This window comes from Haliea alexandrii (assembly GCF_003719295.1).
Lineage (GTDB): Bacteria > Pseudomonadota > Gammaproteobacteria > Pseudomonadales > Halieaceae > Haliea > Haliea alexandrii.
This window is the reverse complement of sequence record NZ_RFLW01000002.1, coordinates 517,170-574,840: the sequence shown is the minus strand read 5'-3', so window position 1 is coordinate 574,840 and position 57,671 is coordinate 517,170. Positions and strand designations below refer to the sequence as shown.

Sequence of the window (57,671 nt, the reverse complement as noted above, 5' to 3'; positions counted from 1 at the left end):
GCTTCGTGAAATACGATTTTATAAGTGTAGGTCCGATGTCTTGTGTTTTCCAGTGCGGCCAAGGATTTGAATGGCGCTCAAAATACTGAGCAAATAGTTGCGTTACCGTAGCCATCTGAGATTCTAGCTCCCACGCGTGTGATTGACATCACTTCTCGTGTTAGCGGATTGATTGGCGTCTGGTATATTTCATCGATACCGGCAGCGCGAACGGCAGCTCGCGACCCGTTGCTGCCATTCGTGATTTGCCCGCAGGCACCTGCTATGCAGCGATAGCGGAGGTTGGTCGGTCCACGCACGCCCCACGAGCATGCCTCGGTTTCTTCAGCGAGATTCCGGGGGCATTCAAACGCGCGCAGCATGCACCGTGGCAGCAACAGGGGATAGCGCGCGCATTTCTCAACGACACCACATCGTTTGATCGCGCAGGAATTTTTTCGCCTGAGCTAATCTCACTTTCTGTTACAACTATTATACGACGAACAACGGACCCGAGAACCCATGTACCTCGAAGACGACAGCCCCGGCCATCACTTGGAACGATCAGACTTCATTCGACGGCTTGTTCAAGCACCGTCACCATCAACGGCCCCGGACAATCAGGGACCATCAATTCCTAGGCGAATCGTGCAGTACTGGCATGACTTGCAGGCGCTGCCTGCTGACGTGCTGGAGTGCATGGATTCTTGGTCGAGGTGGGGATCAAGCGGATTCGAATACCGTGTCTTCGATGCTCGCAGCGCGGCTCGCTTCATTGAACAATCGCTGGGAAGGGAGCATCTGCGGGCGTTCATGCGCTGCTACCATCCCGCGATGCAGGCAGACTACTTCCGATTATGCTATCTCGTCATCAATGGAGGAATGTACGTTGATGCCGATGACGAGTGCATCGCCAAGGACATCTCGGAGCTGTTCGCCGGGAACGGCGTTAAGGTTCAGCCACTTTGCTACGACATAGCTGCGGACTCGATGGTTCAATGCGAGATATTCCTGCAAGCGGGAACCAACCGGGACGGGTTGATTTTCTACGTCAATAACAACCCGTTGATCGCTTGCGAGGGAGACCCCATCATTAGTCGAGCACTTGAGCGTGCAACCCTGCGCTTGAACTTTGCAGCCGAGGGTGAGCTGCTGGAGATTCAATCAACTACCGGTCCGGGCAACCTGTCGCGTATCATCTTCGAGATGTGCGCGCAATGCCTTGATGAGCACCGGCTGACCGTACTTCGGACCTGGGACTCGATCGGCATATCCAAGTGGCCGCTGAGCTATCGTGCCGACGGGAGAAACTGGCGAATATCAAATGGGAAGCGGTTTGACTTTGATGGGGAGGGGGCACCATGAACCTCTTCGAGCCGCTGAGGGGCATCCGCCACCTATTGCACACCATGTTCTTGCGCTTGCGCGTGCTGTTGCCTAAACAAAAGGCCTACGCGTTCGGCCCCGTGGGCGGAGCCTACCCGGGCAGGATAAGCGACATCTATGTGATCAATCTAGATCGGCAGCCGCAGCGCTTGGTGGCTGTTTCCCGAGAACTGGACCGCATCGTGGATTGCAAGGGGCAGCCTCTGTCAAAGCGACTTATCCGGCACGCAGCCTGCGACGCGCGGGCCCTACCGGCCGCAACGCTTGCTGGTGTCGATATCGAGCCCTACTACACGCTTGCGGATCAATTGTCCGTCGACCCGTACCCACAGGTTCTACCAGACACGTTCGATCTGACTCGCGGGATCCGAATGAGCAATGCAGAAATTGCGGTGGCCCAATCGCACATTGACATCTGGAAGAAGATAGCCAGTTCTGAGGCGCCATACACGCTGGTTCTGGAAGATGACGTTTGGTTCGAACAGAGCTTTGGCCGCCTTGTCGACACGGCGTGGCAGGAGATGCGGGAGAGCGATGGGGCTGATCCTGACTTTGACGTGTTCTACCTGTCGTTCAAAGAGGTGAAGCACGGTGCTCCCAAGGTTGCGCTCTCGCGCAGCGTCTTTCGACCGGAGCGCGGGCTTTGGTATCTCTCGGGCTATGTGCTGTCCAAACGCGGGGCTCAGCGGCTTCTTGCACGCCTGCCGTGTCGCGGACCAGTCGACCTTTGGATCAACCAGCAGTTCTCAGTGACAGACGTTCGCGCGCTGCGCCGCTCTGTCATCCCTCAGCGCGTCGATCTGCTGTCCACGAACTCCTACTCAATTCTCCCCGTCTTGAGCCAGATCGGGATTCTTTCCGATACAACGCCCGGGACGTTCCATCAGCGTCCCACGGAAACAACGGTGTTTGCCTTTGGCTCTAGGAACACTGGCCTATCCTCCCTAGCTATAGCGTTGTCTATGCTGGGCTATCGCTGCTGCAGCGATTTGGACGACCTTCCGCCTGTGGAGAGAGGTCGCTTGCTTCGAGGTCAGCGTGGACGCGTTTTTGATGCCTACGTCAATGTCGCGGCGCTTGAACCCCACATCGCGCAGCTCAAGGAAAGGTATCCCGGGGCGAAGTTCATCTTCGTCGGCGAGATCCCGAAGAACTTACCGCTGCCCCCTGAGAGCGTCTTGCACCAGCGTGCCTTTTCCGAGGGCTGGGTAGAACTGTGCGAGTACTTGCGCATGCCGCCACCCAGTGCTAGCTATCCTTGCGCTGTGGAGCGAGGCGTTCGTCGTCTTCGCCCCCCTCCGCCCGCAGGTGAAAGACTGGCTAGAGGCAAGCGTCTGGAGCACGATGTTTCGCCGTGGGTTGCCCCGTCAACGCGCCAGTGGCACGGTATCGACGTGGAGCTATGCGAGCCGGGGCCGTGGCTGGAGGCATCTCGCGCACGGTTTGACGACCATTTGAGCGAACTAGACGCGTCTCGTTGGCTGTCACGTGACGATACGTTCCCCGGGAACCTTGCACTCTTTAGGCCTGGCAGCGTGCGAGTTCTGCCTTCTGGTGGTTTAGATCTGGTGGTCGCAAATGCATCGCTTGGTGTTCGTGAGCTGAGCGCAGGTGCTGTTTCCAGCCGAGGCCGGTTCCTGTATGGACGGTTTGAGGCAACTCTGCGAGCGACCAACGTCCCTGGCCTGGTCTCGGGCTTCTTCCTCCACAGAGATCTTCCGCGCCAGGAGATCGATGTGGAGATCACCGGTAACCGTCCAGACCAGATGCTGGCCAATGTCTTCTTCAACCCAGGCTGCGATGGCGCAAAGTTTGACTATGGTTACCGGGGGACACCTTTTGCCATCGAGCTTGGATTCAACGCCTCTAAGGCGTTCCACACTTACGCAATTGAGTGGGCCCCTGACGAGATACGATGGTTCGTCGACGATCGCCTTGTGCATCGGAGAGTGCTTTGGGACCCTACGCCGATTCCCGATCTGCCCATGACGCTGCATGTCAACACCTGGCCGACACGGTCCGAAGAACTTGCAGGAAGACTTGTGCGCGAGTCTTTGCCAGCTGTTGCTGCGGTTCGGCGAATCGCCGTGGATGCGAATAGCACCGATGCACAGGGCGATGCCGTCTCGGACGGCGAAGAGTTGCGGGGGCTGGTCGATACGGCGCAAGAAGAATAGCCGACATCCTAGCGAGATGGGCCTGCTTATCGGGACACCCACGCGAGAGAAGGAACCCTATTGCTCAAGCTGGGGTGGGGACGCTAACGGGTTGATCCGCCGCGCGCATTGATCATTTGCCCCATATGGAGGCGCATCACGGTCTGAGGGATGCGCCCCGGCGCTCCCTGGCTTCCAAGGGGCCGCTTTCAGCTCGAGCAGCCGTTCGCGGTCACGCACCAGACGACAGCTCTTGGCCGGTTGTGATGCTAGGTATTGGATTGAGCGGGATCAAAGCTGTATGGTACCCGCCTGAAAATACTGGCGCATTCCGAGCAACACACGCGGCGAGAGGCTTGATCTGATGAAGCAGTTATCCCCGAAAGTCTGGGCGGCGACTGGTTGGATTAGTCTTGCTCTGTCAGCGTGGTCCTTGGTGTTGGCGACAATCGATGGCGTGATGGCATATTTTACTATTGTGATTGCAATTATAATTGGTGGATTGTCCAGTATCGGAATAACCGGTACCGCAAAATTTGCGGTCTTTTCGGTGGTGTTGGCTGCTGTATTGGTGTTTTGGATGACTCATCACGTCGCCTCCACAGGCTTTCAGCTGCCGGATGGAAGTTCAATAGCCACTATGTTCTCGTTAATTTCTATTCCAACCCTAGTGTCAGTTGTCATGATGATTTTGGGTATCCGTCGGCGCAGAACGTACCGGAGATCTTACTCGGAGTAGGGTGAATGGCTACGTCCGTTCCCGGCCGCCAGAGATTATTCGGCCTTTAATCACCACAGTGAAAAATGTGAAGAGCTGATGAGGTCGGTGGGCGAAGGTGGTGGTGCTTAATTGTTCAAGGCTTAATGGCGATAGCGTCGTCAGAGAATTAGAGTAGGCTGGCGGAAAGCGGGGTAAACAGATTGACGGATCTAGCCTTTGCGGCGAGTGGTACGGGGATGGTTCCGTTTCCCCCTGCTCTATAGGTATAGAGGTAAGGACATTTTATGACGAGTCGTATTGACCGTGCTTTCGCGCTTTCTGCTCTGGGCCTTTCACTGACCGCATTGCCGGCCATGGCTGGCGAGTGGTATCTAGTGGCCAGCATGGGCGAATCTACGTTCAACGACCTGAAATCCAGTAGCGCCGTAGATCCATTCCTCTTTGGCTCAGGGTCGGGAGCTATCGGTTCCGGCGGGGGTATATTCGTGCCAGCTGCTGACATACAGATTTACAAAGATGATACTGACACTTTCTGGCGGGTCGGCGGGGGATATCAGGTAAATAGCCATTTTGCGATAGAGGCGGCCTATTTGGACGCTGGGGAAGCAGATGTCGAAGTGTCTCTGGGGGGTGCGGGTGCCGCGTTTGCTCCTGTTCCACCTCCCACTCTGCGAACTACTGTTACCTATAAAATGTCCGGCATTGAGGTGTCTGGTCTCGGGCGTTACCCTGTTACAGAGAAGTTTAATGTCTTTGGGCGGCTTGGGGTTGTTCACCTGGAACGTGAGCGATCTAGCCGAGTGGCAGTTGATGCGATCGAGCAACCAGCAACACCTGGGTTCGGCCCAGTACTCCTCCCAGGTTTTGCTCCGGAGAGCAAAGACAGCAGGGTTAAGCCATTGTTCGGCGTTGGCATCCAGTACCAAATACTTGAGTCAGTGGCGGCACGTTTGGAATGGACCCGATTTCAGGATGCCATTGATCGTGGCAATAGTGAGGAGGATGTCGATAGCCTTACAGTGGGTTTGAGCTATCGCTTCTGATGGTCAAGTCCCCAGGGTGGGGCTCTGTGAAGTTACTTGAATTCTGTGATTGCTGAGTGTAGAAAAGAGCTTAAGACATCGTTACCTTCGATTTGCGATCTGATCGGAACGGTTTATTGTGACCCCGTTCGGTTAGTTCGCTGTTGCGTGACGCAGACGCCATGAAGCATCTCATTCTTATGTTGGCGCTTACCGTCAGCTCTCTCACATATGCGACCGAATGTTATATTGACAAGAAAGTCGCATCCGAAACATTGATTACTTCAATGATCCATCAGTCCAACTACTGTGAATCGGATGCAGATTGTCGCGTTGTTCAACTGGGGTGCCCATTCGGATGTAACACACCAATAAATAGATCGAAGGTAGCCACCATTAGATTTGAGATCAAAAAACACCATGAGGCGTTTTCCAGTAGTGGATTGTGTGACTATGATTGCGTGCTTGTAGAAGGTGTCAAATGTGAGCAAAACGAGTGTTCTACCTACTAGCGTCGCATAACAAACACCGGCAGTTCACTCCAATGGGGCCGGACAGCCAAACCGCTGCGCGGTTCGCTCGCAGCTGCGGTAGGCGTTGGGAGGTCTGCGGGGTTCCAATGGATGAGGCAGAGAAGATCAAAGAACTTCGGCATCTGTCTGGTGCGGGACTGCTCAAGTGTAAGAAAGTCCTTGAGCGATGTGGAGGCGATCTAGACCGAGCACTAGCCGAGCTTCAAGAGCGCGGCGATGGACCTCCTGAGCCAGAACCGGAAATCATTGATTGAAGCGATTTCGTCCAACAAACCGCGTCATTCGCGGCGGCCGCTAAGACGCTCACAAGTCTGCGCTCATGCGCGAGGCGTTAATGTCCGCTCCTGGCCGACAGCTGTAAAACAGATATCGAGACCGACCGCGAATTTATTCTGACAGAAGGGGCAAAAACTGAGTCACAACAGGAAATTCCGGATTGCAACTTGATGTTCTACAACAGTCAGCGGTTGTATTCAACGCTCGACTATACCAGCCTGAATGAATCCGAATTAGCAGTCGTTCAAGTGAAGAAATCGGGTTCACTGGGTTGTCACATATTGGTTGACCACGCCACTATAAAGCTGGACGGGGGTCGGACCACGGAGGCAAGAGCAAACACTTAGTTCATGCTCACAGCTCCAAAATTGGCAAGTGCCGCTCTGAGGTTCTCCATGATTTCTTCGGCCAGCACCTCGGGCTCCGGCAAGTTCTCCAGATCGGTCATCGACGCATCTCGAAGCCAGAAGAGGTCGAGGCTCGCCTTGTCGCGGGCGAGCAGTTCCTCCCGGTCAAACGCGCGCCAGCGCCCATCTGGTGTCTCCTCGCTCCATGACGGACTGCGTTCATGTCGGCTGCCGGGGTTGTAGCAGGACACAAACTCTTCGAGATGCGCGTAGGTCAGGGGCTTCTGCTTCAAGGTGTGGTGCACATTGGTCCGGTAATCGTAGTACCAGACTTTTGAAGTCTGCGGATCGGGGCTGGCGGCCCGGTTGTCGAAGAAGATCACGTTAGCCTTTACCCCCTGCGCATAGAAGATGCCCGTGGGCAGGCGCAGGATGGTGTGCAGGTCGGTCGTCTGCAGCAGCTTGCGCCGGATGGTTTCACCAGCCCCCCCCTCGAACAGTACGTTGTCAGGCACGACCACGGCGGCGCGACCCGTTGTCTTCAGCATGGTGCGGATATGTTGAACGAAATTCAGCTGCTTGTTCGACGTGGTCGCCCAGAAATCCTGGCGGTTGTAGGTCAGGTTGTCGGTTTCCTGCTCGCCCTCCGCATTGGTAAAGCTCATTGAGCTTTTTTTGCCGAACGGTGGATTGGCGAGCACGTAGTCGAAGGTCTCGGGGGGCGGCGATATCAGGGCGTCCGCGGGTGACACCAGTGTGTCGCCGGTCATTTCGCCGATGCCGTGCAGGAACATGTTCATCAGGCAGAGCCGCCGCGTCCCGGCAACGATCTCGTTGCCGAAGAATGTCGAGTGCTTCAGAAAGGCCTTCTGGTCCTTGTCGAGCGAATGGTGGTTCGGGTCCGTCAGGAAATCGTGCGCGGCAAGGAAGAATCCCCCGGTGCCACAGGCCGGATCGGCGATGGTCTTGCCGGGCTCGGGACGGATGCACTCCACCATGGCGCGAATCAGCGCGCGCGGGGTGAAATACTGGCCCGCGCCCGACTTTGTGTCTTCGGCGTTCCGTTCCAGCAACCCTTCATAGATGTCGCCTTTCACATCGGCGCCCAGCATCACCCATTTCGTGCTGTCCACCATGTCGATCAGGCGGAACAGTTTGGCCGGGTCGGTGATCTTGTTCTGCGCCTTGGTAAAGATCTGGCCAAGCATGCCTTGCTGCTCGCCCAGCTTGCGCAGCAGCATGACGTAATGCGCTTCCAGTTCCGCTCCCCGCCGCGAGGTCAGGCTGGTCCAGTCGAACCCCGCGGGAAAGCCCACGTCGCGGTTGTAGGGGGCCCTGGCGTATTCGTCCGACATCTTGAGGAAGATGAGGTAGGTCAGCTGCTCTAAATAATCGCCGTAGCCGACGCCGTCGTCGCGCAGCGTGGTGCAGAAACTCCAGACTTTGGAGACGATGGGGGCGGTGTTCATGGGCGTTCCCAGGGGTTGATGAGCGTCAGGTAGAGGGTTTCCAATGGATGGGCATTAATCCAGGCAACGACGCGCGGTTCGGGCTCCGGGCGCAGTGGGGCAGAGATCAGATTGGTGTCCAGGATGATCATTCGAAATCGATGGCGCGTATGGGGCTTTTGTTGCGCAGGTTCTCGAACGCGGCGGCTTCCTCCTCGGTCAGCCCGACCCGCCGGCCCATCTCGGCCAAAAGTGAGCCGAGCCCGGGTTGGCTTTCCGCTGCGACGGTGGCCGCGAGGATTTCCCGCACTTCAGCTTCCATGCTGCGCTCGTGCCGGGCGGCACGCACGCGCAGCGCGCGGTGAACCTCGTCCGGCAGGTTTCTCACGGTGATGGTCGGCATAGGGGGATGCTCCGATAGCGCTGGCAAAGCAACAAGTAGACAGCAATGACATTAAAAGGTCGATATGACAGCAGCCTCATGCCGGGGCCCTGCGCTTCCGCGCGCTCTTCGGGGCGCTGTCGCGCTCCGCCTTGATGCGGGCCAGCAGCACGGCGGCGGGCTCGTCGCCGGGATCCTGGGGAACGAGCTGGCCGGCGAAGGCTTTTTTCAGGATGGATTGGCGCAGGGCGCTGGCGCGGGTGAGGGCGGCGCCGATTTCGTTTTCGAGGGCGTCTGCGGCTTCGAGGCGGGCGTCGAGGATGCGGACGATTTCGGTTTGTTCGGCGGGGGAGCAGTAGGGAAGTGGATATTCCTGCAACTTGCTCGCATTGATGTTGGACTGGTTTACACCGTCAGTCTTCACGGTTCTTCCGTGTTCGCCGGCGATCGGCGAATTCAGGAAGTAGGTCAAATAGGGGCCGGACGCGATCTCCTCGATCTGGTTGACCCGTACCAGATAGCCAGCAAACAACGCTGGGCGTTCGCCCTTGTAGATCGAAGTTTTGCCTACGAGTTCTGGGCTGTTTGTGCGGTTGAACAGGACATCTCCGGACTTCAACGAATACTGTTCGATTTCTTCCGGATCGGAGGTAAATGCCAAGTTGTCCCAGTCGATGCGGCCACGCTGAAGGTTGCCCATGCGGATCACGGGCATTGTGCCCGTGTCCGCAGACTTCGCCGCCGTTCCATACTCAGGACCGGACGAGCACAGACCCAAGTGTGCCCATGTCCAACCGTGTGGTAGATCGGGCAACTCAATCCGAAGGTTTTGCAGCTGGTCCGGGAACGTTGCTGGCCGCTTTGGCTTCTGGGGTCTCTTGCCGTTCTCAACATCCGCGCGCCACTCAGCGAGGGCGGTTTGCCAGGCATCGAGGGCAGCTTTGTAGCGGGTGTCGCGCTCGTGTTGGATGCGGGCGAGGAGGGTTTCGGGGGCTTCCAGCTTGTCTGCGTGCTTTGCGCGCCAATCGGCGGTGAGGTGGCCTTCGAAGGCGGATTTCAGCAGGGACTGGCGGTACAGGCCGAGGGTGGTGCGTGCGGTTTGCAGGCTCTCGACCCCCTTGTCGATCTCGTCGAACATCGCCTCGATCTTCTCCAAGATGCGGTGTTGTTCGTTGGTTGGTGGAAGCCCCAGTTCATGCTCCTCCAAGACTGAGGCCGAGACACGCTTTTGCCCGACAGCTCCTGTCATGTTGTGTTCGGCGTGGTAGCGAAACCCTTGGTTGGAAACAGCGTGATAGATTAGTTTGGCTTCTATACCCTTTCCTGGGCGCAGAACGTGGAACTCGGTCGATCCGAAGCCATGCTCACTGACCATCTCAGGCACGATGGCCATTTTCCCGTTCTCCATGCACGGCGTGATCTTGGCAAAAAGGACATCGCCTTTCTTGAATGGCGTATAGCCTTGTTTGACCTGAAAAAAAGTGCGGGTTTCGGAAACGTCGATCCTGCCGGATTCTGCCTCGACCGCAGGCATCGCGACGAAAGATACGACGGTGTCGGGCTCCATTGTTGTTTTGTCGATACGCGGGTTGATCTCGCAGATTTCCGAGAGCCGCGTTATGGCCCATCCGCTCGGCAAATCCATCATGCCGAAAGCGCCTCATTCATCTCGGCCATCACCGCGTCCATTCGGTCCCCAAACAGCGCATACATCTGCCCCATGCCGCCCTTGCCGTCGAAGGGGGCCATTTCCAGATCGTCGCGCTCTATGGTGAAGGAGGTGGCGAGGTGATCGCGGATCATGCGCAGCCAGGCCATCTGTTCCTCGGTGAACTTCTCGCCTGCGCCGGAATGGCGGTTCAGCACCCAGTTCTGGAAGTTGCGCCGCACCCGTTCGGAATGGCGGGTGAGGATTGCATCCAGCCCGGTGACCCGGCGGATCAGCGCCACCACCGCGGTCAGGTCGCTGGCGGGATTGCTGCCCTTGTAGTTGTCGAGATGCGCATAGGCGCGCCAGACGGTGAGCGGGGCGAGGCGCGGGCGGTCGTCCATCAGTTTTTTCAGCACGTCCTTGATCATGGCGTAGGTGACCTCGGAGCGGCGGGCGGGGGTGTTGAAGTAGATCGACAGGGCCTCGATCTCATCCCGGTGCTCGGTGAGGTACTCTTCGAATTCCTGCGCGATCTGCTTGGCGTTCTCGGCCACGTCGCCTGCCCACTCGGCGCGCAGGAGCGCGTCGAGGTTGTCATGGTCGATCGTCTGCTCGTTGTCGCGGCGGATCGTGTCCATCAGGTTGATGAGCGGGCCGGTGAAGACATTGGCGGCCTGTTTGATCCGTTCCTCGCGCGCGGCGTTCATGGCGGCATCGTCCGGCTCGGGGTGGCCTGCGGCCTTGGCATCCGCCTCCACCTTGTCCGGGTCGATGGCGTCGAACAGGTCGCGGACAATTGCCGTCAGCGATGTCCCGGCCGCGGCCCTGATCTTCGCCTGATCCTCGGCGCCGAGCTTGTTGTCGAGGCGCGAGAGGCGGGCGGCGAGTGAACTGACTGTTTCCTCGGAGCGGTCTCCCATCATCAGCCCCATGGCGAGATCCTTGAAGGGGATCGAGGGCCTGGTATCGAGCGGCTGGCTGGCGGTCTTGAGCGATTTGGTCACGCCCACGGCATCGACTATCACGTAATGAGTCTTGCCCTGCGCAGATGGAGAGACTTTCTTCAGGTCGTCGGGTTTCAGAACACGGGTGCCGCGGCCTTTCATCTGCTCGAAGTAGTTCTTCGACTTCACGTCGCGCATGAACAGCAGGCATTCGAGGGGTTTCACGTCGGTGCCGGTGGCGATCATGTCCACGGTCACGGCGATGCGCGGGTAGTAGTCGTTACGAAACGCGGAGAGCGAGGATTTCGGGTTCTTCGCGCCGTTGGTGATCTTGCGGCAGAAGTCGTTGCCCTCGCCGAACTCCTGGCGGACGGTCTGGATGATGTCGTCGGCGTGGCTGTCGGTCTTGGCGAAGATCAGGGTCTTCGGCAGTTCCCTGCGGCCGGGGAAGATTTCTCGCCACTTGTCGCGGAAGCTGCGGATGACGGTGCGGATCTGGTCCGGATTGACCACCGAGCGATCGAGCTGGGTGGCGGCGTAGGCTTGTTCCTCGTCCTGGGTTTCCCAGCGGCGCGCGCGGGTCTCGCGTTCGCGTCTCTCGACCAGTTGCTTGGCCTTTAGCGTCTCGCCGCCCTGGGTGATCTCGGTCTCGATCAGATAGATTTCGTTGCCGACGTTGACCTTGTCGGCGACGGCCTTTTCATGGGTGTATTCGCTGACGACGTTCTTCTGGAAGAAGCCGTAGGTGCGGTTGTCGGGGGTGGCGGTCAGGCCGATCAGGTAGGCATCGAAATACTCGATGACCTGGCGCCAGAGGTTGTAGATGGAGCGGTGGCATTCATCGATCACGACCACGTCGAAGTACTCCGGCGGCAGCCTGGCGTTGTACACGACCGGCAGGGGTTCCTTGCGGCGCCATTGCTGCTCGGCCGGGTTTTCGTCCTCGGCACCCTCGTTCAGTTCCTCTCCCTTGAGCGTGGCATACATGCGCTGGATCGTGGAGATGACGACCTGGCTGTCATTGGCGATGGCGGGCGAGGTCAGGCGCTGGACGTTGTAGAGCTCGGTGAACTTGCGGTTGTCGTCGTTGGGGATGAACGCCATGAACTCCTGTTCGGCCTGCTCGCCCAAGTTCCTGGTGTCGACGAGGAACAGGATGCGGCGCGCGCCTGCGTGTTTGAGCAAGCGATACACCTGAGTGATCGCCGTGAAGGTCTTGCCCGAACCGGTCGCCATTTGCACGAGGGCTCGGGGCTTGTCAACTTTGAACGAGGCTTCAAGATTGGTGATTGCCTTGATCTGGCAGTCGCGCAGGCCGTCCGGGTTGAGCTCCGGCAGCGCTGCGATACCGGAGCGCAGGCTCCTCTGTGCCTGCGCCCAGGCTTTCAGGGTTTCCGGACGGTGGAAGGTGAAAACCTCACGGGATCTTGGGTTGGGATCGCGGGCGTTGGTGAAGCGTGTGACCTGGGCGGTACTTTCGTAGAGAAAAGGCAGTGGCTCGGCGTTGGTCACCCACTTCAGCTTCGCTTTGGAATAGCCCTCGGACTGCTCCTCGACAGAAGTCAGCCGGACACCCCAGCTGTCCGGCTTGGCTTCAACAACGCCGACGGCCCGCCTGTCAGTGAACAGAACGTAGTCGGCGGGGCCAATGTCGGTCTGGTACTCGCGCACGGCGATGCCCACACCGGCGTTAAAATCAAGTGCGCTCTTGTCCTGAACATGCCAACCGGATGCTCGAAGGCGCTCATCGATTCGGTCCCGAGCGACCTGCTCGGGCGTTTGGTTAACATTAGGTGGCACCAATAAGGCCTAAAATTGCTATCCTTTTTTAATCATGGCGTTTCATCAGCCAAATTACAATTGGCGGATATATATGCGCCGGACCTCGATTTACCGCGGATGCATCGGCATGCTGTCGCTTGGAGCAACTCAGTTGGCGTTGCCTGTTTGATTTTTGAGATTTGCTGGGGCAAAAGTCCGCATACTGATGGGCGAGGGCAGCTGGGTAAAGTCTGGATTCAGCCCAGCGATTTTCCGTCCTGCAGCAAGGCCCTGGACGCCAATTATGCGCAGATTTTTGCCGGAATGGCCTGGTTGTATCAGTATTATGCCAATGCGCAGTCCGATGAGGATCGTGGGCGCTACGAGTCGGCTGAGGACGACGCCCGAGCTACCAGGCGTAGGTTTTGAGCTGATCCCAACCCGATTAACCCCTATGATTGACGGAAGGGCGCTCGATAGGGCGCCCTTTAACGCATGATTGTCCGCCGATTATATGATTCGGTCAGAGCTGCAACGTCATGAGTAAGCAAATGCCCCCATCAAAGAGCTTCTAGCAAGTGCGTGCCGAGCAGCTTGAGTAAAATGCCAGGCGGGAGTCCGGGTATCGTGAGCGCGCCCTGAAGATATCCCCGTGGGTCTGTGGTCGCTGTGCGCGAGAGTTTGATCGGAGGAACCTGTCAGAGCTAACCGTCCGCCATGTCGATCACAACCACGACAATAATCCCGGCGATGGCAGCAACTGGGAGTTGCTGTGTATCTACTGCCACGAAGAACAACACAGTAAGTTTGAGAGCTTTGTGCGCTATGGCAGCACCGAGGCCACTCGAGCAAAACCAGCAACTCATTATCCCTTCGCCAATCTGAAGGCGAACAATGGAGGGCAAGAATTGACGGCGGGATAACTCGATCCCGCCATTGTGGAGGGAAACGACTCCACGTGCTTGGGTAATAGTCTGGTGCTGACTAGACGCCCGTGCCGTCCATTGCGATAGCGCCCCCTCACGGCTACCAGACCCTTGATCAGCCAATAGCACTCGGGAATGCCCCCCCAAAAACTTCGATTGGCTGAGCGCAGGGGAAGGGCAGGGACTCAGATACTGTTAGTGCTGTAGTACCGTTTTCGCTTAGTGGGGACTAATATAGGGATATGGACTAGAGCAAACCTAACTCGTTGATTCTATTGAGCTAGTGGTGCCGGAGATATCCGCGGGCAGGGATACACTCTGCTCATTGCTGTGTGGATCGATGAGTCGCCTCAAAGTGTGCCATCGGGATAGTTCCTGGGCAGGTGTTGGTCACTTTTAAAGCGTTTATTTTATGGCGGGAATTTTGGCGGTAACTGAGCATTACCGCCTGTAACTCATTGATTTATAAAGTATAGTGGCGGTGGGCCAGGGATTCGAACCCCGGGAGGGGATAAACCCTCAACGGTTTTCAAGACCGCCGCTTTCGACCACTCAGCCAGCCCACCGTGTTTGAAATTCCGCCTTCGACGGAAGAGCGCGATTATACAGTGCCTGCCCATACGCACAAGCCCCGGAGGCCCTGTGCGCATGAATTTGCAGTGCTTTTAGCCCTCTGATCCACCACCAGCATTGGCACCTGCACGTGGCCCGCGCGGGTCATTACTGGCGCGGGGTGCAACGGTGCCGCTCGGTGCGACCGGAGGCAGCTGTTCTTCGCGGAACAGTTGCAGGTGGTCCGTGGTGATTGCCACTTCGCCCACTGCCTTCGGCGCTACGCGCGGATCATTGGCTGCACGCCCGTCAGGGGTGAGGCCCTTGGCTGCAACCGGAGTCGCTGGTGGTTCTGCGGCGGCTGCCGCAGGCGCTTCCGACTTCGCAACGGGCTCTTCTGCGGGTGCCTCTGATGCAGGTTCTACTGCTGCAGGTTCTACCGCAGGTACGCTGGGTGCCGGCTCTGCCGCAGGCGGGGCTGGGATTTCCTCGGCAGTGGCATTTTCTGCGCTGTCGCTGGCAACCTCGGCAGCCGCAGGGCTGCTTGCAGCCTGTGCTTCCGCTGACGTGGCTTCGACAACCTCAGCGGCGGTTACCGGTTCGCTGGCAGCCGCGTCTGCAGGTGTGCGTTGCGCTTCGTCCACTGCGACCTCGCCCGCTGAGACCTCAGCGGTCTCGACGGTGGTTGCACCAGTATTGCTGGCAGGCTGCGTGGTTTCCGCATTGTCAGCGTCAACCTGCGGGCGGCTGCGGCGACGACGGCGGGGTTCGCCGCGCTTCATGTCACTTGGGCGCTTGCGCGGCTTGTCGCCATCGTCGGCTTGTTGCTCGCGCTGCTCCTCCTGCTGGCGGCGCGCATAGGCTTCAAGGCTGTCGTCGTCGGAAGCATCGGCGTCGATGTCGGTCTGGTCTTCAACCGGCTCGGTGCGGCGCTCGGCATCGGGGCGTCTACGGCCTTTGCCGCCGCGCCGGCGGGGCCGCGAATTGCCGCTGGACTGGCGCTCTTCCGAGGAGTCATCCTGCGAACGGTTGCGGTCGTCTGCCTTTTCAGATTTCCCGGACTGCTCGGCCTTGTCGCCAGCGTCATCGCGATCACCGCGCGCCTGGTCTGCAGTGCGTGCACTGTTGTTGCCGCTGTTGTTGCCATTGCGACGGCGACCGCCGCGGCTGCGTTTGCGACCGCTGCGCTCGCCGCTCTTTTCACCGCTCTCGGCGCCCTGTTCCGCAGGGGCTGCTTTGCGCGCCTTCGGTTTGGGCGCCGGTTCTTCGGCTTTAGCTGGTTCGCCAAAAAGCATACCCATCAAGCGGCTGACCAGCCCGGTCTTGATTGGTGGAGCCGCGGGCTCTGCCGCCTTGCGCGCGTTGCCCTTGCCGCCACGCTTGCGTTTTGGTGCCTCCGCTGCGGCCGGTGCGTCGTCCACTTCCGCCGGCTGGGGGGCGGCCATCTGCGGTGCAATGCGCTGTACGGCAGCTTCCTGCTGGGGAATATTGGCGGCATGGGCGTCGCTGATGATGTCCGTATCCGGCACGGCAATCTCGATGGCGTAACTGGCCGCGCGGTCTTCGCTGACTTCATCATCGCGCAGGCGCTGCACTTCAAAATGCGGTGTTTCCAGGTTCGGGTTGGGAATCACCAGCAGGCGAGTGCGGCTGACAATCTCGATATCCGACAGCGCTGCACGCTTTTCATTCAGCAGGTAGGCCGCCACGTCAACCGGTACGATGGCGCGCACTTCCGCGCTGCGGTCCTTGATCGCTTCCTCTTCCATCAGGCGCAGGATCGAGAGGGCAAGGGATTTGGTGTCGCGAATGGTGCCCTGGCCAGTACAGCGCGGGCAGACAATGGCGCTGGTTTCGCCGAGCGACGGGCGCAAGCGCTGGCGTGACATCTCCAGCAGGCCAAAGCGCGAGATCCGGCCCACCTGGACGCGGGCGCGATCGAGTTCCAGGGCATCGCGCATGCGATTCTCCACGGCGCGCTGGTTGCGCGCCGCGAGCATATCGATGAAGTCGATGACCACCAGGCCGCCCATATCGCGCAGGCGCAGCTGTCGCGCAATTTCGTCGGCTGCCTCAAGGTTGGTCTGCAGGGCAGTGTCTTCGATGTCGCTACCCTTGGTGGCGCGGGCGGAGTTGATATCGATGGAAACCAGCGCTTCTGTGGGGTCGATAACAATGGACCCACCGGAGGGAAGCCGAACCTCGCGCTGGAACGCAGTCTCGATCTGGCTTTCGATCTGGAAGCGGTTGAACAGAGGAATGGTGTCCTCGTAGCGCCGAATGCGATTCTTGTATTTCGGCATTACCATGCTGACAAATTCAAAGGCCTCCGCGTAGGCGTCGTCCGAGTCGATAACCACCTGGTCGATGTCGTCGCGCAGGTAGTCGCGCACGGCGCGAATGATGACGTTGCTCTCCTGGAACAGCAGGGCAGGGGCCTTCACTTCGGTGTTGGCGGTCGTGATGGACTCCCACAGTTGCAGCAGGTAGTTGAGGTCCCATTGCAGCTCTTCTGTGGTGCGCCCAACGCCGGCTGTGCGGATGATAACGCCCATGCCGTTAGGGATTTCCAGGCCGCTCAGGGCCTCGCGCAAATCGCTGCGGTCATCGCCCTCGATGCGACGTGAAATGCCACCGGCCTTGGGGTTGTTGGGCATGAGTACCATGTAGCGCCCGGCGAGGCTGATAAAGGTGGTGAGGGCGGCGCCCTTGTTGCCGCGCTCTTCTTTATCGACCTGCACGATGATTTCCGTGCCTTCCTTGACCACTTCCTTGATTTTCAGGCGCCCTTCGGCGTTGCCTGGATCTTTGCAGAAGTACTCGCGGGCGATTTCCTTGAGCGGCAGGAAGCCGTGACGCTCCGCGCCGAACTCGACAAATGCCGCTTCGAGGCTGGGTTCAACCCGGGTGATTTTGCCTTTATAGATGTTTGATTTCTTTTGCAGACGAGTGCGGTTTTCGATATCCAGATCGTACAGACGCTGGCCGTCAACGAGCGCAACGCGCAGCTCTTCGGGCTGTGTTGCATTGATAAGCATTTTTTTCATGATGTGCCATTCTACCTGGTGCGCGCAGGTCTGGCGGGGCGGGAATCAGCCATACAGCCGGCCAGAGAGGCCGGACATAGCCGAGTAAGGGTCCTGACACTGACGCGATGGCTGGGCCGTGTGCGCAGTGGTGAGGTACTACTCAGTACGCTCAGGTGAACTGTACAGGGCGAGAGGTGTTTTGCGTCTCTCGCCGGGTAATACTGCCGGCGGTGCCTGCACGCTGCAAGCCCTTGTCCGGTGGTGGCCGCATCACCTGACGAATACGGCCTTACTACCCAAAGCTTTCACTGATTCGGAGTCCCGGCAGTCATACTGCGCGGTTCATACTGTATCGGCGCGGCTCAGCCTGAAACCCGGGCATGGCCCTGTGGGTGGCGGGCGCGTCGACATCCGTTGTGTGCCTGCACGCGCAAGTGCGGGTATGATGTCTCCAATGGGGCGCTGCGGTTATGTCGGCAGGCTCTGCTGTCACCGGAGTGGTTGCGTCGTGCGTCAGGGAAATGTGCCCTGAGCTCGGCTACACGCTCCGGAGTATACCCGTATTTGCTAAGTGCTTCAATTATTTGGTGATTTCCCGATCTCATGGTTAAAACACGCTCCACAGGCACCCCAAGTGCTGTCCGCTTCGTCGAGATCGACGCCGACAGCGCGGGGCAGCGCCTCGACAATTACCTGCTGCGCGAGCTCAAGGGCGTACCGAAAACCCGTATCTACCGGGGGCTGCGCAAGGGGGAGTTCCGCATCAACAAGGGGCGGGTGAAGGCGGAGTACCGGCTGGTGACAGGGGATCTGCTGCGGGTTCCGCCACTGCATCAGCCGGAGCCCGGCGCAGCGCCGGTTGTGCCCGGCTACTGGGCCGGTGCAATCAAGGCGCGGATTGTGTATGAAGACCCCGGCTTGCTGGTCATCAACAAGCCCTCGGGTCTCGCAGTGCACGGTGGCAGTGGCCTCAACTTCGGGCTGATCGAATGCCTGCGGCAGCTGCGGCCCGACGATCGCTACCTGGAGCTGGTACACCGGCTGGACCGTGACACCTCCGGTCTCATCCTTGTGGCACGCAAGCCCGCTGTGTTGCGCGAGTTGCATCGGCAGCTGCGTGGCGATGGCGTGGACAAGCGCTATGTGGCCCTTGTGGCGGGGCGCTGGCCGCGCGAGCGGCGGATGGTGGAGGCACCTCTGCAGAAAAACGTGGTGCAGTCCGGGGAGCGGATGGTGCGCGTGGCGAAAGAGGGCAAGGCGTCGGTCACGGGTTTTCAGGTGCTGGAGCAGTTCCCGGCGGCGACGCTGGTGGAAGCGCGGCCCTTCACCGGCCGCACACACCAGATTCGCGTTCACGCGCGCTTTGCCGGCCACCCCATACTGGGGGACGATAAATACATGGACGATGCCTGCGCTGCGCTGGCGCGTTCACTGGGGGTGGGGCGCCTGTTCCTGCACGCCCGCTCGCTGGCCTTCACGTTGCCAGGTGAGGCGCAACTGCGACTTGATGCTCCCCTCGATTCCGAGCTCGAATTAATATTAGAAAATGCACGTAAGTAGCTAATTATGATAGTAATATTTGATTGGGATGGAACGCTTTGTGACTCCGTCGAGCAGATTGTCCAGGCCATGCAGGCGGCGGCGGCGGCCTGTGCTCTGCCGGTGCCCGAAGCCGCCGCTGTACGGCACATCATTGGTCTGAGCCTGGTTACCGCCATGCCTTTGCTGTTCCCGGGGAGCACACCCGCGCAGCAAGAGGCCATGCAGGCGGCCTACGCACGTAGCTACCAGGCCCTGGATCCCGGTCCTGCGCGGTTGCATGAGGGGGCGCTGGAAACGCTGGAGTGGCTGCGCAGCGCCGGATTTGAGCTCGCAGTGGCAACCGGCAAGAGTCGCCGCGGGCTGGACCGCGTACTCACGGGCCTGGGGATGGAAAGGTATTTCCACAGCACGCGCTGTGCCGATGAAACCCGTTCCAAGCCGCACCCTATGATGTTGGAAGAAATACTGGCAGCGCGCGGCAAGGCAGTCCACAACGCCCTCATGGTGGGCGACTCGGCGTATGATCTGGACATGGCGCAGCGCATAGGCATGGCGTCGGTGGGCGTCACCTTTGGCGTGCACTCGCGCGAGCAGCTGTCGCATCATCAGCCCGTGGCCCTGATTGACCGCCTGGAGGCCCTGCGTAGCGTGCCGCAGCTGGCGGCTCAGGCGAGAACCGGGTAGCCAGCCTGGCCGAGCAGGCTGGTGAGGGCGATCAGTGGCAGACCCTCCAGGCTGGTCGGGTCTGCACCTTCCATACGGTTGAACAGCGCGATGCCAAGACCCTCGCACTTGAAGCTCCCGGCGCAGTCCAGAGGCTGCTCGCGTGCCAGATAGCTCTCAATCGCCGCGGCGGACAGCTCGCGAAAATGCACACTGAAGGGTTCTACATGGGTGAGCTCGAGCCCGCTCGCGGCGTGGCAGAGGGCCAACCCTGTAAGGAACAGCACACGGCGCCCGGAACTGGCGCTCAGTTGTTGGCGGGCGTTGTCGAGGTTGCCGGGCTTGCCGATGAGGGTGTCGTCCAGCACCGCCACCTGGTCGCTGCCGATGATCAGGCTGTGCGGGTGAGCGCGGGCGACCGAACGGGCTTTGTCCACCGCGAGGCGCAGAGCCAGTTGCTCGCCGGATTCACCGACCTGCGGGGTTTCGTCCGTTTCCGGTGGCAGGCAGCGGAAGGGACGCTGCAGGCGTGCCAGCAGTGCTTTGCGGTAGGGGGAGGTGGAGGCGAGTATCAGGTCCATGATCGGGTTTTCCGCTGGCAGTCGGTTGGGCAGTGAACTGGTTGTATTCTAAAGATATTTTTTGACAAAGGGCGAATCCGCCCCTATGATGCGCGCCTATGTTGACCGACCCCCTTCCCGCTTCGCTGGATGTCCGCAAGGCTGCCACGCGTGGTGCGACTGTCAGGGGCACGTTGAAACCGCTGGAATTGCCCCGTTTCCGGGATCTGCTGGCCGCAGACGAGGGCTTTATTCAGGCGAAATTGGCGATGTCTCGCGATGAGGAGGGCAGGTACGTTGTGCACGTCGTCACGGAGAGCTCCGTGACTGTGACCTGCCAGCGGTGCCTGCGGCCCATGCCGGCTGCGCTTCATTCCGACAGCACCCTCGCGGTGGTCTGGACGGATGAGCAGGCTCGTCATTTGCCGGCAAGTCTCGACCCGCTGATTGCCGGTGAGGAAGAGGTTTCGCTGCGGGAACTGGTCGAGGATGAGCTGATTCTGGCCATGCCGCCGTTCAGCTATCACGAACAGGCGGATTGCAACACAGTTTTGGCGGACCTCGCCGCGGAGCGCGTAGCAGACGAGCCCGTTGACAGGCCCAACCCGTTTGACGTGCTGGCGCAATTGAAGCCCGGCGATACCCATCAGGAGTAAGACATGGCTGTTCAACAGGACAAAAAATCACGTTCACGCCGCGGCATGCGCCGTGCGCACGACTCGCTTTCCGGTCCCACGCTGAGCGTCGACCAGACCTCTGGTGAAACTCACCGTCGTCACCACATGACGGCCGATGGTTTCTACCGTGGCAAGAAAGTGGTCAACACCGGAAACGACGAGTAAGGTCGCTCCGGTCGCCGGTACTGCGGGTTGTTCGCAGTCCCTGTGCGGGTATTGGTAGTGCATGTGAACGGGAGCCTAGGCTCCCGTTTCGCGTTTCTGGCCCCCCGGCGCTCGCGGTGTTCTACACTGGCGTAGGTGATGCAGGGTCCGTTACCGCTGCCCTGCGTTAACAAGAAAAGGATCATTCATTATGACGTTGAGTCACTGTGCATTTGTTTTCCCCGGGCAGGGGTCGCAGAAAGTCGGCATGCTCGCGGCTGCGCATGCTGCGTTTCCCGCGGTGCGTGAAGCTTTTGAAGAGGCCTCGGCTGCGCTCAATCAGGATGTTTGGGGTCTGGTTCAGGAAGGTCCGCAGGAAGCCCTAAACCTTACGGCGACCACGCAGCCGGTTCTGCTGACCGCAAGTGTGGCCCTGTGGCGCGCCTGGCGCGCGGCGGGTGGCGCCGAGCCGGCCCTCATGGCCGGGCACAGCCTGGGCGAATTTTCAGCGCTGGTCTGTGCCGGTTCTCTCGACTTTGCCGACGCCGTGCGCCTGGTGCGCCAGCGCGGTGAATTCATGCAAACGGCAGTACCGGTGGGTGAGGGCGCCATGGCGGCCATTATCGGTTTGGATGACGACAGCATCAATCACATCTGCGCTGAAGTCAGCGCCGCAGACGACGGGGAGGTGGCGGCCGTCAATTTCAATTCTCCGGGCCAGGTGGTTATCGCCGGGCACACATCCGCTGTGGAGCGGGCCTCGGCCGCGCTGAAAGCGGGGGGTGCCAAGCGGGCCCTGCCGCTCCCGGTATCAGCCCCCTTCCATACGGCACTGATGCGTCCGGCAGGCGAGCGACTGGCCGAGGTTCTGGCAACCCTGACGATCCGGGCACCGGCCATTCCGGTAGTGCACAATGTGCACGCGCAGCCCGAATCCGACCCCGAGCGGATTCGCAGCTTGCTGGTGGAGCAAATCTACAGTCCGGTGCAGTGGACAGCCTGTGTTGCCTACATGGCGGGGCAGGGTGTTACCCAGGTTGTGGAATGTGGCCCGGGTAAGGTGCTGAGTGGCCTCAACAAGCGCATCGACAGCGCCCTGCTCAGCCATTCACTGGAAGAGCCCGCGGGGCTTGCCGATGCGCTCGCTGCGCTGGCTTGAGCCGAGCGTGAAGACGGTTATAGAGAGGGGAACAGGCCATGAGTGAAGAAAAGACAGTAGCACTGGTAACCGGCGCCAGCCGCGGTATAGGGCGCGCCATCGCTGAGCGACTCGCCGGTGATGGTTATCGCGTGGTGGGTACTGCAACGACTGAGAGCGGGGCTGCCGCGATTACCGACTATCTGCAGGCGGGCGGTTTCGACGGCTGTGGCATGACGCTGGACGTTGCCGACCAGGCGGCGGTTGAGGACGTTGTGAAAGGTGTCAGTGCGCAGTTCGGTGCGCCGCTGGTGCTGGTCAATAATGCCGGAATCACCCGCGACAATATCCTCATGCGCATGAAGCCGGAGGAGTGGCAAGCGGTGATTGATACCAACCTGAGCGCCGTGTATCGCGCCAGCAAGGCCTGCCTGCGCGGCATGACCAAGGCCCGCTGGGGTCGTATCGTCAACATCACTTCCGTGGTGGGCGCGATGGGGAACGCAGGGCAGAGCAACTATGCGGCCAGCAAAGCAGGTGTTGAGGGTTTTTCCCGCGCACTGGCTCGCGAGCTGGGGTCGCGCGCTATCACGGTCAACTGTGTGGCTCCGGGCTTTATCGATACCGATATGACGCGGGCACTCAATGAAGACCAGCGGGAGGCGATGTTGGGCCAGATCCCGCTGGCACGCCTGGGTGAGGCGAGTGAAATTGCCGCTCTGGTGGGGTTCCTGTGTGGGTCGCATGCGGGTTACATTACCGGCGAAACCATTCACATTAATGGCGGCATGAACATGGCGTGAGCAATTGTTCGCGGATCGTGGGTTATCTCGGCGCAGTGTGGCCAAAAAAAATTTATTACTCCGGCGCAAAACAGAGTAAAATACGCTCTCGGGCCGGGTGACCAGTTTCATTCAGACTATTTTTTTGTCAGGAGTTACACATAAAATGAGCAGCATTGAAGAACGCGTAAAAAAGATCGTCGCAGAGCAGCTTGGCGTCAAGGAAGAGGAAGTGCAGACGGAAGCGTCTTTTGTCGAGGACCTGGGCGCGGACTCACTGGACACCGTGGAACTGGTCATGGCGTTGGAAGAAGAGTTTGAAACCGAGATTCCCGATGAGGAAGCCGAGAAAATCACTACGGTGAAGCTGGCTATCGACTACATCAAGGAAAACCTCGCCTGATCGTGTCCCCGCAGTAACCGGAAGAGCCGTTTCTATGTTTTGATAGGGCGGCTTTTCTTATTTATGCTTCCAGCACCTGATTCTACCGGGGAGGACGTTCGGTGATTGGCAGACGCGTAGTTGTAACAGGCCTTGGTATGGTCAGCCCCCTCGGGCTGGACGTTCAGGAGACCTGGAAAAATATCGTCGCGGGTAAAAGCGGCGTTGCACCCATCGTCGCTTTCGATGTTGAAGCCTACAGCACGCGGTTTAGCGCCAGTGTCAGGGGTTTCGACATCACACCGTACTTCAGCGACAAAGACGCGCGCAAGATGGATATCTTCGTGCAGTTCGGCATGGCGGCTGGCATTCAGGCAATGCTGGACTCGGGGCTGGAAGTCACCGATGCCAACGCGCATCGCGTCGGCTGCGCGATCGGCTCGGGCATCGGTGGTATCGGTCAGATCGAAAAGAACACCGAAATTGTGGCGCGCTCCGGGCCACGCAAGATTTCGCCATTTTTTGTTCCGGGTTCGATCATCAACATGATCTCGGGCAATTTATCGGTACGTTACAACCTGCAAGGCCCCAACCTGGCGGTCGTCACAGCCTGTACTTCGGGTACGCACAACATCGGGCTCGGGGCGCGCCTGATCGCGCTCGGTGACGCCGATGCCATGCTGGTGGGGGGCGCCGAGATGGCGACCACGCCGGTGGGGCTGGGCGGTTTCGCGGCAGCACGTGCACTCTCCACCCGCAACGATGACCCGGCGGCAGCCTCACGCCCCTGGGACCGCGATCGCGACGGTTTTGTTCTGGGCGATGGCGCGGGCGTTTTGATGATCGAGGAATACGAATCCGCGAAAGCGCGCGGAGCCCATATCTACGCGGAAATTACCGGTTTTGGTATGAGCGGCGATGCCTACCACATGACGCTGCCACCGGAGGATGGTCGCGGTGCAGCGGCGGCAATGCGCAACGCGATTGCCGATTCCGGTGTGCCCGTTGACCAGATCGGCTACATCAACGCCCACGGCACATCGACCAATGCCGGTGACCTCGCCGAGAGCCGGGCAATCCAGGCAGTGCTGGGGAGTGCAGCGGAAACGGTTGCGGTGAGTTCAACCAAATCGATGATCGGGCACCTGCTGGGTGCGGCCGGCGCGGTCGAAGCCATATTTTCCATCCTGGCACTGCGGGATCAGGTCGCTCCCCCCACTATCAATCTCGACAACCCGGATGAGGGCTGTGTGCTGAATTACGTTCCGCACACCGCGCAGCAGCGCACAATCAAGCATGCCCTGTCCAATTCATTCGGTTTCGGCGGCACCAACGGGTCCTTGCTGTTCAGTCAGCTCGACTGACGCCGGCGGGGTGGTAGCAGCGGCCAAGACATGGATTGACGGCAGCCCCGGCGACGCGCTGCCTTTACCGGACCGCGCTTTTGCATACGGCGATGGTGTGTTCGAAACCCTTCTGCTGCGCGATGGCCGTGCGCTGCTGACCGACTTCCACTTTGATCGTCTGGCGACCGGCCTGGCGTGCCTGCGCATGCCGTCGGCGTTACCTTTGGCACGCAAACACTTCGAAACTGCGCTCGGGGCACTGAGCGCGGCAACGGGCTATAGTGTAATGCGTCTCACGGTGTCTCGAGGCGCCGGCCCGCGTGGCTACGCACCGCCCACAGACGCGACGCCACGGGTTGTCATCACGGTGTCGGACCTGGCGCATGACCCTGCACAGCGCCCCATGCCGGCAACCCTCGGTGAAACCGCGGTCCGTTGGAGCAAGCAGCCGCTGCTCGCCGGCGTGAAACACCTCAACCGGTTGGAACAGGTGCTGGCGGCCGCGGACGCGGCTGCGGCCGGCGTGGATGAAGTTCTCATGCTGGACCAGGGTGGCGCGCCGTTGTCGGTGTCGGCGGGTAACCTGTTTCTGGTGGCGGGCAAACGCCTGTTAACGCCAACACTGGCCGATGCCGGTATCGCCGGCACTCGACGTCGTCTGTTGCTGGAACACCTGGCGCCCGCCTGTGGCCTGCAGGTGGGCGAGTCACGTTTGCAGTTGCATCAGCTGCTGGCGGCAAATGAGGTGTTTTACTGCAATGCGCTGATCGGCTTGCGCCCCGTGGCGACTTACCGCGATCGAAGCTGGAGTGAGCACCCGGTCACCGAGCGCCTGCACGCAGCCTATTGTGAATGGTTGCAGCGGTGAGCAGGGTGTGGCGCTGGTTGCTGGTATCAGCGGCCATCCTGGCGCTCGTCGCGGTGCTGGCGGTGCGCGAAGCGTGGCAGAGATGGCAGGCGCCGCTGCTGCTGCCGGAGTCCGGCATACTGCTGACAGTATATCCCGGTGACAGCTTGCGTTCCGTGGCCGAACGCCTGGAGATGCAGGGTGTGCTGCAACACCCCGAGCTGCTGCTGCTCTGGGCGCGCTATCACAGGCTGGATGCGAGCATTCGTCGCGGTGAGTATGACCTGCAACCGGGACTGACGGCGAAGCGCCTGCTGGCCATGCTGGTCAGTGGTCGAGTAGTGCAGTACCAGGTGACATTGCCTGAAGGGATTGTGGTCGCCCAGGCGCTGTCCATCCTGCGCGAAGAGCCGGCGCTGACGAGTGTGCTGTCCGGGCCTGAAGATGCGCGGCTGTTGACGCTGGTGGCGCCTTTTGAGGCAACCGAAGGCCTGTTTTTGCCGGAAACCTACCGTTTTGAGCGGGGTGATACTGACCTTGACCTGTTGCAGCGTGCCCACCGGGCCCTGCTGGCGGCACTGGAGCAAGAGTGGGCGGGCCGCGCCCCAGAGCTGCCTTACGCCACGCCCTATGACGCGCTGATCATGGCGTCGATAATCGAACGCGAAACCGGCGTTGCCGAGGAGCGCGAGGAAATAGCCGGCGTCTTCGTGCGCCGCTTGCAGCGGGGCATGCGTTTGCAAACCGACCCGACCATCATCTATGGCCTGGGTGAATCTTTCGATGGCAATCTGCGCCGCAGCCACCTGCGGGATGCGGGCAACCTGTTCAATACCTATCGGCACGATGGTCTGCCCCCTACACCCATCGCATTGCCTGGACGTGCGGCGTTGCATGCAGCACTGCAGCCCGCCGCCGGAGAAACGCTTTTTTTTGTGGCACGCGGCGACGGCAGCCACGAATTCAACACCACGCTTGAAGGCCATGAGCGTGCCGTGCGTAAATACCAGCTGCAAAGGCGCAAAGATTATCGTTCATCCCCGGAGAAACCCTGACCATGGTTCCATCGCGCGGCCTGTTCATCACTGTTGAAGGCGGGGAAGGTGCAGGAAAATCCACCAATATTGCCGGCATCCAGGCTTATCTGCAGTCGCGGGGCGTTGAGCTGGTGGTCACCCGTGAACCCGGTGGCACCCGTCTGGGAGAAGATGTGCGCGAGGTATTGTTGCGCCCCAGGGAGGAACCCGTTGTGCCGATGGCGGAGCTGTTGCTGCTGTTTGCGGCGCGGGCGCAGCATGTCGAGGACGTTATCCTGCCTGCGCTGGCCGCGGGCAAATGGGTTATCTGTGATCGCTTTACCGATGCCAGTTATGCCTACCAGTGCGGCGGCCGGGGCATGCCAGCCTCGGCGGTACGTGCGCTGGAGTCGCTGGTACAGGGCGAACTCCGTCCGGACTACACCCTGTTGCTCGATACGCCAGTAGACACTGGCCTGGAGCGTGTTCGCGGCCGTGGCGACCTGGATCGTTTCGAGCGCGAGGAACTGGCATTTTTCCAGCGCGTGCGCGAGACCTATCTGCAATTGGCCCGGGAGAGTAGCGGTCGCTATCATCTCGTCGATGCCAGCCAGCCACTGGAAGGCGTGCGGGCTCGCATAGAAGAGATTTGCGAGGAATTGTTCGCCTGCTGGGCACCGCGCCACCCGGTGGCCCGATGAATCTGCAGGGGTTGCCGCAGGTCAGCGTGCCACTCCCGTGGCAGGCACAGGCCTGGGCGCATCTGCAGGAGCAGATAAGTCGTCGGCAGTTGCCCCATGCGTTGCTGTTTGCCGGCCCCGCTGGCGTCGGCAAGGAACGCCTGGCACTGGCACTGGCGCGCTATCTGCTGTGTCACCAACCGGTCGCCGGTCACAACTGCGGTGAGTGCCGGGCCTGTCGCTACAGCCAGTCCGGTAGTCACGGTGACTTTCGCTGGTTGCAGCCCGAGGGCACCAGCAAGGTCATCCGCATCGAGCAAGTGCGCGAGGCGGTCGCCTTTGTCTATCGCACGGCCGGGTTTGGTGCACGCAAGGTGGTGGTACTGACACCGGCGGAGCGCATGTCCAACAGCGCCGCCAACGCACTGCTGAAAGGGCTGGAGGAGCCCTCCGAGGATACCCACCTGATACTGGTAGCACAGCGTTTGCAGGGTATGCCGGCGACCGTCCGCTCACGCTGTCAATTGGTCAAGTTGCCACTGCCACCCCGCGACCAGTGCATACCCTGGCTGCAACAGGTCACCGGGGACGAGGCGAGCGCGACGGAGCTGCTCGAGCTCGCCGGGGGTGTGCCGCTGCAGGCTGAACAGCTGTACAACGATGGCGGGGCAGAACCGTTGCGTGAACAGCGCAAGCTTTTGGGCGACCTGGCGCGTGGCAAGGTGAATGTGCCGCTGGTGGCGGCGCGCTTCGGCCAGCAGGATCTGGCGCAGGCGCTGCGTGACATAGCCCTGTTTCTACATGTGTACCTCTGTCGACAGGAGCAGGCGGGGCTGCGCCGTGCGCGGCCACTGTTCCAGTTGCTCGATCGCATGCAGGCACTGCAGGCCGCTATTGCCGCCGGTTCCAACCCGAATCCGCAGCTTGCGCTGGAAAGCGTGTTGATCAGTTTCGCCGATGGCTTTGGTGTCATGCGCAGCGGTGCTAACATGCGTTCGTCTTCACAGGAGATCGCATCATGAGTGATTCCGCCGCGGGAAGCCGCAATGGCATTTTGTCGCTGACCATCAAGGACAAGGCCGTGCTGTACTCCGCCTACATGCCGTTCCTGCACAACGGCGGCCTGTTTGTACCCACCAACAAGACCTACAAGGTCGGGGACGAGGTGTTCATGCTGCTCACGCTCATGGATGAACCGGAGAAAATACCGATTTCCGGCAAGGTTGTCTGGGTCACCCCGCGCGGCGCGCAGGGCAACCGCACTGCGGGCATTGGCGTGCAATTCAGTGAGCAGGATGCGGCCGCGAACAGCAAGATCGAGAATCACCTGGCTGGCTCACTCGGCTCCGACCGCCCAACGCATACCATGTAGGCAAAAAAAATGGGTCCCGCCAGGGACCCAAGAAGACCATTAGGAGTGAAACACAAAAGGAATTGCTTCCCTTATCGGCGCATTGGGTATGCCCCGAGTGGCTGCTCGTTCGAGTCAGGGGATAAGCAACCACGCTTTAAGTATCGCCTATCAGTGGTAATTTTCCACAGTTCCGCAGGCGAATTATTAGGCTGATTTACGATAAAAACCTTGATTTATATCCTGATAAAGAATAAGCGGTTGCTGTTCAATGCCCGCTGACCCGCTCACCGGCATCGTGGAAGGCTTCTACGGGCGCCTGTGGTCGCATGAGTTGCGCCTGGCCTATGCCGGCTTTCTGCAGGCCCTGGGGCTGAATACCTATCTCTATGCCCCCAAGGGCGACCCGTGGCTGCGCAAACGCTGGCAGGCGCATTGGCCGGCCCGAGAATGGCAGGCGCTGAAAGAACTGGCCCTGCATTATCGCCAGCACGGGCTGCTCTTTGGCGTGGGCCTGTCACCCTTTGAGCTCTACGTTCACTATGGCCCCGCCCAGAAGCGCAGCCTGCGCGACAAGATCAGCCGCCTGAATACGCTGGAGGCGCCTCTGCTGGCCATCCTGTTTGACGACATGCCGGGTGAACAGGCCGACCTCGCGGAGCGCCAGGCAGAGATTGTTGCCGACGTGCAGGCCTGGAGTGGGGCGCAGCGGCTGCTGGTATGCCCGACTTATTATTCTTTTGATCCCGTACTGGAGCGGCATTTCGGTCGTATGCCACAGCACTACTGGGCGGACCTCGGCCGGTTGCTGGCACCGGAGGTTGACGTGTTCTGGACGGGTAATCAGGTGTGTGCCGATACCATCAGCGCCGATGATGTTGCGCGCGCCGCGGCGCTGCTGGGGCGGCCGGTGCTGCTGTGGGACAACTATCCGGTCAACGACGGTGCCCAGCGCAGCAACCATCTGTACCTGGATCCGCTGCAAGGTCGCACAGGCCTGCGCGGCAACGGCAAGCTGACCGGTCATCTTTGCAACCCGATGGTGCAGGGGCGCTGCTCGTTGCCGGCCCTCACGGGCCTGGCGCAGCTCCACGCAAGCGCGCCCCCCGATCCTGATGTTCTGGTGATATTGCTCGGTGCCGCATTGTGGCACTGCTTGCAGCGCGATGCCGAGGAGTTCCGAACACTGGGCCTGTCCGCAATGTCTGCGGCGCGCCGCGGGGCGCTGGCAGCAGAGTATGCGCAGCTCCCCGGCGCGGCGGCGCGCGAGGTGGTCGACTGGCTAAAGGGGGAGTACGCTTTCGACCCTGCCTGTCTCACTGATTAGCATGCGCTGTCTCGGTGCGGGAAGCGTCGTTCGCGGTTGTGTGCGAACCCGGTTTGTGGCAGAATCCGCAGCCTTGCGAGAACTCAAAGTTGCGGTTCTTTAGGTCATCAAGGCCAAAGAAATCAAGAAGTTACGGCGTATTTGCAGGTTGATTTTCAGCACTGTAACGTCGCGCACTGGCGGTTTCCCGACACGCGGAAGTGGCGAAATTGGTATACGCGCTGGATTTAGGTTCCAGTGCCGCAAGGCGTGAGAGTTCGAGTCTCTCCTTCCGCACCAACTGACAGCGATCCTGGCCCGGGCCAGGGTCGTTCTGATGACGGGGCGCACCGGCGCCCACTACCGACTGGATTGTGAGGAATAAGCATGCAGGTGTCCATTGAAACGACTTCGGGCCTGGAGCGCCGTTTGACTGTCGGCGTACCCGCCGCCCAGGTTGACAGTGAGGTCGATTCGCGGCTGCAAAAAGCCGCCCAGAACGTGCGCCTGCCCGGCTTCCGGCCCGGCAAGGTGCCGATGAAAGTGATGCGTCAGCGCTATGGCGCTGGCGTTCGCCAGGAAGTCCTGGGCGAGGTCATGAGCCGTTCGTTCCAGGAGGCCGTGGTGCAGGAAAAACTGCGCCCCGCGGGCCAGCCCAGCATCGAGCCGCGCAGCCTCGAAGCCGGTCGCGATCTGGAATACGTGGCCACGTTTGAAGTGTTTCCCGAAGTTGAAGTCGTGTCCATGTCCGGCTTTGCCGTCACCCGCCCGGCTGCCGAAGTCACGGATGGCGATGTCGATAACATCATTGAGGTGTTCCGCAAGCAGCAGGGGGAGCGTCAATCCGTCGAGCGTGCTGCGGCCATGGGCGATATCGTCAATCTGGACTACACCGGCACACGGGATGGCGAAGCATTTGACGGTGGCAGCGCCGAGGGAACCGACCTTGAGCTCGGCTCCGGTCGCATGATTCCAGGATTTGAAGACGGCATTGTGGGCCTGGCCGCCGGCGACGAGAAAACCCTTGAGCTGTCGTTCCCCGAGGATTACCACAGCGAGGAGCTGCAGGGCGCTGCGGTACAGTTCGCGGTTAAGGTCAACGACGTGAAAGAGCTGGTGCTGGCACCGCTGGACGAGGAATTGTTCAAGCTTTATGGCGTGGAAGAGGGTGGTGAGGAACAATTTCGCAAGGAAGTGGCGGAAAATATGACCCGAGAGCTGAAAAACGCCGTAACTAGTCGTGTCAAACAGCAGGTCATGGATGCCGTGGTAGACGCACACAAGGGTTTGGAAGTGCCCAGGGCGCTGATTTCACAAGAGATACAGGCGCTGCGCAAGCAAATGTTCCAGCAGTTTGGTGGTGCGGCTCCTGAAGGTCTGGATCTGGACGCCCTGTTGCCTGACGACATGTTCCGTGACAACGCCGAGCGCCGCGTCAAGCTGGGTCTGTTGTTGTCCGAGATGATCAGCACGTTCGAACTCAAGGCTGACCCGGCGAAAGTGCGGGAAACCATTGAGGAACTGGCCGCCACCTACCAAGACGCGGAAGAGGTCATCAACTGGTATTATGGCAATCCGGAGCAGCTCTCCTCCGTCGAGTCCAAGGTGCTTGAGGACAGTGTGGTCGACAAGCTGTTGGAAGCGGCCGAGGTGACTGATGAGCCCTGCAGCTACCAGGAAGCCATTGCACAGGCTCAGAGCCAGCGCTGAGTACATTCAGGTGCCGTCGAGGCGGCGCCTTAATACTGACAACCGAGGAAACGATTGCATGTCGAATTTGCCGGACGGGCGTAACACGATGAATGTCAGCAACCTGGGCTTGATCCCGATGGTCGTGGAGCAAACGGCCCGCGGTGAGCGCTCCTACGACATCTACTCGCGTCTGCTCAAGGAGCGCGTGGTGTTTGTGGTAGGGCCGGTAGAGGACCACATGGCAAACCTGATCGTGGCCCAGCTGTTGTTCCTGGAGTCGGAAAACCCCGACAAAGACATTCACCTCTACATCAACTCCCCCGGCGGCTCGGTGACGGCGGGGCTGTCGATTTACGACACCATGCAGTTCATCAAGCCGGATGTGAGCACGATGTGTATCGGTCAGGCCGCCTCCATGGGGGCTTTCCTGCTCGCGGGTGGTGCCGCCGGCAAACGCTTCATCCTGCCGAATGCGCGCACCATGATTCACCAGCCTAGCGGCGGTGCCCAGGGGCAAGCCTCGGACATCGATATCCAGGCGCGTGAAATCCTTATTATCCGTCGCCGCCTGAACGAGTTGATGGCGGAGCATACCGGCCAGAGTCTTGAGACTATCGAGCGCGATACTGAGCGCGACCGCTTCATGAACGCCGAGCAAAGCAAGGAATACGGGCTGATTGACGAGGTAGTCAATCGTCGCGCGCCGGCTGCGTCATAACCTAACGCTGCCGGGCGCCCTGTCCGCGGGCTTGCAAATGGCGGGAAAAAACATCATCTTTGAATCAGATGAGATTGCAGAATTCATAGGCCACAGGGCAGAGCATGACTAAAGACACCACAAAATCAGGCGACGACGGCGGCAAGCTGCTGTACTGCTCATTTTGCGGCAAGAGCCAGCACGAAGTGCGCAAACTGATCGCTGGTCCCTCGGTGTTCATTTGCGATGAATGCGTCGATCTGTGTAACGACATCATCCGCGAAGAAGTGCAGGAAGGTAACAGCGAAGCAAAACGCGACCACCTGCCCACGCCACACGAAATCAAGACGATCCTGGACGAGTACGTGATCGGCCAGCAGCGCGCCAAGAAAGTGCTGTCGGTGGCGGTGTATAACCACTACAAGCGCCTGCGCCACAGTCAGGCCAGCAGCCGTGGTGAAGACGTGGAGTTGGGCAAGAGCAACATTCTGCTGGTGGGGCCAACCGGTAGCGGCAAGACGCTGCTGGCGGAAACCCTCGCCCGCTTGTTGGATGTGCCCTTTACCATTGCGGATGCGACGACGCTGACCGAAGCGGGCTATGTGGGTGAAGATGTCGAAAACATCATCCAGAAGCTGCTGCAGAAATGCGACTACGACGTCGAGAAAGCGCAGGTCGGCATTGTGTATATCGACGAAATCGACAAAATTTCGCGCAAGTCTGACAACCCCTCCATCACCCGGGACGTTTCGGGTGAGGGCGTGCAGCAGGCGCTGCTCAAGCTGATCGAGGGTACGGTAGCGTCAGTGCCGCCGCAGGGCGGACGCAAGCACCCGCAACAGGAGTTTCTGCAGGTCGACACGTCGAACATCCTGTTCATCTGCGGCGGTGCCTTCGCGGGTCTGGACAAGGTGATTCGCAACCGGTCCGAAAAGGGTGGCATCGGCTTCAATGCCGAGGTCAAGAGCAAGGACGAGCGCCGCAACGTCGGTGAGCTGTTGTTCGACCTTGAGCCTGAGGACCTGGTGCAATACGGCCTGATTCCCGAGTTTGTCGGCCGCCTGCCGGTGATTGCAACGCTTGAAGAGCTCGATGTGCCCGCTCTGGTGCAGATCCTGACCGAGCCGCGCAACTCACTGACCAAACAGTACAGCAAGCTGTTTGAAATGGAGGGCGTCGAGGTTGACTTCCGTGAAGACGGCCTGCGGGCCGTGGCGGAACGGGCCATGGAGCGCAAGACAGGTGCTCGCGGCCTGCGCTCCATTCTCGAAGGCGTACTGCTCGACTCCATGTACAACATTCCCTCGCGGAGCGATGTCAGCAAGGTGGTTATCGACGAATCGGTGATTCGCGGTGACTCCGAGCCACTGCTGGTATACCAGAACCACGAGCCAGCAGCGCGAGCGGCGTCCAAGGACGAGTAGCGGCGGAGCCGCAAGGCTCCGGCTGCCGGGCCCCGGCCCGGCAGGCGCAAAGTGCGCCGGGGCCTTGTGTTCCGGCTGCACCGCCCCCATCTACAGGTCAGCTGTGACCATTCACAACCCGGAGATTTGTATGGGTTCCTCCTCGGTAATTGATCTTCCCCTGCTGCCGCTGCGCGATGTCGTGGTATACCCGCACATGGTGTTGCCGCTGTTTGTTGGCCGGGAAAAGTCCGTTGAAGCGCTGGAAGATGCCATGGCTGGCAGCAAGCAGGTGTTGCTCGTTGCGCAGCGCAATGCGGCCGATGACAACCCCGGCGTGGACGACATCTACCAGGTGGGCACCGTGTCCAACATCCTGCAGCTGCTCAAGTTGCCCGACGGCACGATCAAGGTGCTGGTGGAAGGCAGCTACCGTGCGGTGATCGACAACGTGGACGACGAAGGTCGCTTCACGGTGGCCGGTGTGCGCGAAGTCGAAAGCGATGACGTGCCTGATGATGAGGCCGAGGGTCTGCTGCGCTCTACCGTCAGCCAGTTTGAAAAGTATGTGAATCTCAGCAAGAAAGTGCCTGCCGAGGTGCTTACCTCGCTGTCGGGCATCGACGAACCGGGCCGTCTTGCGGATACCATTGCCGCGCATATGAGTGTGGATCTGCAGGAAAAACAGTCCATTCTTGAAATTGCTGACATCCGGGCCCGGCTTGAGCACCTCATGGGGCTGATGGAGGCGGAGATCGACCTGTTCCAGGTGGAAAAACGCATCCGCGGTCGCGTCAAGAAGCAGATGGAGAAGAGCCAGCGCGAGTACTACCTCAACGAGCAGATGAAGGCGATCCAGAAAGAGCTGGGTGACCTTGATGAGGCCCCCAGCGAGCTGGACGACCTGCAGGCACGGATCGAGGATGCGCGCATGCCTGATGAAGCGCGCACGAAAGCGGTGGCCGAGCTGAACAAGCTCAAGATGATGTCGCCGATGTCTGCCGAAGCTTCGGTGGTGCGCAGCTATATTGACTGGATGGTGAGTGTGCCCTGGTCGCGCCGCAGCAAGGTGAAGCACGATCTGAAGCGCGCCTCCGGCATTCTCAACGAAGACCATTTCGGTCTTGAAGAAGTGAAAGAGCGCATACTGGAATATCTCGCCGTACAGAAGCGTGTGCGCAAGGTGAAGGGCCCGGTGCTGTGCCTGGTTGGTCCTCCCGGGGTGGGCAAGACCTCGCTCGGCGAGTCGCTGGCGCGTGCCACCAACCGCAAATTCGTGCGCATGGCGCTGGGCGGCGTTCGTGACGAGGCGGAAATTCGGGGCCACCGGCGCACCTATATTGGTTCCATGCCGGGCAAGCTGCTGCAGAAGATGGCCAAGGCAGGGGTGCGCAATCCGCTGTTCCTGCTCGATGAAATCGACAAGATGGGTATGGACCACCGCGGCGACCCTGCGTCCGCGATGCTGGAAGTGCTGGATCCGGAGCAGAATCACGCCTTCAACGACCACTACCTGGAAGTCGATTACGACCTCTCGGATGTGATGTTCGTGTGTACCTCCAACACCATGAACATTCCCGGTCCGTTGCTGGATCGCATGGAAGTCATTCGCATTCCCGGCTATACGGAAGACGAAAAAGTCAGCATTGCGGCCAAATATCTGATACCGAAGCAAATACGGCAGAACGGCCTGGGCAAGGACGAGATCACCATCGGTGAAGACACGGTGATCGACATCATCCGCTACTACAGCCGCGAAGCGGGCGTGCGGGCGCTGGAGCGGGAAGTCGCGAAGATCTGCCGCAAGATGGTCAAGCGCATTGCACTGGAAGAAGACAGTGTGTCGGCAGAGGTCACTCCTGACATGCTCCCGGACCTGCTGGGCGTGCGCAAATTCAACTACGGCATTGCCGAGGAACAGAACAAGGTAGGGCAGGTGACAGGTCTCGCCTGGACATCTGTGGGTGGAGAGTTGCTGACGATCGAGGCGGCATCGGTGGCGGGCAAGGGTCGCTATGTCAAAACGGGCTCGCTCGGCGACGTGATGCAGGAGTCGATTCAGGCGGCGACCACCGTCGTGCGCAGCCGGTCACAGGTGCTCGGTATACCGGCTTCCTGGCACGACAAGCACGACGTGCATATACATGTGCCCGAAGGGGCTACGCCCAAGGATGGCCCGAGTGCCGGCGTGGCCATGTGCACTGCGCTGGTTTCCATCAGCACCGGCATCGCAGTGCGCGCGGACGTGGCGATGACGGGAGAGATTACCCTGCGCGGTGAAGTGCTGCCCATTGGAGGTTTGAAGGAAAAACTCCTTGCGGCGCGTCGCGGTGGCATCAAGACGGTGATCATACCCAGGGAAAACGAGCGCGACCTCAAGGAAGTGCCCGAGAACATCAAGCAGGATCTGCAGATCCGGCCCGTGAAGTGGATTGATGAGGTGTTGGCGATTGCGCTTGAGCGCGTGCCGGAGCCACTCTCGGATGAAGAGTACCTCGCACCCGCGCCCGGAAGCAGCCAAGACAGCGAGCAGGGCGAGAAAAATCGGATAAATACGCATTGAGAGCGGGGTGTTGGTTGACCGCCAACTCGGCTCTGGTATACAGTCAGCCACCTGAATCCAGTGCGCTTCCTCCCGGTTTTGGCACCGAGAGGTGCTCGCCAGTGAGTAGCTGGAATCACTTTCAGGTGCTCGCCTGCTGCATCATGAATTGCCCGCATTTCGTTGCGGATGAGAACATCATACTTTAGTCAGATAACACTCCAAGGGGATACCTGTGAATAAAACCGAACTCATTGACGCCATTGCTGCTGCCGCCGACCTGCCGAAAGCTTCTGCCGGCCGTGCTCTGGACGCCGTGGTAGACAGCATTACGGAAGCCCTGAAAAAAGGCGATCAGGTAACGCTGGTAGGTTTCGGCACCTTTGCCGTGAAAGCGCGTGCTGCCCGCGAAGGCCGCAACCCGCAGACCGGCCAGACCATCCAGATCAAGGCCTCCAATGTGCCCGGCTTCAAGCCCGGCAAGGCACTCAAGGACGCCGTCAACGGCTGACTTGCAGTAACCGGCGGGTCTGGCGTTCGCTCGCGCAGCGCTCATCACCCCGTCTGTGTGCCGGTAACGGTTCAGGGAAAAGCGCACTCATGAGTGCGCTTTTTTGTTGATAAGGAACGGAAGACACCATGCTTCAGGACATCCGCAAGACTACTCAGGGAACAGCCGCCAAGGTTGTTATCGGGTTGATCGTCATCTCCTTCGCACTTTTTGGCATTGAATCGATTCTGCTGGGCGGTGGCGGTGGTGCCGTCGCCGAGGTCAATGGCGAAGCCGTCACGCCGATGGAGTTGCAGCAGGCGGTGGATACACAGCGGCGTCAGTTGATCGCCATGATGGGTGACAATCTCGATCCGGCCATGCTCGACGACCAGCGGATCAGTGCCCAGGCTCTCGAGGGCATTGTCTCGCGCAAGCTGCTAATGCAATCGGCTCACGACATGGGCCTGACGGTCTCTGAAGCGGAGCTCGGCGCCGTTATCGCGGGGATGGAGCAATTCCAGCTCGACGGCAACTTCTCGCCCGAGATGTACAAAAGCCTGCTGGCATCAGCCGGCTTTACCCCGGCGTCCTTCAAGAGCGCGTTGCGCGATGACCTTATTCTCGGTCAGGTACGTGCCGGCCTGGCCGGTAGTGATTTTGCCACGCCCGCCGAGCTCGCCCTGACCGCACGGGTTGTCGCCGAGCAGCGTGATGTGCGCTATCTCACTTTGCCCCTCGCGCCGTATCTCGACGCCGTTGAAGTCAGCGAGGAGGACCTCGAGACGTTTTACCGTGAGAATGAAGCCAGCTTCATGACACCGGAGTCTGTGGTGCTGGATTATGTCGAGTTGACGCTGGACGATTTCCGCGAACCGGTGGAAGAGGCCGCGATTGAGGAGGAGTACCGTATCCAGCTGGACAGCTACCAGTATCAGACGGAGAACCGGGTCTCGCATATTCTCCTGCAGCGCGGTAGTGATGAGTCGGAGGCGGACTTCGCCGCGCGTATCGCCACCGTGCAGGATGAACTCGCCGCCGGCAAGTCGTTTGCCGATGTGGCCGCAGAGCGCTCGGATGACGTGGGTTCAGCCGGTAATGGTGGTGACCTCGGGTTTTCCGCCGGTGATGCCTTCCCGCCGGAGATGGAGGAGGCCGTGGCCGCGCTTGAGGTGGACACAGTGTCCGCGCCGGTCGAAACCGATGCCGGTACGCACATTCTCATGGTCACGGAGCGCCGCGATTCAGAAGCGCCCAGCCTGGCGGAGCTGCGTCCCGAGCTTGAATCCGGTCTGCAGGAGCGTGAAGCCCGCGTCGCGCTGTTGCTTGCGGTGGAAGAGTTGCGCGACATCGCGTTCACCGCGGATAGCCTGCGTACACCGGCCCAGGAGTTGGGGCTTGAGGTGCTGCGTACCGAACCGATGACGCGTGAGCAGAGAGACGGCCCTCTCGCCGAGCCTTCCGTATTGCGTGCAGCCTTCTCTGAAGACGTGCTGGAGCTGGGGCACAACAGCGAGGTATTGGAGCTGGGCGGTGACCGCTTCGTTGCGGTACACGTGCATGAGCACAACAAGCCGACGCTGGAGCCGCTGGATGCGGTGAGGGATGAGATCGTCCGCAGCATTACCCGGGAACGGGCGCGCGAGGCACTGGAGAGCGCCGCCGCCGAGGCTGTGGCTGAACTCGCCGCAGGTGAGCAGAGCATTGAGGCGCTGGCGGCACGCGAGAGTGTGGAATGGCAGGTAGAGCTGGGCGCCCAGCGCGACAGCCGCGTGCTGCCGCCGGCGGTGCTGCAGCGCGCGTTCAGCCTGCCAGCTCCGGGCGACGACAACCCTGTTGCCGACTACGCGATCGATGCCTCCGGGGATGCCCGCATCCTGCAGCTGGTGCGCGTGCAGGCAGGAGCCCTGGCCAGCCTCGACGCCGAGCAACAACGTGGCCTGCGGCAGCGCATTGGCAGTGAGTTCGGTGCGCTGTTGCAGGTTGAACACGAGCAGGGCCTGCGTGCCGCAGCTGACATCTCTGTGCTCTGACGCACGCTGACAGACAACAAGGAAACCCGTTTCATCATGGCCCGACGTATTCTCACGCTTAACCAGATTTCCCTGAAAGGCCTTGAGCGCCTGCCCCGTGACGCCTACGAAATTGCCAGCGAGTTTGCGCATCCCGATGCCATCCTGCTGCGCAGCCACAAGCTGCAGGCCGAGGATATCGCCGACACCGTGCTTGCCATCGCCCGCGCGGGCGCCGGCGTGAACAACATTCCGGTGGCAGACTGTACCCGGCGTGGTATCCCGGTATTCAATTCGCCCGGCGCCAACGCCAATGCGGTGAAGGAGCTGGTAGCGGCGGGCCTGCTGCTGGGCTCACGGGGTGTGGTGGAAGGCCTGGAATACGTGTCCGGCCTCGCCAGCATCACGGACCCGGCGGAACTCAACAAGACGCTGGAAGCCAACAAGAAGCACTTCAAGGGCAACGAACTGCGCGGTAAAACGCTGGGCGTGGTGGGCCTGGGTGCCATTGGCTCGCTGGTGGCTGACATGGCGTTGACGCTGGGTATGGATGTCATCGGCTACGACCCGGCCCTGTCGGTAGATGCTGCCTGGCGCCTGTCCAGTCAGGTGCGCAAGGCCGACTCGCTGTCGGCGCTGTTTTCCCGCAGCGACTATGTGAGCCTGCATTTGCCGGCGCTGGAGTCCACGCGCGGGCTGATCAATGCCGAGTTGTTTGCCGTGATGCCCGAACAGGCCTGCCTGCTCAACTTTGCCCGGCAGGAGATTGTCGACGAAGCTGCGTTGCTCGAGGCCCTCGACCAGGGCCGCCTGCGCAAGTACATCGCCGACTTTCCGAGCCCGGCCCTGATTGGTCGCAAGAATGCCGTGCTGATGCCACACATCGGTGCCAGCACCGACGAGGCGGAAGACAACTGCGCCATCATGGCGGCGGACCAGCTGCGCGACTTCCTCGAAAACGGCAACATCCGCAACGCCGTCAACTTCCCCACGCTGCAACTGGAGCGGGCAGGGGGTTGCCGTTTGGCGGTGACCAACACCAACGTTCCCAAAATTCTGGGCAGCGTATTGTCCATTCTGGCGGAGCTGAATATCAACGTGGTGGATATGCTCAACAAGAGCCGCGACGATATCGCCTATAATCTTATCGATATGGACATCTGTCCGGCTGAATCCAGTCTGGCGTCCATGCGTGCGCTGGAAGGCGTTGTCAACGTCAGGGTGATTCCCTGACTTCACTGCGGGGGCACAATGACAGATTCACTTGATGCACTGGCGGGCAACGTGCCCGCCGCGGCTAAAACGTCAGGGCCGCCACTCGAGCAATGGCACCCGCCGCTCTCCGGCGATATCGATATCCGCATCGCGGCGGATGGCAGCTGGTACCACGAGGGCGGAAGAATCAGGCGCGAGCCCCTGGTCGCGCTGTTTGCCAGCATTCTGCGTCGGGAAGAAGACGGTGAGTACTACCTGGTCACGCCGGTAGAGAAATGGCGCATTCAGGTAGAACTGCATCCCCTGGTGGTGACCGAAATCAATCGCCGCGATGACACGCTGTACGCCAAACTCAACACCGGCCGCGAGGTCGCCGTGAACGCGGAACAGGCCCTGTTTCTCGAGCCGTCTGTAGGTGACGTGGCGGCTGTTCGTCTGGCCCACGGGCTCAGTGCCGTGCTGACACGGGCTGCCTGGTATCGTCTGGTGGACTCCGCGCAAGAGCGTGAGGGGCGGCTGCAGGTCTGCAGCGCTGGCGTGTGGTTCCCGCTACAGTAGTTGCAAGCTACCGATAGCGGGAACGCGCCGGGTCACATATTGGGGTAGGTCGGACCGCCGAAGCCTTCCGGCGTTACCCACACGATATTCTGTGACGGGTCCTTGATATCACAGGTTTTGCAATGCACACAGTTCTGTGCGTTGATCTGGAAGCGCTGCCCCTGCGCATCCTCCACCACTTCGTAGACACCGGCCGGGCAATACCGCTGTGCCGGCTCGTTGTATAGCGGCAGGTTTTTTTCCAGTGGTATGTTCGGGTCGATCAGCGTCAGATGGCAGGGCTGATCTTCCTCGTGGTTAGTGTTCGACAGGAACACCGAGGACAGTCGATCGAAGGTGATCTTGTTGTCCGGCTTGGGGTAGTCGGGTTTCTTGCAGTCCTTGGCCGGCTTCATGGTGGCGTAGTCGGGCACCGAGTCATTCAGGGTGAAGGGCAGTTTGCCGCCGAACAGGGTCTGGTCGACCCACACCATGGCCGAACCGATCATGAAGCCGAATTTGTGCATGAAGCCGCTGAAGTTGCGGGTGGTGTAAAGCTCTTCGTGCAGCCACGAACCACGGACCTTGTCCGCATACGTGGCGAGATCTGCAGGTGCGGACTCACCCTGTAGCAGCGCCTCGACCACGGCCTCAGCCGCGAGCATGCCGCTTTTCATTGCGGTGTGGTTGCCCTTGATCTTTACTGCATTCAGGGTGCCGGCGTCGCAACCGATAAGCAGTCCACCGGGGAAATGCATGGTCGGCAGGGAGTTGTAGCCGCCTTTGGTAATTGCACGGGCGCCATAGCTGATGCGTGAGCCACCCTGGATGTATTTCAACGTCTCAGGGTGTTGTTTCCAGCGCTGGAACTCTTCGAACGGGCTCAGGTGCGGATTGCTGTAGTTCAGGTCGGTGATCAAGCCGAGATAAACCTGGTTGTTTTCTGCGTGGTAGAGAAAGGCACCGCCGCTGGCGCCGTTTTCCTGCAGCGGCCAACCCAGACCGTGTACCACCAGCCCCTCTTCATGTTGCTCGGCGGGAATCTCCCAGATTTCCTTGATGCCGATACCGTAGTGCTGTGGGTCCTTGCCTTCATCCAGGCCGAAACGGCTGATCAGCTGTTTGCCCAGGTGGCCACGGCAGCCTTCGGCGAACAGCGTGTAGCGGGCGTGCAGCTCCATGCCGGGCGTATAGCTGTCCTTTTTCTCGCCATCCGCGCCTATCCCCATATCGCCAGTGGCAATGCCCTTGACCCGGCCATCGTCGTGGTACAACACCTCGGCAGCGGCGAACCCCGGGTAGACCTCTACGCCCAGGTTCTCCGCCTGCTCTGCCAGCCAGCGGCAGACGTTGCCCATGGACACAATGAAGTTGCCTTCGTTGTGTGTTGGCTTGGGAATCAGGAAGTTGGGCAGCTTGATGGCTTTCTTGGCGCCCGTGTAAAAGAAGAAGTTGTCGTGCGTGACCGCGGTATTCAGCGGTGCACCCATGGTGGCCCAGTCGGGAAACAGCTCCGCGAGCGCCCGTGGTTCGAACACGGCACCGGACAGGATGTGCGCCCCCACTTCGGAACCTTTCTCGACGACGCAAACCGTGACTTCCCGTTCCTGCGCCTGGGCCAGCTGCATGATGCGACAGGCGGCAGACAAGCCCGCGGGCCCCGCGCCAACAATCACTACATCAAATTCCATTGATTCACGTTCCACGGTAGGCTCCTCTGATCGTGCGGGGGTCTGATTGGCTGCTTGTGGCCGCTTCGTGTAAAAGCGAAAGTCAGCCCAAAAAAGCTGCGCAAGTATATAATTTCTAAAGGTTAAAAGCCAGAAGGCCGGGGATGGTCTGTGCTCTGCTTCTGTCCAGCACCACACGCCTGGACGCGCTGAAACACTCTTGACCTCCACACCCTTTGGCGGCAACATAGCGGCCCGAGTACAGGCCGGTGCCTTGATTCACGCGCCACAGCCCATTCAAACCCACCCGAAACTAGCGTTGGAAATCCTATGAAGGTTCTTGTTGCCGTTAAGCGCGTCGTTGACTATAACGTCAAAGTCCGTGCCAAGGGCGATGGCAGTGACGTTGACCTGAACAACGTCAAAATGGCCATCAACCCGTTCTGTGAAATCGCCGTAGAAGAGGCGGTAAGATTGAAGGAAGCCGGAGTTGCGACCGAGGTGATTGCCGTTTCCGTGGGCGAAAAGCCCTGTCAGGAGCAAATCCGTACCGCACTTGCTCTGGGCGCTGACCGCGGCATCCATGTAGAAGCCGAAGGCCGTATTGAACCGCTGGTGATCGCCAAGCTCCTCAAGGGCGTGGTGGAGAAAGAGCAGCCCCAGCTGGTGATTCTGGGCAAACAGTCCATCGACGGCGACAACAACCAGACCGGCCAGATGCTGGGTGCGTTGACCAATATGCCGCAGGGTACTTTTGCCTCTGAAATCAAGGTGGAAGGCGATAAACTTAATGTAGTTCGTGAGGTGGATGGAGGCCTGCAGACTATCAGCCTCAGCCTGCCGGCTATCGTCACCACCGACCTGCGCCTGAACGAACCGCGCTATGCGTCGCTGCCGAATATCATGAAGGCGAAGAAGAAGCAGCTGGACGTGTACAGCCCCGCTGACCTCGGCGTGGAAGTCACCAGCCATATTACGTTGGTGCGGGTAGAACCGCCGGCAGAGCGCCAGGCAGGTATCAAGGTTGAAGATGTGGCACAGCTGGTGGATAAATTGAAAAACGAGGCGAAGGTGATCTCATGAGTACACTCGTTATTGCAGAACACGACAACGGTAGCCTGAAGCCGGCAACCCTGAATGCTGTCACCGCCGCCCAGGCGCTGGGCGCGGATATTGATATCCTCGTCGCCGGCGCCGGCTGTGCTGCGGCAGGCGACGAAGCGGCAAAAATTGCCGGGATCGGCAAAGTGCTGGTCGCCGATAACGCCGCCTACGAGCACCAGCTGGCGGAGAACGTCAGCCTGTTGATCGCAGAAGTGGCCGCCGCGTACGACAACGTTGTTGCACCCGCCACCACCAACGGCAAGAACATCATGCCCCGCGTTGCGGCGCTGCTGGATGTTGCGCAGATATCTGATGTTACCGCCGTAGAGTCAGCGGATACCTTCAAGCGGCCCATCTATGCGGGTAACGTGATTGCCACCGTGCAGTCCAGCGATGCACGCAAGGTCATTACCGTGCGCACCACCGCGTTCGATGCGGCTGCCGCCGAGGGCGGTTCGGCCACGGTAGAAGCGGTGTCCGCCGTGCATGATGCCGGTCTGTCCAGCTTCGTGGGCGAAGAAGTGGCGGTGTCTGACCGTCCTGAACTGACTGCAGCACCGGTGGTTATCTCTGGCGGCCGCGGCATGCAGAACGGCGACAACTTCAAGCTGCTCGAAGGTATTGCCGACAAGCTCGGGGCCGCCATCGGTGCCTCGCGCGCCGCGGTGGACGCCGGTTTCGTGCCCAACGACATGCAGGTAGGTCAAACGGGTAAAATCGTTGCTCCGGACCTGTATATTGCCGTGGGTATCTCCGGTGCCATTCAGCACCTGGCAGGCATGAAAGACTCGAAAGTCATTGTCGCCATCAATAAGGACGAAGACGCGCCGATCTTCCAGGTGGCGGATTACGGCCTGGTTGCCGACCTGTTCGACGCCTTGCCCCAGTTGGAGTCTGCGCTCTGAGCCAGACGTCTTCGTAGCAGGGTGTCCTGCAGTGACAAAAAAGCCGGCTTCAAGCCGGCTTTTTTGTGTGCCGCCATCCGGCCCACCGTAGTGGGCCGTGGCGGTGTTGGCCTGAACTCAGGCCGTGACGGTATCGATTTGCACCGCCGAAATGCGCTTGCCTTCTTCCGCGCTTTTCTGGAACTCGATGATCTGGTCGAAGTTCATGTAGCGATAGATCTCGGACGACATCGCGTCCAGCTGGCTGGCGTACTCAAGGTACTCCTCAGGCGTTGGCAGTTTGCCGAGAATCGCACCGACCGCCGCGAGCTCGGCCGACGTCAGGTAGACGTTGGCGCCATCTCCCAGACGGTTGGGGAAGTTACGCGTGGAGGTTGAAAGCACCGTACTGTTAGGCGCTACCCGTGCCTGGTTACCCATGCAGAGTGAGCAGCCGGGCATTTCGGTGCGCGCGCCGGCGCGACCGAAGATGTTGTAGTAGCCTTCCTCCATCAGCAAATGTTCGTCCATCCGTGTCGGTGGTGAAACCCACATACGCGTGGTGATACTGCCCTTGTGCTGGTCCAGCAGTTTACCGGCGGCGCGGAAGTGGCCGATGTTGGTCATGCAGCTACCGATGAATACCTCGTCAACCTTGTCGCCGGCCACTGCAGACAGCAGACGGGCGTCGTCGGGGTCGTTCGGGGCGCAGACGATAGGCTCACGCACCTCTGCCAGGTCGATCTCGATGACGGCGGCGTATTCCGCATCGGCATCGGCGGTCATCAGGCTCGGGTTGGCCAGCCACTCTTCCATTTTCACCGCGCGGCGTTCCAGGGTGCGGCTGTCGCCGTAGCCTTCGGCGATCATGGAACGCAACAGCACCACGTTGGAGCGCAGGTATTCGGCAATGGTGTCTTCGTCCAGGGCGATGGTACAGCCGGCCGCAGAGCGTTCTGCAGAGGCGTCAGAAAGTTCGAACGCCTGCTCGACGGTGAGGCCTTTAAGGCCTTCAATTTCCAGAATACGCCCGGAGAAAATGTTCTTCTTGCCTTTCTTCTCAACGGTCAGCAGGCCTTGCTGGATCCCGTAGTAGGGAATGGCGTGCACCAGGTCGCGCAGGGTGATGCCCGGCTGCATCTCGCCTTTGAAGCGCACCAGGACGGATTCCGGCATATCCAGCGGCATCACGCCGGTGGCGGCGGCGAAGGCCACCAGCCCGGAACCTGCCGGGAAGGAAATGCCCATCGGGAAACGGGTGTGGCTGTCGCCACCAGTGCCTACCGTGTCGGGCAGCAGCATGCGGTTCAGCCAGCTGTGGATAATGCCGTCCCCGGGACGCAGGGAAACACCGCCGCGGGTCATGATGAAGTCGGGCAGGCTGTGCTGGGTGTCGATGTCCACAGGCTTCGGGTAGGCCGCCGTGTGGCAGAAAGACTGCATGACCAGGTCGGTGGAGAAGCCGAGGCAAGCGAGGTCTTTCAGCTCATCGCGGGTCATGGGGCCGGTGGTGTCCTGCGACCCCACTGTGGTCATGCGCGGCTCGCAGTATGTGCCGGGGCGGATACCGTCCATGCCGCAGGCCTTGCCGACCATTTTCTGCGCCAGGGTAAAGCCCTTGCTGCTGTCGGCGGGCTGCTCGGGGCGGCGGAACAGGTCGGTGGGGGGCAGGCCGAGTGATTCCCGCGCCCGCGCCGTGAGGCCGCGACCAATAATCAGGTTGATGCGGCCGCCAGCGCGCACTTCGTCGAGCAACACCTCGGACTTGAGGGCAAACTCGGACAGCACCGCGCCGCTTTCCGAAAGAATCTTGCCATCGTAGGGGCGTACTTCAATCACGTCACCCATGTTCAGGTCGTCTACGGGCGCTTCGAACACCAGCGCACCGGCATCTTCCATGGTGTTGTAGAAAATGGGGGCAACCTTGCCGCCGATGCAGATGCCGCCGCCGCGCTTGTTGGGCACGCCGGGCATGTCTTCACCGAAAAACCAGAGCACGGAGTTGGTCGCCGATTTGCGCGATGAGCCGGTGCCGACCACGTCGCCGACAAAGGCCACTGGCAGGCCCTTGTCCTGCAGCTCTGCAATTTGCGTCATGGGACCGGTGACACCGTGTTCTTCCGGTGTGAGGCCGTCGCGGGTCATCTTGTACATGGCCAGTGCATGCAGGGGAATGTCGGGGCGGGACCAGGCATCGGGGGCCGGGGAGAGGTCATCGGTGTTGGTTTCACCGGTTACCTTGAATACGGACACCTTGATGGATTCCGGCACCGCGGGGCGGTTGGTGAACCACTCGCCGGCGGCCCAGGCTTCCATAACGTCCTTGGCGTGCGCGTTGCCCGCCCTGGCCAGTTCTTCCACATCGTGGAAGGCATCGAACACCAGCAGGGTGTGCTTGAGCTCGGTGGCAGCCAGTGCGCTCAGTTTGTCATCCTTCAGCAACCCGACCAGCGCCTCGATGTTGTAGCCACCGTGCATGTTGCCCAGCAGGACCACCGCGGCTTCCGCGTCAATCAGCGGGCTGCTTGCTTCACCCTGTACCAGGGCTGTGAGAAAGCCGGCCTTGACGTAAGCCGCTTCATCCACACCCGGTGGCACGCGGTGTGTAATCAGGTCGAGAATGAAGGCCTCTTCGCCCGCCGGTGGGTTCTTCAGGAGTTCAACCAGCGCGGCGACCTGTTCGGCGCTCAGGGGCTTGGGCGGGATATTCAGGGCGGCCCTTTCGGCCACGTGATCGCGATAGGCGTCTAGCACGGTGAAACTCCTTGTTACGATGGCGGGGAGGTGTAATTCGCCGCAGGAGTATATCCCAGCGCCTGTTTAAGATAAATAAATCAAACGCTTATACCGTGCATTCAGCAGGCTGATGACGTACACTTTTGAACTGTTGTCAGCCCGCCCAATTTCCCGATTATGCTCAAACCAGCCGTGAAGACCCCCTGTATTGGCGTCTGCTCTACGGGTATCGGTGATGCCGTATGCCGCGGTTGCAAGCGGTTCAGCCATGAGGTTATTCACTGGAACAGTTACACGGCGGAGCAGAAGCGCGTCATCGACGCGCGCCTCTCAGGCTTCCTGTCGCAATGCGTCAGCAACACCCTGGCGGTGCGGGACAAACCCCTGCTGGCCTGGCAGCTGCAGGTCCAGCAGTTGCGGTTTAACCCGGAGCACGATGAATACTGCTGGGTATTCAGCCTGTTGAAGGCAGGGGCGGGGCAGATTGAGCGCCCCGCTGATTTCGGGTTCGAGGTGCACGCCAGTCATGCGCGCCTGACTCTCGCTGAATTGCGCGATACGATCGATCGCGAGTTCTACATTCTCTCGGAAGCGCACTACGAGCGGTATATGCGCACGCCCGACCTGTTTGGTGGTTTGCCCTCATGACCGACACTTTACTGGCGCCGGTATTGGCGTTTTTGCCTTGCGCCACGCCGCAGGCCTGGGTGCAGTGGGCGCTCGAGCATCCGCACACGCTGTTGGTGGATCATGCCAACTGTGAGAAGAAAGCGGCCTCGACAGCGCTGAACCTCATGTACCGCTATGTGGAGCACCCCAGGCTGTTGCAGAAGCTATCGCGACTCGCGCGCGAGGAGCTGCGCCACTTTGAGCAGGTGTTCGCCATTATGCAGCGACGCAACATAGCGTATCCGCAGCTTTCTGCATCGCGCTATGCCGCGGGTCTGCGTGCGCAGGTGCGCGCTAACGAGCCAGGCAGACTGGTCGATACCTTGCTGGTGGGTGCCTTGATTGAGGCGCGCTCCTGTGAACGGTTTGCTGCGCTGATTCCACACCTCGACAGTGAACTGGCGGAGTTTTATCGCTCGCTGCTGAAGTCGGAGGCGCGCCACTTCGAGGACTACCTGGCATTGGCGGGGGGGCTGGCTACGGCGGAAGCGATTGCTGAGCGGCTGGACGAGCTGAAGGATGTAGAAGCTGCGCTGATCACCGGCGTTGATCGGGAGTTTCGTTTTCACAGTGGCGTGCCGGCGGCGGCCTAAACCTTGATTTTGGGCGAGGTTTTTTCTTTAACCTATTGTTTTATATCAAAACTATGCAGGCTACAGCCTTCGGAGGTGGCCTTTACGTACCAGCCTTTCTGCTCCCAGTCGCCCAGCACCCAGCGCACACCGGCGGCATGCTCATGGCGGGCCGGGCGATGGGTGTGACCATGCACCATGCACTGGACTTCATGGTCCAGGAAGGCGCGTTCCACCTCGCTGGGGGTCACGTCCATGATGTCTTCCGCCTTGTTGCTGTTGGCTTCGCGACTGCGGTTGCGCAACTCGCGCGCCAGCGCGCGCCGCTCATCCAGGCTGCGTGACAGCAGTTCGTTTTGCCAGGCAGCGGAGCGGGTCGTCTTGCGAAAAGCCTGGTATTCGGTATCCCGCGTGCACAGGCTGTCGCCGTGCAGGAGCAGGGTGGGTGTGCCATAGAGGTTGACGACCCTGGGGTCGCGCAGCAGCTTGCCGCCCACGGCTTTGCAGAAGTCCCGCCCCAGTAAAAAGTCCCGGTTGCCCGGCAGCAGGTACAGTTTGGGCCCGGCCGCGGTGAAGCGGTGCAGCATCTCGGCCACTTCCCGTGCGAGGGGCGAATCGTCGTCATCACCGATCCACACCTCGAACAGATCCCCGAGAATATAGAGCGCGTCACAATCCTGGTGGTCCAGCAGGAATCTCCGCAGGGCCCGCACCGTTGCCGGGCGGGTGGATTCCAGGTGGAGATCGGAAATCAGGTAGGTGGCGCTCACAGTTGCGGGCCCTGTGGGTCAGCCTTCGACGATCTCGACGGTTTCGATGATAACCGGGTCTACCGGTACATCCTGGTGACCGGCGCGGCTCGTGGTGGGCAGCACGCGGATCTTGTTCAGCACCTCTTCACCGCCAGTGACCTTGCCGAAGACCGCGTAACCCCAGCCCTGCATGTTCTTGCCGCTGTGGTTGAGAAAGTCGTTGTCTTTGACATTGATGAAGAACTGCGTGGTGGCCGAGTGCGGGTCCATGGTGCGCGCCATGGCGATGGTGCCGAAGTCATTCTTCAGGCCATTGTCGGCTTCGTTCTCGATGGGCTCACCGGCGGGCTTCTGGCGCATTTCGGTGTCAAAGCCGCCCCCCTGGATCATGAAATTGTCGATGACACGGTGAAAAATAGTGCCATCGTAAGAGCCCGCACGCGCGTGTTGGAGGAAATTGGCCACGGTGATGGGGGCCTTGTCTGCGTCCAGGGTCAGGGTGATGTCGCCAAAGGTTGTTTTAATGATAACCATTGCAGATACGCCGCCTTGTTGGGGAGTCGAACAACTCCATTGAAAAAAGAGAGCGCAATGATACGGACTTTTGCCTGACTGTAAAACACGCGGTGTGTGTTTGGCATTACCTCACATTTCGCGGCGACCGATTTGCAGTTTGCCGCCGGGCGCGGACGATTTGCCGGGCCTTCAGTCCCTGATGATCCGTGCGCTCTACCCGAGTATAGCTGTAAGCGGCGCACGTCTGGGGCTATAATGCGCCGCTTTTGGGAATCAAAGGCTCCATGGACACCAAGCCCGGCAACAACTTCCTCCAGACGGTCATTGCTGACGACCTCGCCGCAGGTCGCGTACAGAGCGTGGTAACGCGCTTTCCCCCCGAGCCCAACGGCTATCTGCATGTCGGCCACGCCAAATCCATTTGCCTGAATTTCGGTCTCGCGGAGCGTTTTGGTGGCCGCTGCCATCTGCGATTCGATGACACCAACCCGGAGAAGGAAAGCCAGGCGTTCATTGATGCCATCCAGGAGGATGTGCTCTGGCTGGGCTACCAGTGGGCGGGTGACGTGCGTTTCGCATCCACCTATTTCCAGCAGTTTTACGACTGGGCCGTCCATCTCGTCAGCAATGGCGATGCCTATGTCTGCGACCTCAATGCCGAGCAGGCTCGCGAATATCGGGGCACGCTGACCGAGCCGGGGCGCAATAGCCCCTGCCGTAGCCGTTCGGTGGAAGAAAACCTCGACCTGTTGCAGCGCATGCGCGACGGTGAGTTTGAGGAAGGCAGCCGGGTGCTGCGCGCGCGCATCGACATGGCGTCGCCGAACATGAACCTGCGTGACCCCATTCTCTACCGCATTCGCAAGGTGCCCCATCACCAGACCGGCGACAACTGGGTTATCTACCCCACCTACGACTTTGCCCACGGCCAGGAGGATGCAATCGAAGGCGTCACGCATTCCATTTGCACGCTGGAGTTCGAGGATCATCGTCCGCTCTACGAGTGGCTGCTGGAACACCTGCCGGTGCCATCGCGGCCGCGCCAGTACGAATTCGGTCGCCTCAACCTGAACTACACCGTCACCAGCAAGCGCAAACTGAAGGCGCTGGTGGATGAGGGGATTGTCAGCGGCTGGGATGACCCCCGTATGCCCACCATTGCCGGTATGCGCCGGCGCGGCTTCACGCCTGCATCCATTCGCACCTTTTGCGACATGATCGGCGTGACCCGCAGCGACGGCGTGGTCGACGTGGCGATGCTGGAGCACGCGATTCGCGACGACCTGAACACCAACTCGCCGCGCGCCATGTGCGTGCTGAATCCGCTCAAGGTGATCCTCACCGACCTGCCAGAAACACACCGGGAGATGATAACGGCGCCCTGTCACCCGAGCCGGGAAGACCTCGGTAGCCGCACGCTGCCTTTCACCCGCGAGGTCTACATCGATGTGGACGATTTCCGCGAGGAGGCCAACAAGAAATACAAACGGCTGGTACTGGGCAAGCGGGTGCGTTTGCGCAATGCCTATGTTATCGAGGCGACGGATGTGGTGAAGGATGACAGCGGCGCCATTGTTGCCGTGCATGCACATACCGTCCCTGACACGCTGGGCAATGACCCGGCCGATGGCATCAAACCCAAGGGCGTCATTCACTGGGTCTCTGCCAGCGAAGGGCGTCGCGCCACCGTGCGCCTCTATGACCGGCTGTTCACCCATGAGGCGCCGGATCGGGGCGACAACGCCTACCTGGAACTGCTGAACCCCGACTCCCTGCATACGGTGGAGGGCGCCTGGATTGAGCCCAGCCTTGCCGAGGCATCGCCTGAGCAGGGTTTTCAGTTCGAGCGGGAAGGGTACTTTGTGGCCGATCGCCATGACCACACGACGGCCAACCCTGTGTTCAACCGCACCATCGGGCTGCGCGATACCTGGGCTACAGCAGGAGGCGATGCATGAGTATTACGCTTTACAACACGTTGAGCGCCCGCAAGGAGCCCTTCGTGCCACTAGAGCAAGACCGCGTCACCCTGTACGTGTGTGGCCCCACGGTGTACAACCTGGCGCACATCGGCAACGCGCGGCCGGTGGTGGTGTTTGATGTCCTGTTTCGCCTGTTGCAAACACAGTACGCGGAGGTGGTTTACGCGCGCAACATTACCGATGTGGACGACAAGATCATTACCGCGGCCCGCGACAGGGGCTGCAGCATTGATGACATTACCGCCGAGTTCACCGCAAAATACCGCGAGGATATGGCGGCGCTAAATGCACTGCCGCCCACCCTGGAGCCTCATGCCACCCACAATATCGACGGCATGATTGCCCTGACACAGACGCTGCTGGAAAAAGGCCATGCCTACGTCAGCGAAGGGCACGTGTTGTTTGCCGTGGAGTCCATGCCGGACTACGGCCGGCTTTCGGGTCGTTCACTGGATGACATGCTGGCGGGTGCCCGTGTGGAGGTGGCCGACTACAAGCGTCATCCGGGCGATTTTGTGTTGTGGAAGCCAGCGGTGGCCGAGGACCCCGGCTGGGACAGCCCCTGGGGCCGAGGGCGCCCGGGTTGGCACCTGGAATGTTCGGCGATGATTCGCGCGCACCTGGGCGAGACCATCGATATCCACGGCGGCGGCCGGGATCTCATCTTCCCCCATCACGAAAACGAAATTGCCCAGAGTCGGTGTGCCCACGGTGGCGATTATGTGCGTTACTGGATGCACAATGCCTATTTGGATATCGACGGCGAGAAGATGTCCAAGTCACTGGGTAACTTTCGCAGTGTGCGTGAATTGCTGCAGCACTACCGTGGCGAAGTCCTGCGCTTCGCCCTGCTGTCGGCCCACTACCGGTCGCCGCTGAATTTCAGCACCGACCTGCTGGCGCAGGCCGAGGCAAACCTGGGGAGTTTCTATACCGCCCTGCGGGGCGTGGAAAGCCTTCCGGACAGCGCCCCTGTGGACTTGCCAGCCGAGCCGTTCTACCAGGCGCTGGAGGATGACCTCAATACACCGCTAGCCATTGCCGAGCTGCATGCGTTGGCCAAGCAGCTGCATAAGGCAGACGACGCTGACAAGCCACGGCTGAAAGCGCGGCTGCTGGCGGCAGGCAAGCTGCTGGGCATACTGCAACAACCACCCGCGGCATGGCTGCAGGGTGGCGCGGCAGCAGGGGAGATGACGCCGGAGGCAATCGACGCGCTGATAGCAGAGCGCCAGGCAGCCAAACAGGCGCGGGATTTCGCCCGCGCCGATGCGATCCGCCAGCAGCTGCTGGATGCCGGTGTGGAACTCGAAGACGGCCGTGAGGGAACGCTCTGGCGCAGGGCCTGAGAGCTCCCGTGTGCGTTAGCCGATTGACTTTTCCCCGGACTCGACTGTCTGCATGATGAGCGTGTTGATCGTCATGGGGCCCACACCACCTGGCACGGGGGTGTAGGCGCTGGCGGTTTCCAGCAGGGGGGCGAGTTCGATGTCACCCACGCCGCCGGGGTGGTAGCCCGCGTCGACTACGACAGCCCCTGGCTTTACCCAGGATGCTTTGATAAATTCCGGCTTGCCCACGGCGCCAACCAGGATGTCTGCCTGTGCGACAAGCGCAGGCAGGTCCTGCGTGCGCGAGTGGCAGATGGTGACGGTGGCATTCTTTTGCAGCAGCATCATCGCCATCGGTTTGCCGAGTATGGGGCTGCGGCCCACCACCACCGCGTGCTTGCCTTCAATCTCCACACCGTAACTTTCCAGCATCCGCATGATGCCCTGCGGTGTCGCGCAGCCATAGGCGTCCTCGCCCATGGCCATGCGGCCGAAGCCCAGGCAGGTCACGCCGTCGACATCCTTTTCCAGCGCTATGGCATCGAAACAGGCGCGCTCATCGATCTGTTCGGGCACCGGGTGTTGCAACAGAATGCCGTGGACATCGGGGTTGGTATTCAGGGCGGCAATTTCCGCCAGCAACTGCTCAGTGCTGGTGGCGGCCGGGAGTTCAACGGCAAGTGACTCCATGCCCACGCGGCGGCAGGCATTGCCCTTCATTTTGACGTAGGTAGCGGAAGCCGGATCGTCACCGACCAGAATGGTGGCGAGGATGGGCGTTTTCCCGCCGGAACGGGTTTTCAATTGCTCGACGCGCGCGAGCAGCTTGGCTTCGGTCTTGGCCGCGAGGGCCTTGCCGTCCAGAACCAGTGCTGACATGGGTCTGTTTCCTGTAATCTTAGGGGGATGGGAGTCATTCGCCGCGTATTGTCCCACGGGCAGGTGGCGATTGGGAGAGGAGGGCGGTGCGAAAGGCGTATATTATGACCAAACGGACGTTGACGCCCTTGCGGGGGCTGAGTATCATTCGCCACCTGAAAACGGGCTGCACGTTTGGTCCATGCAAGATATCGGGGTATAGCGCAGTCTGGTAGCGCGCCTGCTTTGGGAGCAGGATGTCGGGAGTTCGAATCTCTCTACCCCGACCAACTATTGGCCACGGTTGTCGAGTTGGTTGTGTTGTTTTCAGCCCTTTTGCAGTGGTGGCCGTAGCTCACCTGGTAGAGCACCGGATTGTGACTCCGGAGGTAGCGGGTTCAAGACCCGTCGGCCACCCCATCTTCTGTGTCGCTGTATCCACACTAACGAACCCCGCAAGACCCTCTGGAATCGCTCGCCCCCAATGGTATACTCGCGCCGCGTCGAGGTTGCGGGTCACCGTTGAACCCCGACAGGGCACTCTGTTGCCATCAGCCTCTGTGGGGGTATAGCTCAGCTGGATAGAGCAACGGCCTTCTAAGCCGTAGGTCGAGGGTTCGAGTCCTTCTGCCCCTGCCACTAAGTTACTGAAATAAAAAGATTTATCTTGTATCGTTAGATATTCCTAGCTGAAAAAAAGCAGCGTAAGTGCAAGATAAGTGCAACGAGCCATGCATCGACGCGCTTTCAGTAGCCGATGACGAGAAACTGATGATCAGAGATGAAGAAAAGGCCTTCGTGGCTGCCATCAGGAAGGCGAGGAAAATCCAAGAAATACATGCGGCGCTGGAACTGCTGCCACTGCCCCCGGCGACTCTACCAAAGCAACTCCGGCGACATCGGAGGAACCGTGGTTGGCTATTCTTCAGGAAAGGACGACGAATACCTTGGAAAACTGAGCTTCCTGAAAGTGCTTTCCGACATCAAGCAGTTGGCCCGTTGATCCACACCAATGCGGTAGGCGTACCCTGTAGCTCATTCCGGACACGAGCCGATCGCAATGTTTGCCAGCCTTTCCACCCTTGAGCGCAACCTGTTCCGCGGTCTTAATGCCGTGGTAGAACCCGCAGTACGGAATGGCGTCGCCTCATCGTGTCTGCTGCCAGTCAGCATGATTGTGCTGGAAAGCACCGGTTTCAAATCCGGCAGTCCCAGGCGCACGCCATTGTGGAGTCTGGCGGCTGGCCCCTACAGGGTCATAGGTACCGCTCGTGGTGGTCGTTCCTTCTGGGTGAAAAATCTACAGAAGACGCCGCAAGTGCAGTATTTCATTGGCGGCAAGGCCAGGCCCGCCACCGCGCTGGTGGTGACGCCCGGATACAGCGGCGAGCCCAGTGAGACTTCACCGGCGCTCTTGCGGTGGCTACTGGAGCGACTGCGCGGATTTCCAGTAGAGGGCTGGGAATTTGCTATCCTGATGAGCCGGCCTGTAGCTGGTAAGCTCTGAGGATAGCCATCACACGGCCCCGTCACTCTGCTCTGACTCCAGTGCGATTGAGGGCCACGCTTAGTTCCTCGACCACATCGTTGGTGACTTCATCTTTAGACTGGATCTGGCAGGCCAGGAGCAGTGTGAGGTAGAACTGCGCGTCACCAGTGCAGCTCCCACCTGCGCACCTTCAGTCCGGTATTTTCAATTGCGCCAGGCCCGGCTTGATGAGCGACTCGTAAGTATCGATAAAGGCTTCAGGTTCCTCGGGTACGGAAAAAATAAAGCGGCGTGCGCCGGCGTCGACGAAGCTCTGCATCTGCTCTATGAAGTCCTCGGGACGTCCCAACAGGCAGTATTTGCGCGCGGCGTCGCGGAAGGGCCGGTTATAGATCATTTCCAGCATGGCCGCCGCGCGGTCCAGCGCCGCCTCATAGCTTTTGTCGGGAAAGGTGAAAATAAACGCCGATGATTCAAAGTCGACGGCCTTTCTACCGAAACGTGCTGCCTGTTGGTCGATTTCGCGCATGTTCTCAGCGTATTGCTGCGCCGAACACATATGCGATATGTAGCCATCGCCATGCTGACCAGCGCGTCGGAATGTAGGGCCTTTACGTCCACCGATAAGGATGGGGGGCCCGCCTTTCTGCAGTGGCTTGGGGTCCAGTGACACGGGCCCGAAGGAGAAATGCTCTCCCCGGTGCTCCGCCCGGTCTTCCGTCCACAACGTGCGTAAAACCTGGATGGCTTCGTCAATTCTCGGGCCGCGTTCTTCCAGTGGCACACCGCAGGCCTCAAATTCGGGAGGGAACTCTCCACCCACCCCAACCCCGAGGGTGAGGCGTCCGCCAGACAACAGGTCGAGCGTAGAGGTGATCTTGGCCACCGGTGTGGGATGCCGCAATGGCAGCAGATAGACGCTGGTGCCCAGGCGCACCCGCTCGGTGATCGCGGACACAAAGGTGAGTGCAGTCAATGACTCCAGCAGCGGGATGTAAAAAGATACGTGGTCGCCAACCCAGATCGAGTCGAAGCCCGCCGCCTCCATTCTCGGTGCCAAACGCAGCATATCTGCCCGGTTCTGTGCGGGCAGTACCATGCCACACTGTATGTCCTGTGGCAGCTTGAGGTTCTCGAACATGGTTGCTCCTTGTTTCTGATTTTTTCGGGACACGCTAGGGCACGAAGGCTGGTCGGGTGCCGATCACGCCCGCGGTCTGCAATTGTTCCAGCTCATCAGGCTGCAGACCCGCCAGCTCACCCAGCACCTGTGCATTGTGCTCTCCCAGCATCGGGGCAGGGGCGCGTAACGGAAACCGCTGCCCGTCAAACTGAAAGGGAAAGTTGGGGTAATCCAGTTCACCGGCTACCGCGTGCTGTAGCCGGGTAAAAAAGCCATTTGCGCGCAGCTGGGGATGATTTTGCAGCTCACGCACATTGCGCAGAGCGGCCGCAGGCACACCCGCTGCCAACAGTGTATCGAGTGCATCGGCAGCGTCTTGTGGCGCGCACCATTGTGCGACCGCGGTCTCGATGCGGGTCTCTTCTGCTCGGCGTCCGGCTCTGTCCGCTAGTGCTATTGCGTCCGCAAACCCCTTGCCAAGCAGGCCAGCCAGTGCCTGCCACTGTGCATCGGTTTCTACTGCAACAGCGATCTCGGCGCCATCCACGCAGCTGAAAACGCCCTGCGGCACTGCGTGTGGGCTGCGGTTACCGTGCCTGCCCAGGCGCGAACCGTAGGCCGTGTATTCTGCAATTTGTTCGCTAACCGCGTAGAGACCGGCCTCCGCCAGAGGTACCTCCACCAGTTGCCCGCCGGCGCCTGCAGCCCTGAGGCGCAGCGCTGCCAGTGTCGCGATGACAGCATGCATGCCGCCGAGTGGGTCGACGCAGCCCCGGGGAACTACCGGCGAGCGGTCGGGATAGCCGGTTTGCCAAGCCAGGCCCGAAACCTGCTCGATCGTCATGGCAAAACCGGTGCGGTGACGCCAGGGGCCCTCGAGACCAAAGGCCGGCATGCGGACCATCACTGCTTCCGGGTTCAGCGCGCTGATTTGCGCCCAGTCGAGGCCGAATTGCTGCATGACCCGGGGAGAGAAGTTCTCTATGACGACATCACATTTCGCGATGAGCTTTTTGATCGCGGCCAGACCGCGACTGTCGTTGAGATCGAGGGTAATGCCAAGCTTGCCGGTATTCGCCCCGTGCGTTATCGGCGAGCACTCCCAAAGTGGTTTGTCTTTGGGGAAAAAGCCAGCGGCGAAACGCATGCCATCGGGATGCTGTGTCGATTCGACCTTGATGACCTCTGCGCCGAATAGAGCGAAGCAGGCGCCGGCCACTGGCCCCGCCCAGAAAGCGGTAAGATCAAGCACACGCAGGCCCTGCATGGGCAGGATTGCATCTCGCTCCGGGGCTTTGTCCCGCGGGGTCCAGTCAGTTGACTGCGTGCCGCGCCGGGGGGCGGTGCCGGGGCGACGTAAACGTCCTTTGCCCAGGCGGTAGGGCGGACGTGGCTGCTGATGTTGATCCGGATGCCGCCAGAAGCTTTTCCGGGCGACGAACTGGGCCATGCCCAGCACTGTGGCGCCATCTCCGACGGGGGCCACAGGAATTCGCCGTCGCTCCGCTTCCTCGATGATCTGGGCGACGCTGTGGCGTTGGGTCCAGGCGTGGATTGCGGGCTGCACCCTGTCAATGTGCTGGAAGCGCATGAAGCCGGTGCGCAATGTGGGGTCGTCGCCCAGATCCGGGCGACCGATCATTTCCGCGAAACTGCGCCATTGCTTTTCGGTGATCGTGCAAAGCCCCACCCAGCCGTCATTTGCGGGTTCGATGCTCGGTACATCCACTGACGCCGGCATGGGCGTATCCGGCTCCAGTTGGCCGTGCAGGTACTGATAGGGCTGGAAACTCAGCAGCATGGCTTCAAAACGGGACACTTCGACGCGGCGGCCTGGCGTCATGCGCAGC

At 60.3% G+C, this 57,671-nt stretch carries 47 protein-coding genes, 5 tRNA genes and 1 pseudogene (2 of these 53 cut by a window edge); 38 read left to right on the top strand and 15 right to left on the bottom strand.

Features of this window, described 5'->3' with window-relative positions:
• On the bottom strand, nt 1-115 hold the beginning of the coding sequence (locus EGJ68_RS18130; RefSeq protein ID WP_158283616.1) for a hypothetical protein. Its footprint begins 212 nt before the window's first position; 115 of the gene's 327 nt are visible here — the first part of the coding sequence; it begins with the start codon at nt 113-115; the stop codon falls past the left edge of the window.
• 386 nt (nt 116-501) lie between these two features.
• Between EGJ68_RS18130 and EGJ68_RS10820 the strand changes: the two genes are divergently transcribed.
• The 4 genes from EGJ68_RS10820 to EGJ68_RS10805 all read left to right on the top strand — a co-directional run bounded on the left by EGJ68_RS10820 (nt 502) and on the right by EGJ68_RS10805 (nt 5,285).
• On the top strand, nt 502-1,344 hold the full coding sequence (locus EGJ68_RS10820; RefSeq protein ID WP_158283615.1) for a glycosyltransferase family 32 protein: 843 nt from the start codon (nt 502-504) through the stop codon (nt 1,342-1,344).
• Entirely contained in the window at nt 1,341-3,542 is a 2,202-nt protein-coding gene (locus EGJ68_RS10815; protein ID WP_123034543.1) for a family 16 glycosylhydrolase, read from the top strand. Before EGJ68_RS10820 ends, EGJ68_RS10815 begins: the two co-directional genes overlap by 4 nt.
• Before the next feature lie 343 nt (nt 3,543-3,885).
• Nucleotides 3,886-4,260: a hypothetical protein gene (locus tag EGJ68_RS10810; protein WP_123034542.1), complete on the top strand. Its 375-nt coding sequence runs from the start codon at nt 3,886-3,888 to the stop codon at nt 4,258-4,260.
• 266 nt (nt 4,261-4,526) lie between these two features.
• Nucleotides 4,527-5,285 (top strand): outer membrane beta-barrel protein, encoded by a 759-nt coding sequence (locus EGJ68_RS10805; protein ID WP_123034541.1) that lies wholly within the window; start codon nt 4,527-4,529, stop codon nt 5,283-5,285.
• A gap of 1,131 nt (nt 5,286-6,416) precedes the next feature.
• On the opposite strand, the gene EGJ68_RS10800 is transcribed toward EGJ68_RS10805, so the two are convergent.
• The 4 genes from EGJ68_RS10800 to EGJ68_RS10780 all read right to left on the bottom strand — a co-directional run bounded on the left by EGJ68_RS10800 (nt 6,417) and on the right by EGJ68_RS10780 (nt 12,528).
• Nucleotides 6,417-7,889 carry a class I SAM-dependent DNA methyltransferase gene (locus tag EGJ68_RS10800; protein ID WP_123034540.1) on the bottom strand — a complete coding sequence of 491 codons (1,473 nt, stop codon included), beginning with the start codon at nt 7,887-7,889 and terminating at the stop codon, nt 6,417-6,419.
• Between the two features lie 127 nt (nt 7,890-8,016).
• On the bottom strand, nt 8,017-8,271 hold the full coding sequence (locus EGJ68_RS10790; RefSeq protein ID WP_123034539.1) for a FitA-like ribbon-helix-helix domain-containing protein: 255 nt from the start codon (nt 8,269-8,271) through the stop codon (nt 8,017-8,019).
• A gap of 76 nt (nt 8,272-8,347) precedes the next feature.
• Nucleotides 8,348-9,898 (bottom strand): restriction endonuclease subunit S, encoded by a 1,551-nt coding sequence (locus EGJ68_RS10785; RefSeq protein WP_123034538.1) that lies wholly within the window; start codon nt 9,896-9,898, stop codon nt 8,348-8,350.
• Nucleotides 9,895-12,528 carry a type I restriction endonuclease subunit R gene (locus EGJ68_RS10780; RefSeq protein WP_233248766.1) on the bottom strand — a complete coding sequence of 878 codons (2,634 nt, stop codon included), beginning with the start codon at nt 12,526-12,528 and terminating at the stop codon, nt 9,895-9,897. Before EGJ68_RS10780 ends, EGJ68_RS10785 begins: the two co-directional genes overlap by 4 nt.
• Nucleotides 12,529-13,223: 695 nt before the next feature.
• Here EGJ68_RS10780 and EGJ68_RS10770 point away from each other — a divergent pair.
• A pseudogene (locus tag EGJ68_RS10770) lies at nt 13,224-13,529 on the top strand (YajD family HNH nuclease); the annotation flags it as partial.
• A gap of 479 nt (nt 13,530-14,008) precedes the next feature.
• On the opposite strand, the gene EGJ68_RS10765 reads toward EGJ68_RS10770, so the two are convergent.
• Nucleotides 14,009-14,098 (bottom strand) — tRNA-Ser (locus EGJ68_RS10765).
• Nucleotides 14,099-14,197: 99 nt separating this feature from the next.
• On the bottom strand, nt 14,198-17,131 hold the full coding sequence (gene rne, locus EGJ68_RS10760; RefSeq protein WP_123034535.1) for a ribonuclease E: 2,934 nt from the start codon (nt 17,129-17,131) through the stop codon (nt 14,198-14,200).
• 585 nt (nt 17,132-17,716) lie between these two features.
• On the opposite strand from rne, the gene rluC reads away from it, so the two are divergent.
• Both rluC and EGJ68_RS10750 read left to right on the top strand, forming a co-directional pair.
• Nucleotides 17,717-18,673: a 23S rRNA pseudouridine(955/2504/2580) synthase RluC gene (rluC, locus tag EGJ68_RS10755; protein WP_123034534.1), complete on the top strand. Its 957-nt coding sequence runs from the start codon at nt 17,717-17,719 to the stop codon at nt 18,671-18,673.
• Between the two features lie 6 nt (nt 18,674-18,679).
• Nucleotides 18,680-19,339 (top strand): HAD-IA family hydrolase, encoded by a 660-nt coding sequence (locus tag EGJ68_RS10750; protein WP_123034533.1) that lies wholly within the window; start codon nt 18,680-18,682, stop codon nt 19,337-19,339.
• On the opposite strand, the gene EGJ68_RS10745 is transcribed toward EGJ68_RS10750, so the two are convergent.
• The gene (locus EGJ68_RS10745) at nt 19,321-19,899 is read right to left on the bottom strand and encodes a Maf family protein (RefSeq protein WP_269845665.1); all 579 of its coding nucleotides are present in this window, start codon (nt 19,897-19,899) and stop codon (nt 19,321-19,323) included. The genes EGJ68_RS10750 and EGJ68_RS10745 overlap by 19 nt on opposite strands.
• A gap of 98 nt (nt 19,900-19,997) precedes the next feature.
• Here EGJ68_RS10745 and EGJ68_RS10740 point away from each other — a divergent pair, with 98 nt between their 5' ends.
• From EGJ68_RS10740 to EGJ68_RS10640, 21 genes are all read left to right on the top strand, one after another.
• Nucleotides 19,998-20,534, top strand: a complete 537-nt coding sequence (locus tag EGJ68_RS10740) for a YceD family protein (RefSeq protein ID WP_123034531.1) — start codon at nt 19,998-20,000, stop codon at nt 20,532-20,534.
• 3 nt (nt 20,535-20,537) lie between these two features.
• The gene (gene rpmF / locus EGJ68_RS10735) at nt 20,538-20,720 is read left to right on the top strand and encodes a 50S ribosomal protein L32 (RefSeq protein WP_123034530.1); all 183 of its coding nucleotides are present in this window, start codon (nt 20,538-20,540) and stop codon (nt 20,718-20,720) included.
• 190 nt (nt 20,721-20,910) lie between these two features.
• A complete protein-coding gene (gene fabD / locus EGJ68_RS10730; RefSeq protein ID WP_269845664.1) occupies nt 20,911-21,858 on the top strand; it encodes an ACP S-malonyltransferase in 948 nt (315 codons plus the stop codon).
• A 38-nt stretch (nt 21,859-21,896) separates the two neighbouring features.
• A complete protein-coding gene (fabG, locus tag EGJ68_RS10725; protein ID WP_123034529.1) occupies nt 21,897-22,640 on the top strand; it encodes a 3-oxoacyl-ACP reductase FabG in 744 nt (247 codons plus the stop codon).
• 145 nt (nt 22,641-22,785) lie between these two features.
• Entirely contained in the window at nt 22,786-23,022 is a 237-nt protein-coding gene (acpP, locus tag EGJ68_RS10720; RefSeq protein WP_027951009.1) for an acyl carrier protein, read from the top strand.
• Between the two features lie 101 nt (nt 23,023-23,123).
• The gene (fabF, locus tag EGJ68_RS10715) at nt 23,124-24,365 is read left to right on the top strand and encodes a beta-ketoacyl-ACP synthase II (RefSeq protein ID WP_123034528.1); all 1,242 of its coding nucleotides are present in this window, start codon (nt 23,124-23,126) and stop codon (nt 24,363-24,365) included.
• Nucleotides 24,298-25,215 (top strand): aminodeoxychorismate lyase, encoded by a 918-nt coding sequence (gene pabC / locus EGJ68_RS10710; protein ID WP_123034527.1) that lies wholly within the window; start codon nt 24,298-24,300, stop codon nt 25,213-25,215. The genes fabF and pabC overlap by 68 nt, the downstream gene beginning before the upstream one ends.
• Nucleotides 25,212-26,249: an endolytic transglycosylase MltG gene (mltG, locus tag EGJ68_RS10705; RefSeq protein ID WP_233248765.1), complete on the top strand. Its 1,038-nt coding sequence runs from the start codon at nt 25,212-25,214 to the stop codon at nt 26,247-26,249. Before pabC ends, mltG begins: the two co-directional genes overlap by 4 nt.
• A gap of 2 nt (nt 26,250-26,251) precedes the next feature.
• Complete coding sequence (gene tmk / locus EGJ68_RS10700; RefSeq protein WP_123034525.1) at nt 26,252-26,911, top strand: dTMP kinase; 660 nt, start codon at nt 26,252-26,254, stop codon at nt 26,909-26,911.
• On the top strand, nt 26,860-27,912 hold the full coding sequence (holB, locus tag EGJ68_RS10695; protein WP_158283613.1) for a DNA polymerase III subunit delta': 1,053 nt from the start codon (nt 26,860-26,862) through the stop codon (nt 27,910-27,912). The genes tmk and holB overlap by 52 nt, the downstream gene beginning before the upstream one ends.
• Nucleotides 27,909-28,262: a PilZ domain-containing protein gene (locus tag EGJ68_RS10690; protein WP_027951014.1), complete on the top strand. Its 354-nt coding sequence runs from the start codon at nt 27,909-27,911 to the stop codon at nt 28,260-28,262. The genes holB and EGJ68_RS10690 overlap by 4 nt, the downstream gene beginning before the upstream one ends.
• A gap of 250 nt (nt 28,263-28,512) precedes the next feature.
• A complete protein-coding gene (locus tag EGJ68_RS10685) occupies nt 28,513-29,568 on the top strand; it encodes a beta-N-acetylglucosaminidase domain-containing protein (RefSeq protein WP_123034523.1) in 1,056 nt (351 codons plus the stop codon).
• Nucleotides 29,569-29,762: 194 nt separating this feature from the next.
• Nucleotides 29,763-29,847: transfer RNA gene (locus EGJ68_RS10680), tRNA-Leu, on the top strand.
• 87 nt (nt 29,848-29,934) lie between these two features.
• Nucleotides 29,935-31,257: a trigger factor gene (gene tig / locus EGJ68_RS10675; RefSeq protein WP_123034522.1), complete on the top strand. Its 1,323-nt coding sequence runs from the start codon at nt 29,935-29,937 to the stop codon at nt 31,255-31,257.
• A gap of 58 nt (nt 31,258-31,315) precedes the next feature.
• On the top strand, nt 31,316-31,957 hold the full coding sequence (gene clpP / locus EGJ68_RS10670) for an ATP-dependent Clp endopeptidase proteolytic subunit ClpP (RefSeq protein ID WP_123034521.1): 642 nt from the start codon (nt 31,316-31,318) through the stop codon (nt 31,955-31,957).
• A 104-nt stretch (nt 31,958-32,061) separates the two neighbouring features.
• A complete protein-coding gene (gene clpX / locus EGJ68_RS10665) occupies nt 32,062-33,360 on the top strand; it encodes an ATP-dependent Clp protease ATP-binding subunit ClpX (protein ID WP_027951018.1) in 1,299 nt (432 codons plus the stop codon).
• 130 nt (nt 33,361-33,490) lie between these two features.
• Nucleotides 33,491-35,902 (top strand): endopeptidase La, encoded by a 2,412-nt coding sequence (gene lon / locus EGJ68_RS10660; RefSeq protein WP_123034520.1) that lies wholly within the window; start codon nt 33,491-33,493, stop codon nt 35,900-35,902.
• A 214-nt stretch (nt 35,903-36,116) separates the two neighbouring features.
• Entirely contained in the window at nt 36,117-36,392 is a 276-nt protein-coding gene (locus EGJ68_RS10655; RefSeq protein ID WP_123034519.1) for an HU family DNA-binding protein, read from the top strand.
• A 128-nt stretch (nt 36,393-36,520) separates the two neighbouring features.
• A complete protein-coding gene (locus EGJ68_RS10650; RefSeq protein WP_123034518.1) occupies nt 36,521-38,404 on the top strand; it encodes a SurA N-terminal domain-containing protein in 1,884 nt (627 codons plus the stop codon).
• 36 nt (nt 38,405-38,440) lie between these two features.
• The gene (locus EGJ68_RS10645) at nt 38,441-39,616 is read left to right on the top strand and encodes a phosphoglycerate dehydrogenase (RefSeq protein WP_123034517.1); all 1,176 of its coding nucleotides are present in this window, start codon (nt 38,441-38,443) and stop codon (nt 39,614-39,616) included.
• A gap of 18 nt (nt 39,617-39,634) precedes the next feature.
• A complete protein-coding gene (locus EGJ68_RS10640; RefSeq protein ID WP_123034516.1) occupies nt 39,635-40,156 on the top strand; it encodes a DUF1285 domain-containing protein in 522 nt (173 codons plus the stop codon).
• 32 nt (nt 40,157-40,188) lie between these two features.
• On the opposite strand, the gene EGJ68_RS10635 is transcribed toward EGJ68_RS10640, so the two are convergent.
• Complete coding sequence (locus EGJ68_RS10635) at nt 40,189-41,841, bottom strand: electron transfer flavoprotein-ubiquinone oxidoreductase (RefSeq protein WP_123034515.1); 1,653 nt, start codon at nt 41,839-41,841, stop codon at nt 40,189-40,191.
• A gap of 294 nt (nt 41,842-42,135) precedes the next feature.
• On the opposite strand from EGJ68_RS10635, the gene EGJ68_RS10630 reads away from it, so the two are divergent.
• Together EGJ68_RS10630 and EGJ68_RS10625 are read left to right on the top strand one after the other, a co-directional pair.
• Nucleotides 42,136-42,888 carry an electron transfer flavoprotein subunit beta/FixA family protein gene (locus EGJ68_RS10630; protein WP_123034514.1) on the top strand — a complete coding sequence of 251 codons (753 nt, stop codon included), beginning with the start codon at nt 42,136-42,138 and terminating at the stop codon, nt 42,886-42,888.
• Nucleotides 42,885-43,814, top strand: a complete 930-nt coding sequence (locus tag EGJ68_RS10625; RefSeq protein WP_123034513.1) for an electron transfer flavoprotein subunit alpha/FixB family protein — start codon at nt 42,885-42,887, stop codon at nt 43,812-43,814. Before EGJ68_RS10630 ends, EGJ68_RS10625 begins: the two co-directional genes overlap by 4 nt.
• A 117-nt stretch (nt 43,815-43,931) precedes the next feature.
• Here EGJ68_RS10625 and acnB read toward each other — a convergent pair whose 3' ends face one another.
• Nucleotides 43,932-46,547: a bifunctional aconitate hydratase 2/2-methylisocitrate dehydratase gene (acnB, locus tag EGJ68_RS10620; RefSeq protein ID WP_123034512.1), complete on the bottom strand. Its 2,616-nt coding sequence runs from the start codon at nt 46,545-46,547 to the stop codon at nt 43,932-43,934.
• 174 nt (nt 46,548-46,721) lie between these two features.
• Here acnB and EGJ68_RS10615 point away from each other — a divergent pair, with 174 nt between their 5' ends.
• Together EGJ68_RS10615 and miaE are read left to right on the top strand one after the other, a co-directional pair.
• Complete coding sequence (locus EGJ68_RS10615) at nt 46,722-47,177, top strand: DUF1289 domain-containing protein (protein WP_332888881.1); 456 nt, start codon at nt 46,722-46,724, stop codon at nt 47,175-47,177.
• Entirely contained in the window at nt 47,174-47,791 is a 618-nt protein-coding gene (miaE, locus tag EGJ68_RS10610) for a tRNA-(ms[2]io[6]A)-hydroxylase (RefSeq protein ID WP_123034510.1), read from the top strand. The genes EGJ68_RS10615 and miaE overlap by 4 nt, the downstream gene beginning before the upstream one ends.
• 32 nt (nt 47,792-47,823) lie before the next feature.
• Here miaE and EGJ68_RS10605 read toward each other — a convergent pair whose 3' ends face one another.
• Both EGJ68_RS10605 and EGJ68_RS10600 read right to left on the bottom strand, forming a co-directional pair.
• The gene (locus tag EGJ68_RS10605; protein ID WP_123034509.1) at nt 47,824-48,540 is read right to left on the bottom strand and encodes a UDP-2,3-diacylglucosamine diphosphatase; all 717 of its coding nucleotides are present in this window, start codon (nt 48,538-48,540) and stop codon (nt 47,824-47,826) included.
• Between the two features lie 18 nt (nt 48,541-48,558).
• Entirely contained in the window at nt 48,559-49,056 is a 498-nt protein-coding gene (locus EGJ68_RS10600) for a peptidylprolyl isomerase (RefSeq protein ID WP_027951030.1), read from the bottom strand.
• A gap of 266 nt (nt 49,057-49,322) precedes the next feature.
• Here EGJ68_RS10600 and EGJ68_RS10595 point away from each other — a divergent pair, with 266 nt between their 5' ends.
• Nucleotides 49,323-50,996: a glutamine--tRNA ligase/YqeY domain fusion protein gene (locus tag EGJ68_RS10595; RefSeq protein WP_123034508.1), complete on the top strand. Its 1,674-nt coding sequence runs from the start codon at nt 49,323-49,325 to the stop codon at nt 50,994-50,996.
• Nucleotides 50,993-52,369: a cysteine--tRNA ligase gene (cysS, locus tag EGJ68_RS10590; RefSeq protein WP_123034507.1), complete on the top strand. Its 1,377-nt coding sequence runs from the start codon at nt 50,993-50,995 to the stop codon at nt 52,367-52,369. Before EGJ68_RS10595 ends, cysS begins: the two co-directional genes overlap by 4 nt.
• A 15-nt stretch (nt 52,370-52,384) precedes the next feature.
• Here cysS and folD read toward each other — a convergent pair whose 3' ends face one another.
• On the bottom strand, nt 52,385-53,230 hold the full coding sequence (gene folD / locus EGJ68_RS10585) for a bifunctional methylenetetrahydrofolate dehydrogenase/methenyltetrahydrofolate cyclohydrolase FolD (protein ID WP_123034506.1): 846 nt from the start codon (nt 53,228-53,230) through the stop codon (nt 52,385-52,387).
• A gap of 192 nt (nt 53,231-53,422) precedes the next feature.
• Here folD and EGJ68_RS10580 point away from each other — a divergent pair.
• From EGJ68_RS10580 to EGJ68_RS10565, 4 genes are all read left to right on the top strand, one after another.
• Nucleotides 53,423-53,499: transfer RNA gene (locus tag EGJ68_RS10580), tRNA-Pro, on the top strand.
• 54 nt (nt 53,500-53,553) lie between these two features.
• Nucleotides 53,554-53,629: transfer RNA gene (locus EGJ68_RS10575), tRNA-His, on the top strand.
• A gap of 142 nt (nt 53,630-53,771) precedes the next feature.
• Nucleotides 53,772-53,848 (top strand) — tRNA-Arg (locus tag EGJ68_RS10570).
• Between the two features lie 421 nt (nt 53,849-54,269).
• Complete coding sequence (locus EGJ68_RS10565) at nt 54,270-54,716, top strand: nitroreductase/quinone reductase family protein (protein ID WP_123034505.1); 447 nt, start codon at nt 54,270-54,272, stop codon at nt 54,714-54,716.
• Between the two features lie 172 nt (nt 54,717-54,888).
• Here the strand turns inward: EGJ68_RS10565 and EGJ68_RS10560 are convergent, their stop codons facing one another.
• The gene (locus EGJ68_RS10560; RefSeq protein WP_123034504.1) at nt 54,889-55,839 is read right to left on the bottom strand and encodes an LLM class flavin-dependent oxidoreductase; all 951 of its coding nucleotides are present in this window, start codon (nt 55,837-55,839) and stop codon (nt 54,889-54,891) included.
• A 34-nt stretch (nt 55,840-55,873) separates the two neighbouring features.
• Nucleotides 55,874-57,671: the 3' portion of a CaiB/BaiF CoA-transferase family protein gene (locus EGJ68_RS10555; protein WP_158283612.1), read on the bottom strand. The gene runs 572 nt beyond the window's last position; the window shows 1,798 of its 2,370 coding nt (coding positions 573-2,370); its start codon lies off the right edge, out of view — the gene reads right to left on this strand; it ends in the stop codon at nt 55,874-55,876.

What these genes read in the sequence shown, in the direction of transcription:
- EGJ68_RS10820 (WP_158283615.1), top strand. Translation starts at nt 502, where the DNA reads ATGTACCTCGAAGACGACAGCCCCGGCCATCACTTGGAACGATCAGAC.
- EGJ68_RS10815 (WP_123034543.1), top strand. Translation starts at nt 1,341, where the DNA reads ATGAACCTCTTCGAGCCGCTGAGGGGCATCCGCCACCTATTGCACACC.
- EGJ68_RS10810 (WP_123034542.1), top strand. Translation starts at nt 3,886, where the DNA reads ATGAAGCAGTTATCCCCGAAAGTCTGGGCGGCGACTGGTTGGATTAGT.
- EGJ68_RS10805 (WP_123034541.1), top strand. Translation starts at nt 4,527, where the DNA reads ATGACGAGTCGTATTGACCGTGCTTTCGCGCTTTCTGCTCTGGGCCTT.
- EGJ68_RS10800 (WP_123034540.1), bottom strand. Translation starts at nt 7,889, where the DNA reads ATGAACACCGCCCCCATCGTCTCCAAAGTCTGGAGTTTCTGCACCACG.
- EGJ68_RS10790 (WP_123034539.1), bottom strand. Translation starts at nt 8,271, where the DNA reads ATGCCGACCATCACCGTGAGAAACCTGCCGGACGAGGTTCACCGCGCG.
- EGJ68_RS10785 (WP_123034538.1), bottom strand. Translation starts at nt 9,898, where the DNA reads ATGATGGATTTGCCGAGCGGATGGGCCATAACGCGGCTCTCGGAAATC.
- rne (WP_123034535.1), bottom strand. Translation starts at nt 17,131, where the DNA reads ATGAAAAAAATGCTTATCAATGCAACACAGCCCGAAGAGCTGCGCGTT.
- rluC (WP_123034534.1), top strand. Translation starts at nt 17,717, where the DNA reads ATGGTTAAAACACGCTCCACAGGCACCCCAAGTGCTGTCCGCTTCGTC.
- EGJ68_RS10750 (WP_123034533.1), top strand. Translation starts at nt 18,680, where the DNA reads ATGATAGTAATATTTGATTGGGATGGAACGCTTTGTGACTCCGTCGAG.
- EGJ68_RS10745 (WP_269845665.1), bottom strand. Translation starts at nt 19,899, where the DNA reads ATGGACCTGATACTCGCCTCCACCTCCCCCTACCGCAAAGCACTGCTG.
- EGJ68_RS10740 (WP_123034531.1), top strand. Translation starts at nt 19,998, where the DNA reads ATGTTGACCGACCCCCTTCCCGCTTCGCTGGATGTCCGCAAGGCTGCC.
- rpmF (WP_123034530.1), top strand. Translation starts at nt 20,538, where the DNA reads ATGGCTGTTCAACAGGACAAAAAATCACGTTCACGCCGCGGCATGCGC.
- fabD (WP_269845664.1), top strand. Translation starts at nt 20,911, where the DNA reads ATGACGTTGAGTCACTGTGCATTTGTTTTCCCCGGGCAGGGGTCGCAG.
- fabG (WP_123034529.1), top strand. Translation starts at nt 21,897, where the DNA reads ATGAGTGAAGAAAAGACAGTAGCACTGGTAACCGGCGCCAGCCGCGGT.
- acpP (WP_027951009.1), top strand. Translation starts at nt 22,786, where the DNA reads ATGAGCAGCATTGAAGAACGCGTAAAAAAGATCGTCGCAGAGCAGCTT.
- pabC (WP_123034527.1), top strand. Translation starts at nt 24,298, where the DNA reads ATGCCCTGTCCAATTCATTCGGTTTCGGCGGCACCAACGGGTCCTTGC.
- tmk (WP_123034525.1), top strand. Translation starts at nt 26,252, where the DNA reads ATGGTTCCATCGCGCGGCCTGTTCATCACTGTTGAAGGCGGGGAAGGT.
- EGJ68_RS10690 (WP_027951014.1), top strand. Translation starts at nt 27,909, where the DNA reads ATGAGTGATTCCGCCGCGGGAAGCCGCAATGGCATTTTGTCGCTGACC.
- EGJ68_RS10685 (WP_123034523.1), top strand. Translation starts at nt 28,513, where the DNA reads ATGCCCGCTGACCCGCTCACCGGCATCGTGGAAGGCTTCTACGGGCGC.
- tig (WP_123034522.1), top strand. Translation starts at nt 29,935, where the DNA reads ATGCAGGTGTCCATTGAAACGACTTCGGGCCTGGAGCGCCGTTTGACT.
- clpP (WP_123034521.1), top strand. Translation starts at nt 31,316, where the DNA reads ATGTCGAATTTGCCGGACGGGCGTAACACGATGAATGTCAGCAACCTG.
- clpX (WP_027951018.1), top strand. Translation starts at nt 32,062, where the DNA reads ATGACTAAAGACACCACAAAATCAGGCGACGACGGCGGCAAGCTGCTG.
- lon (WP_123034520.1), top strand. Translation starts at nt 33,491, where the DNA reads ATGGGTTCCTCCTCGGTAATTGATCTTCCCCTGCTGCCGCTGCGCGAT.
- EGJ68_RS10650 (WP_123034518.1), top strand. Translation starts at nt 36,521, where the DNA reads ATGCTTCAGGACATCCGCAAGACTACTCAGGGAACAGCCGCCAAGGTT.
- EGJ68_RS10645 (WP_123034517.1), top strand. Translation starts at nt 38,441, where the DNA reads ATGGCCCGACGTATTCTCACGCTTAACCAGATTTCCCTGAAAGGCCTT.
- EGJ68_RS10640 (WP_123034516.1), top strand. Translation starts at nt 39,635, where the DNA reads ATGACAGATTCACTTGATGCACTGGCGGGCAACGTGCCCGCCGCGGCT.
- EGJ68_RS10630 (WP_123034514.1), top strand. Translation starts at nt 42,136, where the DNA reads ATGAAGGTTCTTGTTGCCGTTAAGCGCGTCGTTGACTATAACGTCAAA.
- EGJ68_RS10625 (WP_123034513.1), top strand. Translation starts at nt 42,885, where the DNA reads ATGAGTACACTCGTTATTGCAGAACACGACAACGGTAGCCTGAAGCCG.
- miaE (WP_123034510.1), top strand. Translation starts at nt 47,174, where the DNA reads ATGACCGACACTTTACTGGCGCCGGTATTGGCGTTTTTGCCTTGCGCC.
- EGJ68_RS10600 (WP_027951030.1), bottom strand. Translation starts at nt 49,056, where the DNA reads ATGGTTATCATTAAAACAACCTTTGGCGACATCACCCTGACCCTGGAC.
- EGJ68_RS10595 (WP_123034508.1), top strand. Translation starts at nt 49,323, where the DNA reads ATGGACACCAAGCCCGGCAACAACTTCCTCCAGACGGTCATTGCTGAC.
- cysS (WP_123034507.1), top strand. Translation starts at nt 50,993, where the DNA reads ATGAGTATTACGCTTTACAACACGTTGAGCGCCCGCAAGGAGCCCTTC.
- folD (WP_123034506.1), bottom strand. Translation starts at nt 53,230, where the DNA reads ATGTCAGCACTGGTTCTGGACGGCAAGGCCCTCGCGGCCAAGACCGAA.
- EGJ68_RS10565 (WP_123034505.1), top strand. Translation starts at nt 54,270, where the DNA reads ATGTTTGCCAGCCTTTCCACCCTTGAGCGCAACCTGTTCCGCGGTCTT.
- EGJ68_RS10560 (WP_123034504.1), bottom strand. Translation starts at nt 55,839, where the DNA reads ATGTTCGAGAACCTCAAGCTGCCACAGGACATACAGTGTGGCATGGTA.